General features: G+C 66.4%; 58 protein-coding genes and 1 pseudogene (2 of these 59 running past the window's edge). 37 read left to right on the top strand and 22 right to left on the bottom strand.

Going from position 1 to position 55,648, the window contains the following annotated elements; genetic code table 11:
• Nucleotides 1-639: the final stretch of an excinuclease ABC subunit UvrB gene (gene uvrB, locus ACT86A_RS18685; protein ID WP_445093436.1), read on the top strand. It extends 1,551 nt beyond the left edge of the window; the window shows 639 of its 2,190 coding nt (coding positions 1,552-2,190); the start codon falls outside the window, past its left edge; it ends in the stop codon at nucleotides 637-639.
• 191 nt (nucleotides 640-830) lie between these two features.
• Here the strand turns inward: uvrB and ACT86A_RS18690 are convergent, their stop codons facing one another.
• Nucleotides 831-1,301: a VOC family protein gene (locus ACT86A_RS18690; RefSeq protein WP_445093437.1), complete on the bottom strand. Its 471-nt coding sequence runs from the start codon at nucleotides 1,299-1,301 to the stop codon at nucleotides 831-833.
• Between the two features lie 52 nt (nucleotides 1,302-1,353).
• Between ACT86A_RS18690 and ACT86A_RS18695 the strand changes: the two genes are divergently transcribed.
• The 3 genes from ACT86A_RS18695 to ACT86A_RS18705 all read left to right on the top strand — a co-directional run bounded on the left by ACT86A_RS18695 (nucleotide 1,354) and on the right by ACT86A_RS18705 (nucleotide 3,614).
• Nucleotides 1,354-2,256, top strand: a complete 903-nt coding sequence (locus ACT86A_RS18695) for a DUF6597 domain-containing transcriptional factor (RefSeq protein ID WP_445093438.1) — start codon at nucleotides 1,354-1,356, stop codon at nucleotides 2,254-2,256.
• 27 nt (nucleotides 2,257-2,283) lie between these two features.
• Complete coding sequence (locus ACT86A_RS18700; protein WP_445093439.1) at nucleotides 2,284-2,697, top strand: DoxX family protein; 414 nt, start codon at nucleotides 2,284-2,286, stop codon at nucleotides 2,695-2,697.
• Nucleotides 2,698-3,161: 464 nt separating this feature from the next.
• Nucleotides 3,162-3,614, top strand: a complete 453-nt coding sequence (locus ACT86A_RS18705; RefSeq protein WP_445093440.1) for a universal stress protein — start codon at nucleotides 3,162-3,164, stop codon at nucleotides 3,612-3,614.
• 157 nt (nucleotides 3,615-3,771) lie between these two features.
• Here ACT86A_RS18705 and ACT86A_RS18710 read toward each other — a convergent pair whose 3' ends face one another.
• The 3 genes from ACT86A_RS18710 to ACT86A_RS18720 form a co-directional block, all read right to left on the bottom strand.
• A complete protein-coding gene (locus ACT86A_RS18710) occupies nucleotides 3,772-6,126 on the bottom strand; it encodes a HelD family protein (protein ID WP_445093441.1) in 2,355 nt (784 codons plus the stop codon).
• Between the two features lie 84 nt (nucleotides 6,127-6,210).
• On the bottom strand, nucleotides 6,211-6,570 hold the full coding sequence (locus ACT86A_RS18715; RefSeq protein WP_445093442.1) for an antibiotic biosynthesis monooxygenase family protein: 360 nt from the start codon (nucleotides 6,568-6,570) through the stop codon (nucleotides 6,211-6,213).
• A gap of 11 nt (nucleotides 6,571-6,581) precedes the next feature.
• Nucleotides 6,582-7,928, bottom strand: a complete 1,347-nt coding sequence (locus ACT86A_RS18720) for a diguanylate cyclase domain-containing protein (RefSeq protein ID WP_445093443.1) — start codon at nucleotides 7,926-7,928, stop codon at nucleotides 6,582-6,584.
• A gap of 370 nt (nucleotides 7,929-8,298) precedes the next feature.
• On the opposite strand from ACT86A_RS18720, the gene uvrA reads away from it, so the two are divergent.
• Nucleotides 8,299-11,250, top strand: a complete 2,952-nt coding sequence (gene uvrA / locus ACT86A_RS18725) for an excinuclease ABC subunit UvrA (RefSeq protein WP_445093444.1) — start codon at nucleotides 8,299-8,301, stop codon at nucleotides 11,248-11,250.
• A gap of 205 nt (nucleotides 11,251-11,455) precedes the next feature.
• On the opposite strand, the gene ACT86A_RS18730 is transcribed toward uvrA, so the two are convergent.
• Both ACT86A_RS18730 and ACT86A_RS18735 read right to left on the bottom strand, forming a co-directional pair.
• The gene (locus ACT86A_RS18730) at nucleotides 11,456-11,797 is read right to left on the bottom strand and encodes a DUF1844 domain-containing protein (protein ID WP_195153457.1); all 342 of its coding nucleotides are present in this window, start codon (nucleotides 11,795-11,797) and stop codon (nucleotides 11,456-11,458) included.
• A 5-nt stretch (nucleotides 11,798-11,802) separates the two neighbouring features.
• Entirely contained in the window at nucleotides 11,803-11,988 is a 186-nt protein-coding gene (locus ACT86A_RS18735) for a hypothetical protein (RefSeq protein ID WP_445093445.1), read from the bottom strand.
• A 373-nt stretch (nucleotides 11,989-12,361) separates the two neighbouring features.
• Here ACT86A_RS18735 and infC point away from each other — a divergent pair, with 373 nt between their 5' ends.
• The 9 genes from infC (at nucleotide 12,362) to ACT86A_RS18780 (ending at nucleotide 21,124) form a co-directional block, all read left to right on the top strand.
• The gene (gene infC, locus ACT86A_RS18740; RefSeq protein WP_445093513.1) at nucleotides 12,362-13,027 is read left to right on the top strand and encodes a translation initiation factor IF-3; all 666 of its coding nucleotides are present in this window, start codon (nucleotides 12,362-12,364) and stop codon (nucleotides 13,025-13,027) included.
• Nucleotides 13,028-13,085: 58 nt separating this feature from the next.
• A complete protein-coding gene (rpmI, locus tag ACT86A_RS18745; protein ID WP_040777415.1) occupies nucleotides 13,086-13,280 on the top strand; it encodes a 50S ribosomal protein L35 in 195 nt (64 codons plus the stop codon).
• A gap of 110 nt (nucleotides 13,281-13,390) precedes the next feature.
• Nucleotides 13,391-13,771 carry a 50S ribosomal protein L20 gene (rplT, locus tag ACT86A_RS18750; RefSeq protein ID WP_040777418.1) on the top strand — a complete coding sequence of 127 codons (381 nt, stop codon included), beginning with the start codon at nucleotides 13,391-13,393 and terminating at the stop codon, nucleotides 13,769-13,771.
• A 40-nt stretch (nucleotides 13,772-13,811) separates the two neighbouring features.
• Nucleotides 13,812-14,609 carry a TrmH family RNA methyltransferase gene (locus ACT86A_RS18755; RefSeq protein ID WP_445093514.1) on the top strand — a complete coding sequence of 266 codons (798 nt, stop codon included), beginning with the start codon at nucleotides 13,812-13,814 and terminating at the stop codon, nucleotides 14,607-14,609.
• A gap of 463 nt (nucleotides 14,610-15,072) precedes the next feature.
• Nucleotides 15,073-16,134 carry a phenylalanine--tRNA ligase subunit alpha gene (pheS, locus tag ACT86A_RS18760; protein WP_445093446.1) on the top strand — a complete coding sequence of 354 codons (1,062 nt, stop codon included), beginning with the start codon at nucleotides 15,073-15,075 and terminating at the stop codon, nucleotides 16,132-16,134.
• A 33-nt stretch (nucleotides 16,135-16,167) separates the two neighbouring features.
• Complete coding sequence (gene pheT, locus ACT86A_RS18765) at nucleotides 16,168-18,672, top strand: phenylalanine--tRNA ligase subunit beta (protein ID WP_445093447.1); 2,505 nt, start codon at nucleotides 16,168-16,170, stop codon at nucleotides 18,670-18,672.
• Nucleotides 18,673-18,746: 74 nt separating this feature from the next.
• The gene (locus tag ACT86A_RS18770) at nucleotides 18,747-19,514 is read left to right on the top strand and encodes an alpha/beta hydrolase (RefSeq protein ID WP_445093448.1); all 768 of its coding nucleotides are present in this window, start codon (nucleotides 18,747-18,749) and stop codon (nucleotides 19,512-19,514) included.
• 38 nt (nucleotides 19,515-19,552) lie between these two features.
• A complete protein-coding gene (locus ACT86A_RS18775) occupies nucleotides 19,553-20,056 on the top strand; it encodes a PspA/IM30 family protein (RefSeq protein WP_445093449.1) in 504 nt (167 codons plus the stop codon).
• A 42-nt stretch (nucleotides 20,057-20,098) separates the two neighbouring features.
• On the top strand, nucleotides 20,099-21,124 hold the full coding sequence (locus ACT86A_RS18780) for a hypothetical protein (protein ID WP_445093450.1): 1,026 nt from the start codon (nucleotides 20,099-20,101) through the stop codon (nucleotides 21,122-21,124).
• An 8-nt stretch (nucleotides 21,125-21,132) separates the two neighbouring features.
• On the opposite strand, the gene ACT86A_RS18785 is transcribed toward ACT86A_RS18780, so the two are convergent.
• Nucleotides 21,133-21,672, bottom strand: a complete 540-nt coding sequence (locus ACT86A_RS18785; protein WP_445093451.1) for a DUF3558 domain-containing protein — start codon at nucleotides 21,670-21,672, stop codon at nucleotides 21,133-21,135.
• A 50-nt stretch (nucleotides 21,673-21,722) separates the two neighbouring features.
• A pseudogene (locus tag ACT86A_RS18790) lies at nucleotides 21,723-21,905 on the bottom strand (hypothetical protein); the annotation flags it as partial.
• A 195-nt stretch (nucleotides 21,906-22,100) separates the two neighbouring features.
• Between ACT86A_RS18790 and ppc the strand changes: the two are divergent.
• A complete protein-coding gene (gene ppc, locus ACT86A_RS18795; protein ID WP_445093452.1) occupies nucleotides 22,101-24,869 on the top strand; it encodes a phosphoenolpyruvate carboxylase in 2,769 nt (922 codons plus the stop codon).
• A 69-nt stretch (nucleotides 24,870-24,938) separates the two neighbouring features.
• Entirely contained in the window at nucleotides 24,939-25,634 is a 696-nt protein-coding gene (locus ACT86A_RS18800; protein ID WP_445093453.1) for a type 1 glutamine amidotransferase domain-containing protein, read from the top strand.
• Nucleotides 25,635-25,676: 42 nt separating this feature from the next.
• Here the strand turns inward: ACT86A_RS18800 and ACT86A_RS18805 are convergent, their stop codons facing one another.
• On the bottom strand, nucleotides 25,677-26,237 hold the full coding sequence (locus tag ACT86A_RS18805) for a TetR/AcrR family transcriptional regulator (protein ID WP_445093454.1): 561 nt from the start codon (nucleotides 26,235-26,237) through the stop codon (nucleotides 25,677-25,679).
• Between the two features lie 175 nt (nucleotides 26,238-26,412).
• Here ACT86A_RS18805 and ACT86A_RS18810 point away from each other — a divergent pair, with 175 nt between their 5' ends.
• From ACT86A_RS18810 to ACT86A_RS18850, 9 genes are all read left to right on the top strand, one after another.
• Entirely contained in the window at nucleotides 26,413-26,904 is a 492-nt protein-coding gene (locus ACT86A_RS18810; protein ID WP_445093455.1) for a pyridoxamine 5'-phosphate oxidase family protein, read from the top strand.
• A 250-nt stretch (nucleotides 26,905-27,154) separates the two neighbouring features.
• A complete protein-coding gene (argC, locus tag ACT86A_RS18815) occupies nucleotides 27,155-28,228 on the top strand; it encodes an N-acetyl-gamma-glutamyl-phosphate reductase (RefSeq protein ID WP_445093456.1) in 1,074 nt (357 codons plus the stop codon).
• Nucleotides 28,225-29,442, top strand: coding sequence for a bifunctional glutamate N-acetyltransferase/amino-acid acetyltransferase ArgJ (gene argJ / locus ACT86A_RS18820; protein WP_445093457.1), 1,218 nt, complete (start codon nucleotides 28,225-28,227; stop codon nucleotides 29,440-29,442). Before argC ends, argJ begins: the two co-directional genes overlap by 4 nt.
• Nucleotides 29,439-30,362: an acetylglutamate kinase gene (gene argB / locus ACT86A_RS18825; RefSeq protein ID WP_445093458.1), complete on the top strand. Its 924-nt coding sequence runs from the start codon at nucleotides 29,439-29,441 to the stop codon at nucleotides 30,360-30,362. The genes argJ and argB overlap by 4 nt, the downstream gene beginning before the upstream one ends.
• Nucleotides 30,359-31,561, top strand: a complete 1,203-nt coding sequence (locus ACT86A_RS18830) for an acetylornithine transaminase (protein WP_445093459.1) — start codon at nucleotides 30,359-30,361, stop codon at nucleotides 31,559-31,561. Before argB ends, ACT86A_RS18830 begins: the two co-directional genes overlap by 4 nt.
• Nucleotides 31,558-32,502, top strand: coding sequence for an ornithine carbamoyltransferase (gene argF / locus ACT86A_RS18835; protein ID WP_445093460.1), 945 nt, complete (start codon nucleotides 31,558-31,560; stop codon nucleotides 32,500-32,502). Before ACT86A_RS18830 ends, argF begins: the two co-directional genes overlap by 4 nt.
• Before the next feature lie 43 nt (nucleotides 32,503-32,545).
• Entirely contained in the window at nucleotides 32,546-33,061 is a 516-nt protein-coding gene (locus ACT86A_RS18840) for an arginine repressor (protein WP_445093461.1), read from the top strand.
• 99 nt (nucleotides 33,062-33,160) lie between these two features.
• A complete protein-coding gene (locus ACT86A_RS18845) occupies nucleotides 33,161-33,403 on the top strand; it encodes a type II toxin-antitoxin system Phd/YefM family antitoxin (RefSeq protein WP_445093462.1) in 243 nt (80 codons plus the stop codon).
• On the top strand, nucleotides 33,400-33,819 hold the full coding sequence (locus ACT86A_RS18850) for a type II toxin-antitoxin system VapC family toxin (RefSeq protein WP_445093463.1): 420 nt from the start codon (nucleotides 33,400-33,402) through the stop codon (nucleotides 33,817-33,819). Before ACT86A_RS18845 ends, ACT86A_RS18850 begins: the two co-directional genes overlap by 4 nt.
• 19 nt (nucleotides 33,820-33,838) lie before the next feature.
• Here the strand turns inward: ACT86A_RS18850 and ACT86A_RS18855 are convergent, their stop codons facing one another.
• The 3 genes from ACT86A_RS18855 to ACT86A_RS18865 form a co-directional block, all read right to left on the bottom strand.
• A complete protein-coding gene (locus tag ACT86A_RS18855; protein ID WP_445093464.1) occupies nucleotides 33,839-34,291 on the bottom strand; it encodes a hypothetical protein in 453 nt (150 codons plus the stop codon).
• A 141-nt stretch (nucleotides 34,292-34,432) separates the two neighbouring features.
• The gene (locus ACT86A_RS18860; RefSeq protein WP_445093465.1) at nucleotides 34,433-34,930 is read right to left on the bottom strand and encodes a DUF2247 family protein; all 498 of its coding nucleotides are present in this window, start codon (nucleotides 34,928-34,930) and stop codon (nucleotides 34,433-34,435) included.
• A 22-nt stretch (nucleotides 34,931-34,952) separates the two neighbouring features.
• Nucleotides 34,953-35,240, bottom strand: coding sequence for a type I restriction-modification system subunit M N-terminal domain-containing protein (locus tag ACT86A_RS18865; RefSeq protein ID WP_445093466.1), 288 nt, complete (start codon nucleotides 35,238-35,240; stop codon nucleotides 34,953-34,955).
• A gap of 288 nt (nucleotides 35,241-35,528) precedes the next feature.
• On the opposite strand from ACT86A_RS18865, the gene ACT86A_RS18870 reads away from it, so the two are divergent.
• On the top strand, nucleotides 35,529-35,891 hold the full coding sequence (locus tag ACT86A_RS18870; protein WP_445093467.1) for a hypothetical protein: 363 nt from the start codon (nucleotides 35,529-35,531) through the stop codon (nucleotides 35,889-35,891).
• A gap of 135 nt (nucleotides 35,892-36,026) precedes the next feature.
• Here the strand turns inward: ACT86A_RS18870 and ACT86A_RS18875 are convergent, their stop codons facing one another.
• The 3 genes from ACT86A_RS18875 to ACT86A_RS18885 all read right to left on the bottom strand — a co-directional run bounded on the left by ACT86A_RS18875 (nucleotide 36,027) and on the right by ACT86A_RS18885 (nucleotide 37,402).
• The gene (locus tag ACT86A_RS18875; protein ID WP_445093468.1) at nucleotides 36,027-36,521 is read right to left on the bottom strand and encodes a hypothetical protein; all 495 of its coding nucleotides are present in this window, start codon (nucleotides 36,519-36,521) and stop codon (nucleotides 36,027-36,029) included.
• 177 nt (nucleotides 36,522-36,698) lie between these two features.
• Nucleotides 36,699-37,175 (bottom strand): DUF4254 domain-containing protein, encoded by a 477-nt coding sequence (locus tag ACT86A_RS18880; protein ID WP_445093469.1) that lies wholly within the window; start codon nucleotides 37,173-37,175, stop codon nucleotides 36,699-36,701.
• 8 nt (nucleotides 37,176-37,183) lie between these two features.
• Complete coding sequence (locus tag ACT86A_RS18885) at nucleotides 37,184-37,402, bottom strand: hypothetical protein (protein WP_445093470.1); 219 nt, start codon at nucleotides 37,400-37,402, stop codon at nucleotides 37,184-37,186.
• 237 nt (nucleotides 37,403-37,639) lie between these two features.
• Between ACT86A_RS18885 and ACT86A_RS18890 the strand changes: the two genes are divergently transcribed.
• From ACT86A_RS18890 to ACT86A_RS18915, 6 genes are all read left to right on the top strand, one after another.
• Nucleotides 37,640-38,506, top strand: coding sequence for a helix-turn-helix domain-containing protein (locus ACT86A_RS18890; protein ID WP_445093471.1), 867 nt, complete (start codon nucleotides 37,640-37,642; stop codon nucleotides 38,504-38,506).
• Nucleotides 38,503-38,874, top strand: coding sequence for a DUF397 domain-containing protein (locus ACT86A_RS18895; RefSeq protein WP_445093472.1), 372 nt, complete (start codon nucleotides 38,503-38,505; stop codon nucleotides 38,872-38,874). Before ACT86A_RS18890 ends, ACT86A_RS18895 begins: the two co-directional genes overlap by 4 nt.
• 191 nt (nucleotides 38,875-39,065) lie before the next feature.
• The gene (locus ACT86A_RS18900; RefSeq protein WP_445093473.1) at nucleotides 39,066-39,590 is read left to right on the top strand and encodes a DUF3558 domain-containing protein; all 525 of its coding nucleotides are present in this window, start codon (nucleotides 39,066-39,068) and stop codon (nucleotides 39,588-39,590) included.
• A 30-nt stretch (nucleotides 39,591-39,620) separates the two neighbouring features.
• Nucleotides 39,621-40,010: a hypothetical protein gene (locus ACT86A_RS18905; RefSeq protein ID WP_445093474.1), complete on the top strand. Its 390-nt coding sequence runs from the start codon at nucleotides 39,621-39,623 to the stop codon at nucleotides 40,008-40,010.
• A gap of 60 nt (nucleotides 40,011-40,070) precedes the next feature.
• Complete coding sequence (locus ACT86A_RS18910) at nucleotides 40,071-41,405, top strand: PPE domain-containing protein (RefSeq protein WP_445093475.1); 1,335 nt, start codon at nucleotides 40,071-40,073, stop codon at nucleotides 41,403-41,405.
• The gene (locus ACT86A_RS18915; protein WP_445093476.1) at nucleotides 41,405-42,172 is read left to right on the top strand and encodes an ESX secretion-associated protein EspG; all 768 of its coding nucleotides are present in this window, start codon (nucleotides 41,405-41,407) and stop codon (nucleotides 42,170-42,172) included. Before ACT86A_RS18910 ends, ACT86A_RS18915 begins: the two co-directional genes overlap by 1 nt.
• 116 nt (nucleotides 42,173-42,288) lie before the next feature.
• On the opposite strand, the gene ACT86A_RS18920 is transcribed toward ACT86A_RS18915, so the two are convergent.
• The 4 genes from ACT86A_RS18920 to ACT86A_RS18935 are packed head-to-tail and all read right to left on the bottom strand — an operon-like array spanning nucleotide 42,289 to nucleotide 46,068.
• Nucleotides 42,289-42,798 (bottom strand): hypothetical protein, encoded by a 510-nt coding sequence (locus ACT86A_RS18920; protein ID WP_445093477.1) that lies wholly within the window; start codon nucleotides 42,796-42,798, stop codon nucleotides 42,289-42,291.
• Between the two features lie 3 nt (nucleotides 42,799-42,801).
• Complete coding sequence (locus ACT86A_RS18925) at nucleotides 42,802-43,314, bottom strand: DUF3558 family protein (protein WP_445093478.1); 513 nt, start codon at nucleotides 43,312-43,314, stop codon at nucleotides 42,802-42,804.
• Nucleotides 43,311-45,776, bottom strand: coding sequence for a TPR repeat domain-containing protein (locus ACT86A_RS18930; RefSeq protein WP_445093479.1), 2,466 nt, complete (start codon nucleotides 45,774-45,776; stop codon nucleotides 43,311-43,313). The genes ACT86A_RS18925 and ACT86A_RS18930 overlap by 4 nt, the downstream gene beginning before the upstream one ends.
• The gene (locus tag ACT86A_RS18935; protein WP_445093480.1) at nucleotides 45,769-46,068 is read right to left on the bottom strand and encodes a hypothetical protein; all 300 of its coding nucleotides are present in this window, start codon (nucleotides 46,066-46,068) and stop codon (nucleotides 45,769-45,771) included. The genes ACT86A_RS18930 and ACT86A_RS18935 overlap by 8 nt, the downstream gene beginning before the upstream one ends.
• Nucleotides 46,069-46,470: 402 nt before the next feature.
• Between ACT86A_RS18935 and ACT86A_RS18940 the strand changes: the two genes are divergently transcribed.
• The 3 genes from ACT86A_RS18940 to ACT86A_RS18950 all read left to right on the top strand — a co-directional run bounded on the left by ACT86A_RS18940 (nucleotide 46,471) and on the right by ACT86A_RS18950 (nucleotide 50,143).
• Nucleotides 46,471-47,673, top strand: coding sequence for an argininosuccinate synthase (locus ACT86A_RS18940; RefSeq protein ID WP_445093481.1), 1,203 nt, complete (start codon nucleotides 46,471-46,473; stop codon nucleotides 47,671-47,673).
• A gap of 426 nt (nucleotides 47,674-48,099) precedes the next feature.
• Nucleotides 48,100-49,524 (top strand): argininosuccinate lyase, encoded by a 1,425-nt coding sequence (argH, locus tag ACT86A_RS18945; protein ID WP_445093482.1) that lies wholly within the window; start codon nucleotides 48,100-48,102, stop codon nucleotides 49,522-49,524.
• Nucleotides 49,525-49,819: 295 nt separating this feature from the next.
• Complete coding sequence (locus ACT86A_RS18950; protein WP_445093483.1) at nucleotides 49,820-50,143, top strand: DMT family transporter; 324 nt, start codon at nucleotides 49,820-49,822, stop codon at nucleotides 50,141-50,143.
• A gap of 153 nt (nucleotides 50,144-50,296) precedes the next feature.
• Here ACT86A_RS18950 and ACT86A_RS18955 read toward each other — a convergent pair whose 3' ends face one another.
• Together ACT86A_RS18955 and idi are read right to left on the bottom strand one after the other, a co-directional pair.
• Entirely contained in the window at nucleotides 50,297-50,647 is a 351-nt protein-coding gene (locus tag ACT86A_RS18955) for a hypothetical protein (RefSeq protein WP_445093484.1), read from the bottom strand.
• A gap of 178 nt (nucleotides 50,648-50,825) precedes the next feature.
• On the bottom strand, nucleotides 50,826-51,416 hold the full coding sequence (idi, locus tag ACT86A_RS18960) for an isopentenyl-diphosphate Delta-isomerase (RefSeq protein WP_445093485.1): 591 nt from the start codon (nucleotides 51,414-51,416) through the stop codon (nucleotides 50,826-50,828).
• Between the two features lie 175 nt (nucleotides 51,417-51,591).
• Between idi and ACT86A_RS18965 the strand changes: the two genes are divergently transcribed.
• Both ACT86A_RS18965 and ACT86A_RS18970 read left to right on the top strand, forming a co-directional pair.
• Entirely contained in the window at nucleotides 51,592-54,543 is a 2,952-nt protein-coding gene (locus ACT86A_RS18965) for an AMP-binding protein (RefSeq protein WP_445093486.1), read from the top strand.
• An 88-nt stretch (nucleotides 54,544-54,631) separates the two neighbouring features.
• Nucleotides 54,632-55,231 carry a methionine biosynthesis protein MetW gene (locus tag ACT86A_RS18970; protein WP_445093487.1) on the top strand — a complete coding sequence of 200 codons (600 nt, stop codon included), beginning with the start codon at nucleotides 54,632-54,634 and terminating at the stop codon, nucleotides 55,229-55,231.
• Between the two features lie 93 nt (nucleotides 55,232-55,324).
• Here the strand turns inward: ACT86A_RS18970 and rffA are convergent, their stop codons facing one another.
• A protein-coding gene (rffA, locus tag ACT86A_RS18975) for a dTDP-4-amino-4,6-dideoxygalactose transaminase (RefSeq protein ID WP_445093488.1) crosses the window boundary here: on the bottom strand, nucleotides 55,325-55,648 show its 3' end. The gene runs 816 nt beyond the window's last position; only the last 324 of its 1,140 coding nucleotides appear in the window; the start codon falls outside the window, past its right edge — the gene reads right to left on this strand; the stop codon is at nucleotides 55,325-55,327.

Raw genomic sequence — 55,648 nt, forward strand, 5'->3', positions numbered from 1 at the left:
CGCGTCGAGCTGTTGCGACAGTTGCGCCTCGGCGAGTACGACGTGCTGGTGGGCATCAACCTGTTGCGTGAGGGTCTCGACCTGCCCGAGGTCTCGCTGGTGGCGATTCTCGACGCGGACAAGGAGGGGTTCCTGCGCAGCACCAGGGCGCTGATCCAGACGATCGGCCGCGCCGCGCGCAACGTCTCCGGCGAAGTGCACATGTACGCGGACAAGATCACCGACTCCATGCGGTTCGCGATCGACGAGACCGAACGCCGCCGCGCGAAGCAGGTCGCCTACAACGAGGAAATGGGCATCGATCCGACACCGTTGCGCAAGAAGATCGCCGACATCCTCGACCAGGTGTACCGGGAAGCCGACGAGTCCGAGGTGGAGGTCGGTGGCTCCGGTCGTAATGCCAGCCGGGGCAGGCGAGCGCAAGGCGAGCCGGGCCGAGCGGTGAGTGCGGGCGTGTACGAGGGCCGCGACGTCAAGTCGATGCCGCGCGCCGAACTCGCCGATCTCGTCAAAGAGCTCACCGATCAGATGATGAACGCCGCGAGGGAATTGCAGTTCGAGCTCGCGGGCCGGTTACGCGACGAGATCGCGGACCTGAAGAAGGAATTGCGCGGCATGGACGCCGCCGGGTTGAGTTGAGTCGGGCCGCGCCGGGGCTACGTTTCGCGCGGCGCGCGGCCGCGCTCCTCGGTGACGGTGCACTCGGGTGGCTTCGAGGCACACACGCCCCGAAGAGCGTCGCGCCCGGCGTGGACCGGGAGCCGATTCGGGCGTTCGACCCGACGCCTGCACGGACCAGCTGCCGAGCCGCCGGGCGGGCGGCGGTGCGGTCAAACCTGGGTGGCCATCCAATCGTTCACGCGGCGCTCGGCTTCCTCGCGCGAGACGTCCTCGACCTTGGTCAGCACCGCCCAGCGGTGGCCGAACGGATCGATGATCACCCCGTAGCGATCGCCGGTCACGAAGGTCTGCGGTTGCTCGGCGCTGCGGGCGCCGTGCTCGACCGCGCGCCGCACCACCGCGTCGACATCGGGGCAATAGTGCACGATCGAGGTGTGCACCCACTCGCCGTTCGGGGCGAGTACTCCGTTATCCGGGATCGGCATCCCCAGTTGCAGGGTCGAGTCGCCGATCTTCAGCTCCGCGTGCGCGGGCTGACCGTCGGGCAGGTCGTTGCGACTGAGCACCTCGGCCCCGAAGACGGCGGTATAGAAAGCAATGGCTTTGTTGCCGTCACCGACAGCGAGAAAACAGGTGATCGAATGGTAGCCGTCGGCGATGGGATTCACTGTGTTCGTCATGACCACAACGTTTGTCGATCGTGGTCCGCGGGTCTTGTAGAAAAGCGACACCGTGCCGAGTAACGCTGAATCGTCGGCCGTCGAGCCGCAGCAATCGCGCAATCCCTCGCGGCCGACCGACACCAAAGGAATTCTGCATCCGGCCGAGCAGGCCAAGCACCGCGCGCTGGTTCGTTTGCCGCCGAGTGATGCGGTGGGCCACTACATCGAGTGGTACTGGGCGGTGAGCTGGGATCTGCGCGGGCGACCGCCGTATCGCGCCGAGGTGCTGTCGTATCCGAGCGTAAATGTCACCTTCGAGCGGTCCGGCACGCGCACAGGCGGATTCGTCAACGGTGTGTGCACCACCAGATTCATTCGCGAACTCAGCGGAGTCGGGCAAACATTCGGAATCCGGTTCCGGGCAGGCGGTTTCGGCGCGTTCACCGGACTCGAGGCCGGCTCATTTCGCGACCGCGTCGTGGCCGTTGCCGATGTGCTGCCCGACGCGGCCGGCTTGACCGAGCGGGTGCTCGGCGCCGCTACCGACGAGCGGCGTCGCGCCGTCGTCGAGGAGTACCTGATGGGCAGACCCGCGGTCGACGACCCGACCTACCGCATGGTGCTGCGCATCGTGGACACCATGGCCGCCGACCAGGAGCTGACGCGGGTCGACCAGATCACCGACCGATTCGGCGTGCCCGCTCGCACGCTGCAGCGGATGTTCCGCCGCTACGTCGGGGCGAGTCCGAAATGGGTGCTGCGACGGTATCGGCTGCAGGACGCCGCTGACCTGCTGGCCAAGGGCCGGACCGAAGATCTCGCCGCATTGGCCGCGGAGTTGGGCTATTTCGACCAGGCGCACTTCTCGCGTGAGTTCACCGCGGAAGTGGGTACGGCTCCTCTAAAATACGCCAATAATTCATTACGCTCCCGCGACGAGCTCACCGCGAAGGTTATCCCGACCGGGACGTAATGCTGGACAGGCAATGAGGAGCCACAGATGGATGTCGTTGTGTTGATCGGGCGGGTGCTGTTCGCAGTGTTGTTCCTGGGCTCCGCGCTCGGTCACTTCACCCAGACCGAGGCGATGGCGGGATACGCACAGAGCCGCGGCGTGCCCATGCCGAAGTACTCCGTGCTCGCCTCGGGTGTGCTGCTGGCGCTCGGCGGGTTGAGCGTCTTGCTCGGTGTCTGGGCTGATCTCGGGTCGCTGGTCCTGGTGATCGTGCTGCTGCCGACCGCCGTTCTGATGCACGGGTTCTGGAAGGAGGCCGACCCGGAAGCCAAGCAGCAGGATATGATCCAGTTCAACAAGGATCTCGCCCTGGCGGGTGCCGCCCTGATGCTGTTCGCGTTCTTCGCGCACGTCGATGAACTCGGATTGACCATCACCGGGCCGCTTTTCGACCTCTAGCCCGATCAGACGCGCTGACATTTGCGTGTCCTATTTGATGTGGGAAAAGGACGATATGGACATCATCGGACGGATCGTCGCCATATTCTGGGCCAACTATCGGCAGTGGCCGTAGCGGCGCGATAGCCGAGCATGATCGGGCCCGTCTCGCTGCGTGATTCACGCCGCCGAGGCGGGCCGATCTCGTTCGTAGGTCGGTGGCGCCGAATATGCCAGGGCCGCAAGGACGTTCGACTCCGCTGTAGCGGATTTTCTCATCGAAATCGGGTCGGTGCCGATTGTTGGGCCCATCCGGCATTCTCCGAGATTCCGTGACTCGAATCGGTGAACACCCCGAGTGCGATGTCCTGCGATTTCTGAAATTTCCGCGCCATTTGCGGCTATGGTCGACCCAATCACCGCGCCGGCCTGGCTCGGACGACTCCGCGCGCGCCACCCGATCCACCGCATAGTTGGAGGAGAGAATGACCGCCTACCGGACCATTGTCGTCGGTACCGATGGCTCGGACTCGTCCTATGTGGCCGTCGAGAAGGCCGCGGCCGTGGCCGGTGTCACCGGCGCGACGCTGATCGTGGCCTGCGCGTATTACCCCAACGACGACCGCGATCTCGCTGCCGCGGTCGATGTCCTCAAGGAGGATGCCTACCAGGTACGCGGTTCCGCGCCGACCAGCGAGATCCTGCGCGTCGCGCGCGAGAAGGCCATCGGGGCGGGCGCGGCCGACATCATCGAGCGCGCCGTGGTCGGTGAGCCGGTGGAGTCGCTGCTGGCGCTGGTCAAGCAGGTCGAGGCCGACCTGCTCGTGGTCGGCAACCGGGGCCTGAACACGCTGGCCGGCCGGCTGCTCGGTTCGGTGCCCTCCGACGTGGCGCGCAAGTCGCGCTCGGATGTGCTGATCGTGCACACCGTGCGCTGAGCCGGATCGGCTGGGAGGCGCACTGCGACTTGCCATCCGGCGGACGCCCGCCACCGAGGTTTCGCGCACACACGCCAACCCGTGCCCGAACGCTCCTCGCGCCCGGCGGGATGATCTGCAGCCTCGGCCGAGGCTTCGACTACCGCTGGCAGCCCTGTCACGAATCATGTTGTGACACAGATGTTTTCGTCGCCTGCGGCACGACGCGGTCCGGTTGGTTCAGTCGGCCGAGCACATCCGGCAGCGGGGTGCTGTGCACCACATCGAGCCGCTGGGTGGCACGGGTGAGCGCGACGTAGAGATCGTTCAGCCCGCGCGGTGATTCATCGAGAATGCCCTGCGGTTCGACCAGGTAGACCGCATCGAATTCCAGGCCCTTCACCTCGTGCACGGTCAGCACCCGCACCGATTCGCCCGCAAGGTCGCTCAGCCGCGCCAGCAGCGCGTGCGGCGCGATCACCGCCGTGGTGCCGGGGCCGGTCTCGGTGGCGACGAGCCTGCCGACCTGCGCGTGCACGTCGCCGGGAGCGACCGAGTAGGCCCGTGGTGCGACGCCGGTCTCGCGCACCGACCGCGGCGCGGATGCCGTGGGATCGATCGCCGCCAGGACATCGGCCGCGATGTTCATGATTTCGGCGGGTGTGCGGTAGTTGACGGTCAGCTCGGTCAGTTTCCACCGGGCGGCCACATAGGGTTCCAGCATCCGCTGCCATGAGGAGGTGCCTGCGGGGTCGCCGGTCTGCGCGACATCGCCGACCACGGTGACCCACCGGTTCGGGATGCGCCGCATCACCATGCGCCACGCCATCTCCGACAATTCCTGCGCTTCGTCCACGATCACGTGCCCGTAGGTCCAGGTGCGGTCGCCCGCGGCGCGTTCGGCCGTGGTCTGGCGAGTGCGTACGTCCTGGCGTTCGGCCAGTTGGCCGGCATCGATCAGGTCGTAGGCCATGAGGATCTCGGGATCGAGCTCGTCTTCGAGATCCTGCGGCGCCGAGCCGGTCAGGATGTCCAGCGCGTCCTGGGCTTCGGCGAGCTGGGCGCGCCAGCGACGACGGGCGCGCTCGCGTTCCTCGGTGTCGTCCACGCCGAGCAACTCGGCCAGCTCGTCCAGCAGCGGCGCGTCGGCGGCGCTGAACTCGCCGGTGTCCGGGCGCAGCAGCTCGGCGCGGTCGTCCGGGGGCAGCGAGCTCGCGGCCCGATCCAGCCGCTTCGGGTCGGCGAACAGACCGGCGAGGACGTCCTGCGGTGACAGGATCGGCCACAGCTCGCCGATGACGGCCTGAATATGTGTATCGGCGCGCATCTCGTCCCGGATCTCGGTGAGGTCGGCCGAACTGAGCAGGCTGGGACCACCGGAGAGATCGGCTCCCATCGTGCGCGCGAGCTGGTCGGTCAGCGCGTCGATGACCGAGGCGGCGAAGATCGGCCGGGCCAGATTGTGCGGGCGCCGCGACGATCGAGCGCGGCCACGGGCCTTGGTGACGATCTTGCGGTCCAGCACGACCGGATATCCGTCGAAACCGAGCTGGATCGGCTCGCCCGGCACCTCCTGACGGTCGCGCACCGCCTGTTTGAGCACGTCGAGCATCGCCGTCGAACCCTTGATCTCGCCCGCGCGCAGCGAGTCCTCCCGGGTCGCCCGCACGCGCGGGTAGAGGTCGCCGATGGTGGAGAGCAGGACTCCCGTCTCACCCAGTGAGGGAAGCACCTGACCGATGTAGTCCAGGAAGGTGGCGTTCGGCCCGATGATCAGCACGCCGCTCTTGGCCAGCTGCTGGCGGTAGGTGTAGAGCAAGTAGGCGGCGCGGTGCAGCGCCACGGCGGTCTTGCCGGTGCCCGGTCCGCCCTGCACGACGAGCACGCTCTTGTGCTCGGAACGGATGATCGCGTCCTGCTCGTGCTGGATCGTCTCGACGATGTCGTTCATGTGGCCGGTACGGGCGGCGTTGAGCGCGGCCAGCAGCGCGCTCTCACTGCCGACACCGCCGTCGCCGTCGGTGACGCCGGCCAGGCGTGCGGCCGCCAAGTCGAGGTATTCGTCGTTGATCGCGGTGACCGTGCGGTTGCGTGAGCGGATATGCCTGCGCCGGGTCACGCCGTCCGGGGCCGCGGTGGTGGCCAGGTAGAACGGCCGGGCCAGCGGGGCACGCCAGTCCAGCAGCAGGCTCTCGTAGTCGTCCTTCTCGTCGAGGATGCCGAGCCTGCCGATGTAGCGGTACTCCTCTTGATCGCCGTCGAGGTCGATGCGGCCGAAGCACAGGCCGTGTTCGGCGGCATCGTATTTCGCCAGGTCTTCGGTGTAGAGCTGAGTGAAGGACTCCCGTTCGCTGCGAGCCTGCGGGGTGCCGCCGTTCTCCAGCAGCACGGTGCGCAGCCGGTTGCGGGCGTAGGCGCGCATCTCGTCCAGCCGGACGTACAGCACCGACAGGTAGGCCTGTTCCTGTTCGGTCTCGCGGGTCCGCTCGGGTGCGCCGTCGTGGGCGGCACGGTCCTGAGTGAGGTCGGGCAAAACGGAACTCCTTGTCACCGCGAAGAGCCGCGAGCACCCAACCCGGTCGGGCCGGTGATCGCTTGGAAAGCAGGGTTGTCGAGTCTACTGGGGTTGCACAGAGCTCGCCGTAATCGCAGGTGGCGCCCCGATGGCCTGGTTGTCGCTCGAGGTGAGCGGCACCGGCGCGAAGTGCTCGACCACCGGGAAGGGGCGGTAGAAGTGGTGCAAGAGGTCCTTCCAGCGCTGGTATTCCGGCGACCCGCGGAACCCGACGACATGATCGTCGAGGTGATCCCACTCCACCCGGAGCAGGTAGCTGCCCGGCGACTCGATGCCGCGGGACAACGACAGCGACCGGAATCCGGGCATGCTCGCGATGATCGGCCGCGCGGCGGCGAACGCGGCCTCGAAGTCGGCGGCCGACTCCGGGGGAACGGGCAGCAGGGCGTGTTCGACGATCATGTGGCGGCCTGTCAGGAAGCGTGGGTGCTGTTGGGTCTACGGCTCGAGATGCTGCCACCGCGGTGTCCGGGCGGCTTCGCGCGGTACATCGCCAGGTCCGCGTCGTGCAGCACAGCCTCCGGGGTGCGCCGGTCGCCGGCACCGAGCGCGGTGACTCCGATCGAAGCGTTCACCTGGATCCGGTGCCCGCGGGCGATGATGGGCTCGGCCATGGTGGAACGCAGCCGGGCGACCAGCGCATCGATCTCGACGCGCCGGGTGAGGCCGGACAACAGCACCAGGAACTCGTCACCGCCGAGTCTGCCGACGATATCGTCACCACGCAGCCCGCGTTGCAGCCGCTGCGCGACGATCTGCAGCACGGTGTCGCCGATGGCGTGTCCGAGGGTGTCGTTGATCGCCTTGAACCCGTCCAGATCGATGAACAACACGGTGGACACCGGCAGCAGTTCCTCGGTACCGGCCAGTGCGGCGGCCAGCTGGGACAGGATCAGCGAGCGGTTCGCCAGGCCGGTCAGCGAATCATGCGTGGCCTGGTATTCCAGCTGCCGCCTGCTGGCGCGGAATTCGGTGATGTCGGCGAAGGACGAGACCGCCGACGAACGCGCGTCGCCGGGATTGAGCAGGCGGCTGCTGCCCGACAGCCAGCGGCGCTGGCCGTCGACGCGGTCGACGCCGAAGACGTAGCCGGTGATGGTCTCACCGGTGGCGAGGGTGCGTGCCACGGGATGGCGGCTCGGCGGCAACGGCTGAGCGTTGGCGTCCAGCAGCGCCAGCGGCAGCGATTGAATGGTGCGGCCGATCACGTGCCGGTCGGGTCCTTCGCTGCCGAAGATACGTTTGGCGGCTGGATTCATCGATTCGATCCGCCCCTCCGGATCGATCACCACCACTCCCTCCTCCAGTTGGGAGACCACCGTGGTGAAGAAGTGCTCGGCCCTGCGTTGCGCGGCCTCAGCATGGCGTTGCGCGGTCAGATCGTGGATGACCACCTGATGGGCGAGGCGGTCGTGCCACGCGGTCAGCACCGACACCGTCTCGACCGGCACGCTGACGCCATCCAGTCGCACCAGGGTGATCTCGGTCGGTACCGAGGCCGCGCCCGCGACGGTCAGTGCGCTGATGCGGGCGAGCATTCCGGGGACCGAAGCCGGATGGACGAAGTCGGTGAGCGGCCGGCCCACCACCTGTTCGGCACTCTCGGCGGCGAGCAGGCGGACGGTCGCGGGATTGGCATAGACGACCATCCCGGCCTCGTGCACGCAGATCCCATCGGGGGTGTGCTCGACCAGGGAGCGATAGCGCGCGGCCAGCTGCTCGGCGGCGTCGACCGCGGCGGCCAGCTTGTCATCACCCACTCGAACCCCCGATCGTCGACCCATTATGGCCATTGGAGCACGGGATTATTGTGGTATCGGCGTGGACAAGATCACATCGTCCACGCTATTGCTCTGATCACAGTACCGGCACTATTTCGGGTTCGACCAGGCGGGACCGCGCCACCTCCCAGGGGAATGACCGGCCGCGACACGTTGTTGACCGGTGGTGCCGGGAAGGGTGATGCTACGGAGGCGTCCCGGCCTGTTCCCGGCTCCATCCGCACTGTCCGACCGCAGGATCCCGCCATGCATCGAGGTGAGGGTGGTCCGCGAAACTTGTCGGTGCCAATGCCTAGCATGGCGGCGGGAGTACGTCTGGACGCCGAACACGAAGGAGAAGGGACAGCCTGTGGCGGAACGCCTCACTGTGCGCGGAGCTCGGGAACACAACCTGAAGGGAGTCGATCTCGACCTGCCCCGCGACAGCCTCATAGTGTTCACCGGTCTGTCCGGTTCGGGTAAGTCGAGTTTGGCCTTCGACACGATCTTCGCCGAGGGGCAGCGGCGCTATGTCGAATCGCTGTCGGCGTACGCGCGCCAGTTCCTGGGCCAGATGGACAAGCCCGACGTCGACTTCATCGAAGGTCTCTCACCCGCGGTATCGATCGACCAGAAGTCGACCAACCGCAACCCGCGCTCGACCGTGGGCACCATCACCGAGGTGCACGACTACCTGCGCCTGCTCTACGCGCGCGCGGGCACCCCGCACTGCCCGGTGTGCGGCGAGCTGATCGCCAAGCAGACGCCTCAGCAGATCGTCGACCAGGTGCTCGCCATGGCAGAGGGCATCCGCTTCCAGGTGCTCGCGCCGGTGGTGCGCACCCGCAAAGGCGAGTTCGTCGACCTGTTCGACCAGCTGAACACGCAGGGCTACTCCCGTGTGCGGGTCGACGGCGTGGTGTATCCACTCACCGATCCACCGAAGCTGAAGAAGCAGGAGAAGCACGATGTCGAGGTGGTCATCGATCGCCTCGCGGTCAAACCGAGCTCCAAGCAGCGTCTCACCGATTCGATCGAGACGGCGTTGCGGCTGGCCGACGGCATCGTCGTGCTCGATTTCGTCGACCGCGAGGAGCACGCGCACGACCGGGAGCGCCGCTTCTCCGAGCGCCTGGCCTGCCCGAACAGTCACCCGCTCGACATCGAGGACCTGGAGCCGCGCTCGTTCTCGTTCAACTCGCCCTACGGCGCCTGCCCGGACTGCACGGGTCTCGGCATCCGTAAGGAGGTCGACCCGGACCTGGTGGTGCCCGACCCGGGGCTGAGCCTGGGCGAGGGCGCGATCGCCCCCTGGTCGCGCGGGCAGTCCGCCGAGTATTTCACCAGGCTGCTGTCCGGCCTGGCCGATTCGATCGGTTTCGCCATGGACACGCCCTGGCGGGATCTCCCGCCGAAGGCGCGCAAGGCGGTGCTGGAGGGCAGCTCCGACCAGGTGCATGTGTCCTACACCAACCGCTATGGCCGCAAACGCTCGTATTACGCGGATTTCGAGGGCGTGATGCCGTTCTTGCAGCGGCGCCTGGAGAGCACCGAGTCCGAGCAGATGAAAGAGCACTACGACGGGTATATGCGCGATGTCGCGTGCCCGGTGTGCAAGGGTGCTCGGCTGCGCCCGGAGATCCTCGCGGTCACCATCGAGGCGAACGGCGACAAGAAATCCATCGCCGATGTGAGCGACCTGTCCATCGGCGAATGCTCCTCGTTCCTGAACTCCCTGACCCTGGGACAGCGCGAGACCGCCATCGCCGGGCACGTGCTCAAGGAGGTGCAGGCGCGACTGGGCTTCCTGCTCGATGTCGGCTTGCAGTACCTGTCGCTGTCCCGCGCGGCCGCCACCCTCTCCGGTGGCGAGGCGCAGCGCATTCGACTCGCTACTCAGATCGGTTCGGGGCTGGTCGGCGTGCTCTACGTGCTCGATGAGCCGTCCATCGGCCTGCACCAGCGGGACAACCGCAGGCTGATCGAAACCCTCACGCGGCTGCGCAATCTCGGCAATACGCTGATCGTCGTCGAGCACGATGAGGACACCATTCGCGCCGCGGACTGGGTGGTGGATATCGGTCCGCACGCCGGCGAGCACGGCGGCACGGTAGTGCACAGCGGGACGTACGAGGAGCTGCTCACCGAGCCGAATTCGCTCACCGGCGCGTACCTTTCCGGCCGGGAGCGCATCGAGGTACCGCTGGTGCGCCGGCCGGTCTCCAAGAAGCGCCAGCTCACTGTGGTCGGGGCGAACGAGCACAATCTCCGGGGCATCGATGTCAGCTTCCCGCTCGGCGTGCTCACCGCGGTGACCGGCGTATCCGGATCGGGCAAGTCGACGCTGGTGAACGACATCCTGGCGACGGTGCTGGCGAACCGGCTCAATCACGCGCGGCAGGTGCCGGGCCGGCACACCCGGGTCAACGGGCTCGACCACCTGGACAAACTGGTGCAGGTGGACCAGTCGCCGATCGGCCGCACGCCACGGTCGAACCCGGCCACCTACACGGGCGTCTTCGACAAAATCCGCACGCTGTTCGCCGCCACCACCGAGGCGAAGGTGCGTGGTTACCAGCCGGGCCGGTTCTCGTTCAACATCAAGGGCGGCCGCTGTGAAGCCTGCTCCGGCGACGGCACGCTGAAGATCGAGATGAACTTCCTGCCGGACGTATACGTCCCGTGCGAGGTCTGCCACGGCGCTCGCTACAACCGGGAGACCCTCGAGGTGCACTACAAGGGCAAGACCATCGCCGAGGTGCTGGACATGTCCATCGAGGACGCCGCGGAATTCTTCGAGCCGGTCACGTCTATCCACCGCTACCTCAAGACCCTGGTGGACGTCGGGCTCGGGTACGTGCGCCTCGGCCAGAGCGCGCCGACCCTGTCCGGCGGCGAGGCCCAGCGCGTGAAGCTGGCCGCCGAACTGCAGAAACGGTCCGCCGGACGCACGGTGTACATCCTCGACGAGCCGACCACCGGTCTGCACTTCGAGGACATCCGCAAGCTGCTCGCGGTCATCAACGGGCTGGTGGACAAAGGCAACACGGTGATCGTCATCGAACACAACCTGGACGTCATCAAGACCTCAGACTGGGTGATCGATATGGGTCCGGAGGGCGGATCCGGTGGCGGCACCGTGGTCGCGCAGGGCACGCCGGAAGACATCGCGGCCGTCGGGGAGAGCTACACCGGCCAATTCCTCAGCGAGGTGCTGAACCAGCCGCCCGCACCGCAGGCGGCGAAGAAGGCTCCGGCGAAGAAGGTGGCCGCTGCCAAGGCCACTAAGCGGGTGGCGAAGAAGGCGGCGGCCGTCGGCTGACCCATTGCGCGATGCGGTCCACATCGCTTGGGCCGCATCGCTTTCGCTGTTCGTGTCCTCAGTGATTGCCGATCGTGTGGATCAGCTCGGCGAGTTCCGTCGGCTTGGACCACATCGGCCAGTGGCCGGTCGGCAGGTCGACGTAGTCGGCTGAGCGGCTTTCGCCCGCGGCTGCCAGGGTGGCAGGAGTGCGCTCGGCTCCGGCTCAGTAGACCGGGCCGGTGTATTTCTCGCCCGGGCCTTTGCCCGGCTCGTCGGGATGGGCGGAGGATTCGCGGAAGGCGCGTTGCAGTGATTGCAGACCCTCGCGGATCGGACCGGCGTGCGGACCCAGGTACTCCACCGACGCCGTCACCAGTCCGGCCAGGGCGGTGATCACCCGACGCGCTTCGTCCAGGTCGCGGCGCGGGCTGGCGTCCGGATCCTCGTCGGCCAGCCCGAGCTTCTCCGCCGCCGAGCTCATCAACATCACGGCGGCGCGGCTGATCACTTCGACCGCGGGGATGTCGGCCAGTTCGCGTACAGAGGCATCGAGCTCGTCAGTCATGCCCTTCAGGCTAGCGACGCCGCTGGCAGCATCTGGAGGTGGCCGATCTCCGCGACATTCTTCATCAGTTCCGCGTTCACCCAGCCCGCTCGATGCGCGACGGTCGGTCCGGCGTCGGCGGGCCATGGGTACGCGGCGTCGCGATCCAGGTCGAGTTCGGTCAGCTCGTCGAGCACACGCACCCATTCCATGCCGAGATCGCGCAGGGGCGCGATGGCCGTGGGTCCGTCGCCAGACCAGTACACGCCTGCGGTCCGGCAAGCGGTTTTCGGCGCGATTCGGTGATAGCCGAACAGAATGTTATGCTGTCCGCTGACGACCGTCCCGGGTTGTGCCCGGGGCTGATAAGTGGAGCCCGACTCCCACCGTTGCCGGCGAGTGATCGTACGGTCAACGGTCCGGTCACCCGCCCGGCGAGGGCGGGTTTCTCGTGCCGGTGTCTCGCAGGAGAACCGCCGCACGAGAGTCGATCCGAGTTCGCTCGCGATCGGCGACCGGTCGACATCGGGCCCCGTGTCGCGGAATTTCGCGCCGGGGCCTTCGTGTTGAACAGGGGTTGCAGTTATTGCGCGCGGTCGTCTGACGACACCGCTTGACCTAGGAGGCCCCATCAGCACTGAGACCCGCATCAACGATCGCATCCGTGTTCCCGAAGTCCGGCTCATCGGACCCGGCGGCGAGCAGGTTGGGATCGTGCGTGTTGAGGATGCATTACGCGTCGCCCTCGAAGCCGACCTCGATCTCGTCGAGGTGGCACCGGATGCCCGTCCGCCGGTCTGCAAGATCATGGACTACGGCAAGTTCAAGTACGAGACGGCGCAGAAGGCGCGCGAATCTCGGAAGAACCAGCAGCAGACGGTGATCAAGGAGCAGAAGCTCCGCCCGAAGATCGACGATCACGACTACGAGACCAAGAAGCGGAACGTGGTTCGCTTTCTCGAGGCCGGATCCAAGGTCAAGGTGACGATCATGTTCCGCGGCCGCGAGCAGTCCCGGCCCGAACTCGGCTTCCGGCTGCTGCAGCGGCTGGCCTCCGACGTCGCCGAGCTCGGTTTCGTGGAAACCTCCGCCAAGCAGGACGGTCGCAACATGACCATGGTCCTCGCTCCCCACAAGGGGGCGAAGACGCGGGTGAAGGCGCAGCAGGAGTCCACCCAGCGCCCGGCGCCCAGCGCCGCAGCGGCCGGTCAGCCTGCCGCGGAGCAGGCCGAGACCGCTGGTCCGCAGTAACACCGAACAGAACACCGGCGCCTCCACAGGACCGCCGGCACGACAGATAGAGGAATCCATGCCGAAGATGAAGAGCCACAGTGGCGCCTCGAAGCGATTCAAGGTGTCCGGCAAAGGCAAGCTGCTTCGCCAGCAGGCGAACCGTCGCCACCTGTTCGAGCACAAGCCCACCCGCCGGACTCGTCGTCTGGACGGCGTGGAGGTCGTCGCGGCTGCCGACGTCCGTCGCGTGAAGAAGCTGCTCGGTATCTGATCGCGCAACCGCGCAGGCCGATAGGCACCCGCGACCGGAGGTTCTCCGTCGCCACCCCCGACCCATTTCCGGGCGCTGCCCCGCGCCCCCAGATCGAACAGGACTGACCAGTGGCACGCGTCAAAAGGGCCGTCAACGCGCAGAAGAAGCGCCGTTCCATCCTCGAGGCATCCAAGGGCTACCGTGGCCAGCGCTCGCGGCTGTACCGCAAGGCCAAGGAACAGCAGCTGCACTCGCTCGCCTACGCCTACCGGGACCGCCGGGCGCGCAAGGGTGACTTCCGCAAGCTGTGGATCGCCCGGATCAACGCCGCGGCGCGGATCAACGACATCACCTACAACCGCTTCATCCAGGGCCTGAAGGCCGCCGGTGTCGAGGTGGACCGCAAGATTCTCGCCGAGCTCGCGGTGTCGGACGCCGAGGCGTTCGCCGGTCTCGTCGCGGTCGCCAAGGCCGCCCTGCCGCAGGACGTCAACGCGCCGGCCGCCTGAGCCGGATTCGGTGACACACGGACATCTGTCGCAACGACCCGTGGAAGCGCTCAGCGAGCGCAATCCGCGGGTCGTTTCCGCTGTCAAGCTGCAGCGCAGCGCGCAGCGCCGGAAGGCGGGCCGGTTCCTCGCCGAAGGCGCCAACGCCGTCGCCGCCGCGCTGGACACCGGACGAGTACACGAGCTGTTCTACTCGCGGACCGCGGCGGACCGCGACCACGCGCTGATCGCGGGCGCGGCCGCCGCGGGGGTTCGCACCACGTTGGTCAGCGACCGCGCGGCACAGCATCTCGGCGAAACCGTGGCGGCGCCCGGGTTGGTGGCGGTCTGCGATCTGCTCGAGGTGCCTGTGGCGCGCATCCTCGACGCGAGTCCGCGGATGCTGGCTGTTCCCGTCGAGATGGCCGAGCCGGGTAACGCGGGAACCCTCATCCGGGTCGCCGATTCCGTGGGCGCCGACGGCGTGCTGCTCGCAGGCGACACCGTCGACCCGCACAACGGCAAGTGCGTGCGGGCCAGCGCGGGCAGCATCTTCCATGTGCCGATCGCGCGGCACCGGGATGTTCCCGAAGCGCTGGAGTCGATCGCGGCGGCGGGCATCACGATCTTGGCGACCGCGGCGAACGGCGAAGTGGACCTCGACGATGCCGACGAGCTGTTCACCCGGCCCATTGCGTGGCTGTTCGGGAACGAGGCGCATGGCCTCGATCCGGCCGTCGCGCACCGCGCCGACCATCGCGTCCGCATTCCCATCCGAGGCCGCGCCGAGAGCCTTAACCTGGCCACCGCCGCCGCGATCTGCCTCTACGCGAACTCTCGCGTCCGCTTCGGTGCTTGATCCGCCGCGCCGCGCGGTGCTGTGTTCGAATCGCCGGACCGATCGGCTGGTGCGCGCTGCTGTCGCCGTGACGGGCTGATCGCATGCCCCTGCTTCGGGTGGGCCGCGTCGCGCATGGAGAACCGGTATGGCGCCTGCGTGGCCGCAGGATGCGGTGATCCAGGGCCTGCCCCGTGACGGAGTCCAGTCGGTCCGGTTGCTGTCCTGGTCAGCGCCGTGCCGGCAGGCTGTTCGGCCCGTATACGGGATGATGCGCGCGTATCGCTGCTCGACGTAGTGGCTACCTGGACGAACCGGGCGAGTCGATCCTCAGCGCATCGGCTGCCCCTGAGCCGGTAATCCCGGTGAATTGAATATAGTCACGCGAATACACTGCATTCACGTCATCAGGAATTACCAGCAGCAATGTGGGCCGGCGACCAGCTGACCCGCGTACCGATCCCCAGGGGAGAGACGGAGCATCGTGGCCGACGACATCGACGCAGGCGAGCAGAGCGCGGCGCTGACCGAGGAGGCACTGGCCGCGGCCGCGGCGGCCGCCGAGAAGGCGTTCGCCGCTGCCGCTGATCTGGATGCGCTCGCGGTCGCGAAAACCGAACACCTCGGTGGCAAGGCGCCACTCGCGCTCGCGCAACGTGCCCTGGGTGGCCTCCCGAAGTCGGAGAAGGCCGACGCGGGCAAGCGGGTCAACCTGGCCAGAGGCAGAGTGTCCGAGGCATTCGAAGCCCGCCGCATCACGCTGCTGGCCGAGCGCGACGCCGCAGTGCTGGTGGCCGAGGCCATCGACGTGACACTGCCCGCCCGCCGCACCGCTGTCGGCGCCCGGCATCCGATCACGGTCATCTCCGAGCAGGTCGCCGACGTGTTCGTCGCGATGGGCTGGGAGGTCGCCGAGGGCCCCGAGGTGGAGACCGAGCATTTCAACTTCGACGCGCTGAACTTCCTGCCCGACCACCCGGCGCGCACAATGCAGGACACCTTCCACATCGCGCCGGAGGGGTCGCGCCAGGTCTTGCGCACACACACCTCTCCGGTGCAGGTGCGCTCGATGCTGGAACGCGACCTGCCGATCTATGTGGTCTGCCCAGGCCGCACGTTCCGCACCGATGAGCTGGATGCCACGCACACCCCGGTGTTCTCCCAGGTCGAGGGCCTGGCGGTGGACAAGGGGCTGACCATGGCGCACCTGCGCGGCACCCTGGACGCCTTCGCCAGGGCACTGTTCGGGCCGGATACCCGCACGCGCATGCGGCCCAATTATTTCCCGTTCACCGAGCCCTCCGCCGAGGTCGACGTGTGGTTCCCGGACAAGAAGGGCGGTCCCGGCTGGGTCGAATGGGGCGGCTGCGGCATGGTGAACCCGAAGGTGCTGATCGCCAGCGGGATCGATCCCGAGGTGTACAGCGGGTTCGCGTTCGGTATGGGCCTGGAGCGGACCCTGCAGTTCCGCAATGGCATCCCGGATATGCGCGACATCGTCGAAGGCGACGTGCGATTCACGCTGCCCTTCGGTGTCCGGTCCTGATCCCACCCTTCGATCGAGAGAGCGAAACGTCAAGTGCGAGTAGCGCAGTCCTGGCTGACCGACATCATCCAGCGCACCAACCCCGAGTGGTCGGTGACGCCGGAGGAACTCGACGCGGGATTCGTCCGGGTCGGGTTGGAAGTCGAAGAGGTCGACAAGCTCCAGCGCGTCGACGGCGGGGACGGCCGACCGCCGCTGGTGGTCGGCCGGGTCGCCGAGATCACCGAACTGTCCGAGTTCAAGAAACCGATCCGTTTCTGCAAGGTGGACATCGGCAGTGTCGAGTTGCAGGAGATCATCTGCGGCGCACGGAATTTCGCGGTCGGTGACCTGGTTGTCGTGGTGCTGCCCGGCGGTGTGCTGCCGGGGGGATTCCAGATCACCTCGCGCAAAACCTATGGCCAGGTGTCCAATGGCATGATCTGCTCGGTCGCCGAACTCGGCATCGGCAAGGACCACTCCGGCATCCTGGTGCTGGAGCCGGGCACCGCCGAGCCGGGCACCGACGCCAACGAACTGCTCGGCCTGGACGACACGGTCATCGAGCTGAACATCACGCCCGACCGCGGCTACTGCTTCTCGGTGCGCGGGCTGGCGCGCGAATTGGCCTGCGGTTTCGATCTCGACTACGCCGACCCGGCCGTGCGGACGCTGCCCGACTACGAGCAGCCGGCCTGGCCGATTCAGGTCGAGCCGAGTTCGCAGTGCACCCGCTTCGCGGCGCGCCGGGTCACCGGGATCGACCCGACGGCGGTCAGCCCTTGGTGGTTGCAGCGCAGGTTGCTGCTGTCGGGTATCCGCCCGATCTCGCCCGCGGTCGACGTCACCAATTACGTGATGCTCGAGCTCGGGCAGCCGTTGCACGCGTTCGACGCGGAGAAGGTATCCGGCGGCCTGGTGGTCCGCAGTGCCGCGGCGGGGGAGAAGTTGCGCACCCTGGATGATGTCGAGCGAGTTCTGGACATCGAAGATGTCGTGATCGCGGACGATTCCGGCGTCGTCTCGCTGGCCGGTGTGATGGGTGGTGCGAGCACCGAGGTGGGCGCGGACAGCACCGACATCCTGCTGGAGGCGGCCACGTGGAATCCGCTGCGGATCTACCGGACCGCACGCAGGCACAAGTTGGTGTCCGAGGCGGGCAAACGCTACGAGCGTGTGGTCGATCCGGACATCAACGTTGTCGCGCTCGACCGGGCCGCGAGCCTGCTCGCCGAAATCGCGGGTGGCACCGTGGAACCCGTGCTCACCGACGTCCGGCTCCCGGTTCCCGTCGCTGAGGCGATCCGCATCGACATCGATCTGGCCGATCGCGTCGCGGGCGTCACCTACCCGACCGGGACCTCGGCGCGCCGCCTGGCCCAGATCGGCTGCACCGTCGAGGTCGGCGTCAGCGAAACCGGACACGGTCAGCTGGTGGTGACCCCGCCGAGCTGGCGGCCCGACCTGGCTGCGCCCGCGGACCTGGTGGAGGAGGTGCTGCGGCTGGAGGGGCTGGAACAGATCCCGTCCGTGCTGCCCGCCGCTCCGGCTGGGCGCGGGCTCACCCCGGCGCAGCGCCGCCGTCGCGCGGTGAGCCGCGCATTGGCCTTCGCCGGTGCTGTGGAGGTGCCGCCGCCGATGTTCCTCCCCGCCGGTGTTTTCGACACCTGGGGCCTGGACGCCGACGACCCGCGCCGAGTCACCACCCGCGTGCTCAACCCGCTCGATGTGGAACGCGCCGAATTGGCCACCACCTTGCTGCCCGGCCTGCTCGAGGTGGCCGCCCGCAATATCTCGCGGGGCGCGCGTGATCTGGCCATCTACGGCATCGCGCAAGTGGTACTGCCGGGTCCGAACACTCGGGCAGTCGAGGCTCTTGCGGTGGACCGGCGTCCCACCGACGAGGAGATTGCCCAGCTGCTCGGCTCGCTGCCCGATCAGCCGGTGCACGTGGCCGCCGTCCTGACCGGTCGCCGCGAGCCGCGCGGACCGTGGGGACCCGGCCGCCCGGTCGAGGCCGCGGACGCGTTCGCCCTGGCGGACGAGGTCGCCGACGCGGCGGGCGTCACCATCGAGCGCCGCCCCGCCGCTCGCCTGCCCTGGCACCCCGGTCGCTGCGCCGAGTTGGTGGTGGCGGGCGTCGTTGTCGGTCACGCGGGCGAACTGCACCCCGCCGTGCTGGAGCGTTCGGGTCTGCCGCCGCGCACCTGCGCTGTCGAACTCGACCTGGACGCGCTGCCACTGCGGGAAGCCCGGCCGGTGCCGACGGTGTCGCCGTTCCCCGCCGTGCTTCAAGACGTGTCGGTGAGCGTCGAGAAGACGATTCCGGCGGCCTCGGTCGAGTCCGCGCTGCGCGCCGGCGGTGGCGCGCTGCTGGAGGACATCGCCCTGTTCGACGTGTACGAGGGTGCGCAGGCGGGCGAGGGACGCAAGTCGCTCACCTACGCGCTGCGTTTCCGCGCTGCCGATCGGACCCTCACCGAAGACGAGGCCAGCGCGGCGCGGGACGCAGCTGTCGCGGTGGCGGCCGACGCGGTGGGTGCGGTGTTGCGCAGCTGAGGCGAGACTGTGCGGTCGCATGGCCCGTGCTACCCGCCTGACGCCGCGCCGCTGACCGGGAGTAAGAACGGGGCATGCGACATCCGGCCAGTCCGATCCTCAACGCGCTGACCTACCTGCCGGAACGGACAATCGCGCAGACTCCGGCGCTGCTGGGCATGGACTACACCGATCTGTCCCTGCGCACGGTGGATGGGGAGACCTTGCATGCGTGGTGGATTCCGGCGCGGAATTCGGTCGGGCACGTCCTGTTCGCGCATGGCAATGCGGGCAACATCGGTGACCGGGTGGCGCTGTTCGCGTTGCTGACCGAGGCGGGGCTCGACGTGCTGGCTTTCGACTACCGCGGGTACGGGCGCAGCACCGGAAGGCCCAGTGAACACGGCACCTATCTCGATGCCCGCGCGGCCCGCGCGGCGCTGCTGGCGCAACCCGGTGTCGATCCGAATCATGTGTTGTACCTGGGGAAGTCGCTCGGCGGCGGCGTCGTGCTCGAGCTGGCGCAGCAGCACCCACCGGCCGGGTTGCTGCTGATGTCCACCTTCACCGGCCTGCGCGACGCGGCGCGCTCGGTGTACCCGTTCCTGCCCGCACCGCTGATCCCGAACGCGTACCCGAATGAACGACGCATCCGCGAGCTGCGTGCCCCGGTGCTGATCATGCACGGAGACCAGGACGAACTGTTGCCGTTGCGGCACGCGCAACGGCTCTACGCCGCGGCCAGGGAGCCGAAACGGCTCGTTGTGTTTCCCGGCGCGGGACACAACGACCTCATCGTCGTGGGCGGCTCGGCCTGGTTCGAGCTGGTGCGGAACTGGGCGCATCCGCTCGTCCGACCGTGATCGACGCCCGAGCCGGCACCGCTGCGTAGCCTGGCGTCATGGGTGACAACAGCGATATCGCGAGCCGGTTGGCCGGACTGTCCGACCCGGAATTGGCGGGTGTCCTGCTGGTCGCGACCGCGGGACGGTCCGGGTTCGCGGCAGTTCACGCGGCGCTGGTCGGACTGCTCGAATCCGGTGCTGCCGGCCGCCCGGTGGATGTGACTGCTGCCACGTCATCCGGGGATGCTTCGCCGCCCGTTTCGGTGCCGGAGGTGTCCGGGCAGGTCGGCGGTGCTTCCTCGGTACCGGTACCGCCGCCGGGTGGGTCCGCACCCGTGGGGAGCGGTGGATATTCGGCTTCGGGCGTGCCGACTTTCGAGTCGGTTCGCGATAAGGTCGAGCAGCGCTTCGGCACCGCGCAAGGAATGGGCGAACTCGACCGGCGAACTCCTGCGGGCCGCAGCGTGGACGAACAATGGGAGGCACGCGAGAAGGCCGCGCGTGAGCGCCTGGATCGGATTCGGAAGTCATTGCACGGCAATGACCCGGACCAGCCGTGATCCGTGCCGGGCGCGCCGGACGACCGTGATGGGTGGAATGCTATGAGCGAGCCGCGTGCGGTCGCCGAACGGCTGTTGGACGCCCAGGTAGCCTTCGTCCTCGCCGAGGTGACCGGCGACCGCTTCGCCGAGGTGATCGCCCGCGACACCGAAGCCGTGCTGGCCGTCGCCGACACGCTCGTCTTCCGCGATATCGTCGAGGTCGAGCAGGCCAAGCAGACCGTCCGCACCGTCATCGAGCTGATCGGCGGCAGCCCGGTGCTCGCCGACATGGTCGGGGTGTTCGCCGACTCGATCTACGACCACATCGGCGCCAACCACGACTACACGCTCGGCGAGGTGGTCGACCGCGAGCCGGTCGAGGCGCTGTTGGAGAAGATCTTCGGTATGCACCAGGCGCAGGAGCGCATCCTGGACCGGCTCACCGAGAGCCCGCTGGTCGCCACCGTCGCCTCGAAGTTCGTGGACAAGCTGGTCAACGACTTCATACAGGCCAATCGGGAACGCGCGGAGAAGATCCCGGGCGTCTCCTCGCTCATGTCGCTGGGCCAGTCCGCCGCCAATCGGGCGAAGAGGGTCGCTGCCGACAGCACCTTCGTGGGCGACCTCGCGGGCAAAGGCGCGCTGTTCGCGCTCAAGCGCACCAACAACGCGATCCGCGAGATGCTGCGCGACGCACCGGTGCACGACGCCGCGATGGAGTTCTGGGATCTACACGCCGACGAACCGGTCAGCGGGCTGCGCGAGTATCTGACCCAGTGTGATCTCAACGAGCTGGTGCTGCTGTGCTACGAAATCGCCGTCACCACCCGCGAAAAGCCGTACTTCGGGCTGCTCGTGGACGAATGTGTCGAGGTTTTCTACACCAAGTACGGCGACTACACGCTGGCGGCCATGCTGCCCGAACTCGGTCTCGGTGGCGACGACCTCGCCAAGGAAATTCTGCGCTACGGCCCGGCGGTCATCGAGGGCGCGAAGCGGGAAGGCGTTCTGGCCCAGCTGATTCGGGAGCGCCTGGCGCCGTTCTATACCTCCGACGCGGTGCTCGGCATCCTCGGCGGGGAATAAGCGCGCCGCTAGGCCGGTAGCGCCGGGACGATCGCCTCGCCGACCTGCGCCAGCCGCTCGCAAGGACTTTGTCCGGCGTTCTTGTTCACCAGCGTCAGCTGCAGCAAACCTTGCCCGGCGGCGAACAGCACGTCGCACATCTGATCCTTGGCAGCGCCTTCGACGCGGAACTGGCGGCCCGCGCGTCCGGCGATGGTGATGTCCTGGAAGTCGACGTTGCCCGGCTTGCGCTCGAACTCGGCCGCGGATGCGCTGGTGGAGAATACGCCGAGGGTGTAGTCGGCGCCTTTCCATCCGCAGATCTCCCAGCCGGGTTGTTCGACGCCGCCGACGCCGACCTGCTTGGTGGCGGGGTCGAGTCCGGCTGTCGTCAACGCGTTCTCCGGGATACCGGTGCACGGGTCGAACAGCTGGGCTTGCGTACCGGTCGCGCCCTTGGCTTGTGTGCTGGTCGCGGCCGGTGACCCGCTGGACGCGTCGCCGCCGCAGGCGGCCAGTCCGAGCGCGAGTGCTACCGCCAAGGGAACCAACGTGATTCGGTGCGCCATCCGCTCTCTTACCCTTCGCAGTGTCGGGCCGGACTGTACCAAAGCCGCGCCCGGCCCGGTACCTGTCGTGCGTGATCGAGCCGGTTCGCCAGGATGTCGTTCACCAGCGTCGACTTGCCCGATCCGGATACGCCGGTCACCGCGGTGAGCACGCCGAGCGGGAAGCTGACAGCGATGCCCCGGAGATTGTGCTCGTTCGCCCCGACCACGGTGAGCTGGCGCTTCTTGGTCACCAGCCCGGCTCCGAAGCAGCCGGGTCGAGGTCGCTCAGGAGACCATCTCGCGGCAGTGCGGGGTGCCGGTCTGCAGATTACGCGCCCGCGGGAGCCCACCTGCGCTTTTGTCGACTCCAGGGCTCGAGGCCACCCTCGGTTCGGCGTCCGCCGGGTCGAGTAGCCCCGCGGTCCGGAGGACAATACTGTCTGACTATGGGCGAATCGACGATCGACACCCCACAGGACGCCATCCGGCCGCTGCGCGATGACATCCGGTTCCTGGGTGGTGTGCTCGGCGACACCATCCGTGACCACGAGGGCCCGGAGGTTTTCGACCTCATCGAGCGGGTGCGCGTCGAGGCATTTCGAGTGCGCCGCGAAGAGGTCGGGCGCAGCGCTGTCGCGCAAATGCTGAACGGTGTCGACATCGCGGTAGCTCTGCCGCTCATCCGCGCGTTCAGCTATTTCGTCCTGCTGGCCAACCTGGCCGAGGATATTCAGCGTGACCGCCGCCGTGCCGCGCACGAGGCGGCCGGTGAGCCGCCGCAGGATTCGTCGCTCGCGGCGACCTACCGCAAGCTGGACGCGGCGGCGCCGGCCGGCGACCGGGTGGCCGATCTGCTGGCCGACGCGCTGGTGTCGCCGGTGATCACCGCACACCCGACGGAGACCCGCCGCCGCACCGTCTTCGACGTGCAAGCCCGGATCACCGAGTTGATGCGCCGCCGTCGTTACACCGAGGGCGAACGCGAGCGCGCCGAGCTCGAGTTGCGGATCCGTCGTCAGGTGCTCAGCTTGTGGCGCACGGCGCTGATCCGGTTGGCCCGCTTGCGCATCCAGGATGAGATCTCGGTGGGGTTGCGCTATTACGACCTCACCCTGTTCGACGTGATTCCGGCGATCAATGCCGAAGTGCGCGCCGCGCTGCGTTCACGCTGGCCCGGTGTCGAGCTGCTGGCGCGTCCGATCCTGCGGCCCGGGTCATGGATCGGCGGCGACCGGGACGGAAACCCGTACGTCACCGCCGATGTTGTGCGTCAGGCCGCCTACCGCGCCGCGGGTGTCGCCTTCGAGCGCTACCTGCACGAGCTGGTCGAGTTGGAGAAGACGCTGTCGCTGTCGGCCCGGCTGGTCGCGGTGACGCCCGAGGTGGCCGCGCTCGCCGAGCCGGGATATCCCGATCCGGCCACGCACGCCGACGAGCCGTATCGCCGTGCGCTGCACCATATTCGCGCTCGCCTGACCGCTACCGCACAGGCCGCGCTCGGGGCGGTCGCGCCGAACGGATCGGATGTCGCGGCGCGGCCGTATCCGACCCCGCAGGCGGTCTTGGACGACCTCGACGCCGTGGACGCCTCGCTGCGGCGCAGCGGCGATGGCGTGCTCGCCGACGACCGTCTCGCCTCGCTGCGCCACGCGCTGGAGACGTTCGGTTTCCACTTGCAAAGTCTGGACTTGCGGCAGAACTCCGAGATACACGAGCAAGTGGTTGCGGAGCTGCTGGCTTGGGCGGGGGTGCACCCGGACTACGCGAGTCTGCCGGAGACCCGGCGGGTGGAGCTGCTCGCGGCCGAGCTGCGCACCCGCCGCCCGTTGCTCGGTCCGCAGGCGCGGTTGAGCGACGTGGCCGCCAAGGAACTCGACATCGTCCGCGCGGCACGGGATGTGGTGCGGACTCTCGGCGCGGAAGCGGTGCCGAACTACATCATCAGCATGTGCACGTCGGTCAGCGACGTCCTGGAAGCCGCCCTGCTGCTGAAAGAAGGCGGACTGCTCGACCCGGGCGAGCCGGACGGCCCGCCGAGCTGTTCGGTGGGCATCGTGCCGCTGTTCGAGACCATCGAGGACCTCGGGGCGGGGGCAACTACGCTGTCCGCCGCGCTGGAGGTTCCGGTCTACCGTGAGCTGGTGGTGGCACGGGGGATGCGTCATGAAGTGATGCTCGGCTATTCCGACTCCAACAAAGACGGCGGGTACCTCGCCGCCAACTGGGCGTTGTACCGGGCGGAGCTGGACCTGGTCGAGGTGGCTCGCGAGACGGGAATCCGGTTGCGGCTGTTCCACGGTCGCGGCGGGACGGTGGGCCGTGGCGGTGGTCGTAGCTACGACGCGATCCTCGCTCAGCCTGCGGGTGCGGTGCGCGGTTCGCTGCGACTCACCGAGCAGGGGGAGGTGATTGCTGCCAAATACGCCGAACCCGGTGCGGCGCACCGCAATCTGGAGTCGCTGATCGCGGGCACTCTGGAGTCGACATTGCTGGACGTGGAAGGCCTCGGCCCTGACGCGGAGCCGTCCTACGCGATCATGGACGATCTGGCGGCCCGCGCCCGGGCGGCGTATTCGCGGCTGGTGCACGAAACTCCTGGTTTCGTGGAGTATTTCCGCCGGTCCACGCCCGTCGCCGAGGTCGGCGACCTGAACATCGGCAGCCGGCCCGCGTCGCGTAAGCCGACCAGCTCGGTCTCCGACCTGCGCGCCATCCCGTGGGTGATGTCGTGGAGCCAGGCGCGGGTGATGCTGCCCGGTTGGTACGGCACCGGCGCTGCGCTGGAGCAGTGGATCGGCGGCGACCCGCAGCGTCTGGCGACCCTGGCGGATCTGTACCGGCGCTGGCCGTTCTTCCGGACGGTGCTGTCCAACCTGGCCCAGGTGATGGCCAAGAGCGACTTGGACATCGCTGCCCGCTATGCCGAGCTCGTCGACGACGTGGCACTGCGGGAGCAGATCTTCGGCATGATCCGCGACGAGCACGCCAGGACCATCCGCATGCACGCCGCCATCACCGGCAACGACCATCTGCTGGCCGACAACCCCTCCCTGGCCGAGTCCATCCACAACCGCTTCCCGTACCTGGAGCCGCTCAACCAGATGCAGGTGGAACTGCTGCGCCGCCTGCGCGCCGGGGACGACTCGGAATTGGTCAGGCGTGGCATCCTGCTGACCATGAACGGCCTGGCCACCGCCCTGCGCAACTCCGGCTGAGCAGCCTACAATGAATCCGGGCCGGCCCTCCCACACTGTTGAAGCGGGGGATGAGGAGGCGTGTCTGTGATGGCGAAAATACTTTTTGTGATCTCGGGAGCCACATACCTCGTCTTGAAGGATGGCACCAGGTACGCGACCGGCTATTGGGCCGAGGAGTTCGCTCGGCCGTACAAGACGCTCACCGACGCAGGCCATGAGGTCGTGGTCGCGACACCACGCGGGGTCACGCCGAACGTCGACATGATGAGCCTGCGCCCCGCTATGGCAGGCGGCGAGCAGGGAGCCCTCGATCTGGAGGCCATCATTCGTTCCGCGGAGACGATGCGCCGGCCACTGCAACTCTCCGACGTCCGGGTCGAAGACTACGACGCGGTCTACCTGCCCGGCGGTCACGGCCCGATGCAGGACCTCTGTGTAGATGCCGACGCCGGCCGGATATTGAGCGCACAGCTCGCCTCGGGCAGACCACTCGCGATCGTCTGTCACGCTCCCGCGGCGATGCTGGCCACCAGAATCCACGGTGAGTCGCCCTTCAAGGGCTATCGGGCAACGTGTTTCACCAACGAAGAGGAAGAGGGCGTCGGACTCGCCGACAAAGCGCAGTGGCTACTCGAGGACGAGCTGAAGGAAAAGGTCGGCATCGAGTTCAGCCGTGGCGAGATCTGGAAGCCCTACCTTGTGGAGGACAGAAATCTGTTCACCGGGCAGAACCCCCAGTCGGCCGAGGTCCTGGCGGAGCGGCTGATGAAGGAGTTCGCGTGACGCGCAAGCCCACCCCGCCGCTAGCGATCCGGTCCGCCACCGTCAACCGGCTGCGCCGTCGATCAGCGCGCGCGCCAACCGGTCCAGCGCAGGGCGTGGATCGAAGTCCGGTGCCGGATCGACCAGCTGGTGCAGGATGATTCCGTCGAACTGGTCGACGAGGATCTGCGTTGTCGACTGGTCGGCGCCGAATCCCGCCACCAGGGTTGCGACCCAGTCGGCCAGCCGACGGTGTCCACGCCGCACGGTCTCGCGCAGCGCGGGCGAGGTCCGTGCTTCGAGGAACATGGCATAACGGGCCAGGGTTCGCACCCGGTCGGTCCGCGCTGCGCGTACGGCGAAGGAGGTCATGCCGTCGACGAGTTCGTTGATCGTGCGCGGTACCGGCTGCCGGCCGAGTATCACCCAGTCGGTGTGGTCGCGTGCTTCGAGCCGCTCGGCGATGCCGATCAGCAGCGCCTCCCGCGTGCGGAAGTAGTTGGAGGCCGACCCGGCGGGCATCCCCGCGGCTTCATCGACCGCGCGGTGGGTGAGCGCGCGGATGCCGCGAGATCCCAGCAGATCGATCGCCGCGTCCAGGACGAGTTCGCGTTTGGTGGCCACTCCGCGATACTACATCGGTAGTGATCGGCGTTGCCGCCGCAGATCTGCGTCGTGAGCAGGACTGTGTCAGGTAGGCGGCAGAGCGCTTCGTCGACTGATGGACGCCGGTCATGGCGGTCGGGCAGTCGCGCAAACCCTTGTGTCTACCGCTGCCGCCGGCCGTACCGTCGTCTCTATGACCAGTTGGAGCCGATTCACCGAAGAAGCGCCGCACGTCGCCGAGATCTTCCTGCGCAGGCACCGTGCCGCGGGCAATTTATGCATGCTCGGCACGCTCCGTTCCGACGGATACCCGCGGATCAGTCCGGTCGAGCCGCGCATCTTCGAGGACTACCTCGTCATCGTGGGCATGCCGGGGACCACCAAGTTCCGCGATCTGGCCCGGGATCCGCGCTTCTGCCTGCACACCGCCACCGTGGACACGAACGTCGGCGACGGCGACGCCAAACTCTTCGGTACCGTGGTCGACCTGTCCGACCGGGACCTGCACGCCCGCTTCGCCCAGCACCTGTTCGACGAGAGCGAGTTCGACATCCGCGGCCAAGAGTTCGACCATTTCTACGTCGCCGATCTCACCGGAGCCTCGACCGTAGAGCTCATCGACAACCGCCTCGACATCACCATCTGGAAGCCCACCGAGGGCGAGCGCGTGGTGCACAAGGACTGAATTCAGCGAGCGCGAAGGTCGCCGCACCGGCCGATCGGAGTGGGGTGGGACACTTCGCCGCCGCAGCTGACAATTCGACCCGCTACCGCCGGTGCGCTGCATGGTCGATGCCGAATCCCCTGGTCACGGGCGTGGCACGTACCGTTGCCGGTACGGTTTGCGCAATTCGAGGCCGGGTATCACCCTGCCTGTGACCGAGCCGGGCAACCCAGGCCGTGAATGAGCTTGCACTGTCATGCATAATCATCACATGGTTGATTCCTCGGACATGCCCAACCCGACCGGACCCGTCATCCGGGTCGCGGTGGCCGGTGCCAGTGGGTACGCGGGCGGTGAAGTGCTGCGTCTGCTGCTGGAGCATCCGGCCTACCGAGCCGGGCGTCTCGTCATCGGGGCGCTCACCGCCGGGGCGAATGCCGGAGCCACCCTGGGGGAGTTGCAGCCGCATCTGCTGCCGCTGGCCGACCGGGTGCTGGCGCCGACGACGGTCGCCGAACTGGCCGGGCACGACGTGGTCTTCCTGGGGCTGCCACATGGGCAATCGGCCGCCATCGCCGCGGAATTGCCCGGGTACGCGGTGATCATCGACTGTGGCGCCGACTTCCGGCTCACCGACCCGAAGGCATGGGAGCGGTACTACGGCGGTGCGCACGCGGGCAGCTGGCCCTACGGCCTGCCCGAACTACCCGGTAACCGGGAAAAACTGCGCGGCGCCACGCGGATCGCGGTCCCCGGGTGCTATCCCACCGTGGCCAGCCTCGCGTTGGCCCCCGCCGTCGCCGCGGGCATCGTGGAGCCATCTGTGCATGTGGTCGCGGTGAGCGGCACGTCGGGCGCGGGCCGCAAGCTGGACGTGGGGCTGCTGGGGTCGGAAGTCATGGGTTCGGCGCGGGCATACGGCATCGCGGGCGCGCATCGGCACACGCCGGAAATCGTGCAGAACCTGACGGCGGCGGGTGGAATGGACGTCACGGTGTCGTTCACCCCAGTGCTCGCGCCGATGCCGCGCGGCATCCTCGCCACCTGCACCGCGCCGACCCGCGTCGACGCCGCGCAGGCGCGCTCCGTCTACGAGAAAGCCTATGCCGACGAACCTTTCGTGCATTTGCTGCCGGAAGGCGTTCTCCCGCAGACCGGTTCGGTGCTCGGCTCGAACGCCGTCACCTTGCAAGTGGCCGTGGACGCCGACGCCGGTCTGCTCGTGGTGATCGCCGCGATCGACAACTTGACCAAGGGCACCGCGGGCGCCGCGGTGCAATCTATGAACCTCGCCCTCGGATTCGACGAGACCGCAGGACTTTCCATCGTAGGAGTGGCACCGTGACGACAACCGAGACCGCGAGCGGCAAGCTGGTCCGGACCCAGGGGGTGACCGCACCGCTCGGCTTCCGCGCGGCGGGGATCGCCGCGGGCATCAAGGCCAGCGGCAAGCCGGACCTCGCGCTGGTGTTCAACGAAGGCCCGGAATGCCCGGCCGCGGGCGTATTCACCCGTAACAAGGTGAAGGCGGCGCCGGTACTGTGGTCGCAGCAGGTGCTGACCGGTAAGCGGTTGCGCGCGGTGATCCTGAATTCCGGCGGCGCCAACGCGTGTACCGGCCCGGCCGGATTCCAGGACACACACAAGACCGCCGAAGAACTCGCGCTCGCGCTGAGCAACTGGGGCACCGAGACCGGCGCGGGGGAGATCGCGGTCTGCTCGACCGGGCTGATCGGCGACCGGCTCCCGATGGACAAGCTGATTCCCGCCGTCACGGAGATCGTGCACGAGATGGGCGGCGGCCTGTCCGGCGGCTCGGACGCCGCGTGGGCCATCATGACCACCGACACCGTGCCGAAGGAAGCGGCGTTCCATCACCGCGACAAGTGGAACGTCGGCGGTATGGCCAAGGGCGCGGGCATGCTGGCGCCGTCGCTGGCGACCATGCTGGTGGTGCTCACCACCGACGCCGCGGTCACCGCCGACCAGCTCGACCACGCCCTGCGCAAGGCCACCGCGCGCACCTTCGACCGGCTCGATGTCGACGGCTCCTGCTCCACCAACGACAGCGTGCTGCTGCTGGCCAACGGCGCCAGCGAGGTCACCCCCAGCCAGGCGGAACTCGACGCCGCCGTGCTCGCGGTCTGCGACGACCTGGCCGCCCAGCTGATGGCCGACGCCGAGGGCGTCACCAAGCGGGTGCGGGTCACCGTCGCCGGAGCGGCGAGCGAGGACGAGGCGGTGGCCGCCGCGCGCACGGTAGCCCGCGACAGCCTGGTCAAGACGGCGATGTTCGGCTCCGACCCGAACTGGGGCCGGGTGCTGGCGGCGGTCGGCATGGCGCCGGTGACGCTCGACCCGAACCGGATCTCGGTGTCGTTCAACGGAAATCCGGTGTGTGTGGATGGCATCGGCGCGCCGGGTGCCCGCGAGGTCGACCTGTCCGGCGCCGACGTCGAGGTGCTGATCGACCTGAACGTCGGCTCCGCGACCGCGACCATCCGCACCACCGACCTGTCACACGATTACGTCGAAGAGAACTCGGCCTACAGCTCATGAGCCAGGTACTGCACACGCTCTCCGCGCTGGACAAAGCACACGTTCTGGCCGACGCTCTGCCGTGGTTGCAGAAGTTCCGGGACAAGATCGTCGTCGTGAAATACGGCGGCAACGCCATGGTCGACGAGAACCTCAAGCAGGCCTTCGCCGCCGACATGGCCTTCCTGCGTACGGTCGGTGTGCATCCGGTGGTGGTGCACGGTGGTGGCCCGCAGATCAGCGCGATGCTGCAGAAGCTCGGTCTGCGCGGCGAATTCCGTGGCGGCTTCCGGGTGACCACACCCGAGGTGATGGATGTGGTGCGGATGGTGCTGTTCGGTCAGGTCGGCCGCGAGCTGGTCGGTCTGATCAACGCGCACGGCCCGTACGCGGTGGGCATCTCCGGCGAGGACGCCGGGCTGTTCACCGCCACCCGCCGCACCGTCGAGGTGGACGGCGAGCCGACCGACATCGGCCTGGTCGGCGACGTCACCGAGGTGAACCCGGACGCCGTGCTCGACCTCATCGGCGCCGGCCGCATCCCGGTCGTGTCGACCATCGCGCCGGACGCCGACGGCGTGGTGCACAACATCAACGCCGACACCGCCGCCGCGGCCCTGGCCGAGGGCATCGGCGCGGAGAAATTGGTGGTGCTCACCGACGTCGAAGGCCTGTACACGAACTGGCCGGACCCCTCGTCGCTGACCACGCGGATCGACACGGCCGCGCTGGCCGAGTTGCTCCCGAGCCTGGATGCGGGCATGGTGCCCAAGATGGAAGCGTGCCTGCGTGCCGTGCGTGCGGGCGTGCCGAACGCGCATGTGATCGACGGACGGGTCCCGCACGCGGTATTGCTGGAACTGTTCACCGGAGAAGGAATCGGAACGATGGTCACGCTCGCCCCGAATGGGCCGGGCTCGCCGGACGGAACGAAACAATGAGCACAGCTGAATTGCAGAAGCGCTGGTCCGCCGCGCTGATGAACAACTACGGCACCCCGGAGGTCGCGCTGGTGCGCGGCGCGGGCGCGGTGGTCTACGACGCGGACGGCCGACGCTACGTCGACTTCATCGGCGGTATCGCGGTCAACAGCCTCGGTCACGCGCACCCGGCGATCCTCGAGGCGGTCACCCAGCAACTCGGCACGCTCGGGCACGTCTCGAACCTGTACGCCAGCGAGCCGGTGGTCGAGCTGGCCGAGCGGTTGCTCGCGCACTTCGGCGACGGTGAGGGCCGGGCGTTCTTCTGCAACTCCGGCACCGAGGCGGTCGAGGCGGCGTTCAAGATCACGCGGCTGACCGGACGGCACAAGGTCGTCGCGTGCGAGGAGGCCTTCCACGGCCGCACCATGGGCGCGCTCGCGCTCACCGGCCAGCAATCCAAGCGGACGCCGTTCGAGCCGCTGCCACCCGGTGTCGTGCACGTGCCTTATGGTGACGCCGCCGCGCTGGAGGCCGTGGTCGACGAGAACACCGCTGCGGTGTTCCTGGAGCCGATCATGGGGGAGAGCGGAGTGGTGGTGCCGCCGCTCGACTATTTGGCCAAGGCGCGCGAGATCACCACACGCAACGGGGCGCTGCTGGTGCTCGACGAGGTGCAGACCGGCATCGGCCGCACCGGCACGTTCTACGCGCATCAGGCGGTGGGCGTCGTCCCGGACGTGATGACCCTGGCCAAGGGGCTCGGCGGCGGACTGCCCATCGGTGCCGTGTTGGCCAACGGGCGTGCGGCCGAGTTGCTCACCCCCGGCACGCACGGGACCACCTTCGGCGGGAACCCGGTGTCCGCTGCGGCCGCGCTCGCGGTGCTGCGCACGATCGACGACACCGACCTGCTTTCGCACGTGGAGTCGGTCGGCAAGCGGCTCAGCGACGGCATCGAGCAACTGGAGCACCCGCTGGTCGCCTCGGTGCGCGGTGCGGGTCTGTTGCTGGGCATCGTGCTCACGGACAAGGTGGCGGCGCGGGTCGAGGCGCGGGCGCGGGCAGCGGGGTATCTCGTCAACCCGGCCCAGCCCGATGTGATCCGCCTCGCGCCGCCGCTGGTGCTCACCGAGACCCAGGCGGAGAATTTCGTCGCCGATCTGCCGGGGATCCTCGACGGTGCCCTCGAGGACGCGAAGGGGGCTGCGGCGCAATGACTTCCGTGCGGCACTTCCTACGCGACGATGACGTCAGCCCGGCCGAGCAGGCCGAGATCCTCGCGCTAGCAGCCGAACTCAAGAAGGCGCCGCAGTCGCGGCGACCGCTCGAGGGTCCGCGCGGTGTCGGGGTGATCTTCGAGAAGAACTCCACCCGCACCAGATTCTCCTTCGAGATGGGCATCGCCCAGCTCGGCGGGCACGCCGTGGTCGTCGACGGCCGCGACACCCAGCTGGGCCGGGAAGAGACGCTCGGCGACACCGGCCGGGTCCTCTCGCGCTACGTGGACGCGATCGTGTGGCGCACCTTCGAGCAGTCGCGCCTGGACGAAATGGCCGCCACCGCAACGGTTCCGGTGGTCAACGCACTGTCCAACGAGTTCCATCCGTGCCAGGTGCTCGCCGATCTGCAGACGCTGGCCGAGCGCAAGGGCGACCTGACCGGTCGCGAACTCGCCTACTTCGGCGACGGCGCCAACAACATGGCGCACTCGCTGCTGCTCGGCGGCGTCACAGCGGGCCTGAACGTGACCATCGCCGCCCCTGCCGGATTCGAGCCGCTGCCCTGGATCGTGGAGGCCGCGCGTAAGCGGGCCGCCGAGACCGGCGCCACCATCACGCTGACCGGCGATCCGGTCGCCGCCGCGTGGGGCGCCGATGCCCTGGTCACCGACACCTGGACCTCCATGGGCCAGGAGAACGACGGCCTGGACCGGGTCGGCCCGTTCCGGCCGTTCCAGCTCAACGCCGAGCTGCTCGCGCACGCCAAGCCGGATGCCGTTGTGCTGCACTGCCTTCCCGCGCATCGCGGCGAGGAAGTCACCGACGAGGTGCTCGACGGCCCGCACAGCGTGGTCTGGGACGAGGCCGAGAACCGGCTGCATGCGCAGAAGGCGCTGCTAGTCTGGTTGCTGGAGCGACGATATGGGAGCGCGGCGTGAGGCCCGAGCGATCACGCCGCCCGGGATCGAACAGGGTTGCGCTGTGAGTATCTCGCAGGCGGAGTCCGGGCGGGGCGGTCCCGCCATCGCCCGGACCCGAGCCGGCCGTCAGTCCCGCATCATCGAACTGCTGTCGGCCCACGCGGTGCGCAGCCAGACCGAGCTGGCCGCCCTGCTGGCCGCCGAAGGTATCGAAACCACCCAGGCGACTTTGTCCCGGGACCTGGACGAACTGGGTGCGGTGAAGCTGCGTGCCGCCGACGGCGGTGCGGGTGTCTACGTGGTGCCCGAGGACGGCAGCCCGGTACGCGGTGTCACCGGCGGCACCGACCGGTTGTCCAAATTACTCGGCGACCTGCTGGTTTCCACCGACGCCAGCGGCAACATCGCGGTCCTGCGCACTCCGCCCGGCGCCGCGCACTACCTCGCCAGCGCCCTGGACCGCGCCGCCCTGCCCTACATCGTCGGCACCATCGCGGGCGACGACACCATCGCCGTCATCGCGCGCGAGCCGCTGACCGGCGCAGAGGTGGCCGCGAAGATCGAACAGCTGGCTTGAAGGCGGCGGCAGGTTTCGGGGAGTGGACCAGCCGACTTCCTGGTGTGTCGGAGATATGTCCCCTAATGTAGGTATGTACCTACATTAGGGGTGATGTCGATGACCACAATGAGCGCGCGTGAGTTCAATCGCGACGTCAGCGCGGCGAAACGCGCTGCTGCCCACGGCCCGGTCGTGATCACCGATCGCGGCGCGGATGCCTTCGTGCTGCTCTCGATCGAGGAGTACCGGAGGTTGCGGGCGGACAGTCAGGACCTCGTGTCACGGTTGAGCATGGAGAACGACGATATCGACTTCGATCCGGCTCCGCTTGGTGTCGAGCTGAAGGTTCCAACGCTGTGACATTCTTGCTCGATACGAACGTCATCAGCGAGTTGCGGAAATCGTCTCAGGTGGCGGATCAGTCGGTTCGTGCGTGGGTTGCGGGTCGAAAGCCGTCGGAGCTGTATTTGAGCGTCATCACTGTGATGGAAATCGAGATCGGCATCAGCCGGGTCGAACGACGTGACTCGACGCAGGCAAAGCGCCTGCGGATGTGGCTGGAGGACAAGGTGCTCGACGCATTCGCGGGCCGGATTCTCGATCTCGACCTGTCAGCCGCGCGCCGCGCGGCGCAGCTGCATGTGCCGGACCCTCGCCCCGAGCGTGACGCCATGATCGCCGCGACTGCCAGCGAACACGGCATGACGGTCGTCACGCGAAACGCGAAGGATTTCGGCCCGATGGGCGTGCCGGTGATCGACCCATGGAATATCTGAATATCGCGACACCGCACCATCAAGCCCGAAGAGCCCCATCAACTGCTCCGGTCATTGCAGTGAGCGCGGCAGTGATCTCGTCTGCGTTGAATCCTGTACGATAGCGGGCTTCTAGGCTTCCCAGTCGCTCCCAGGTGGTAGCGAGGAGAGGAGGCCATAGTTCGCAGATGTACCTCGGCGCATATCGCACAGCTTCGCCATCCAAAACGCGGGTATCTGCCTGCGACTCCGGTTGATCTACGTCCTGGTCGCTGACAACAATTCTGACCCGAGCCTGCGGTTCTATATCTCTCGGAATAGATTTCACTAGTTCATACAGAAACGTATTGATCTCGCGAGTCCAGCCCTGTTCGGCCATCGAATCCCTCCTGACATTCGCCATTTGGCGGGTCAACTGCCTGACAATTTCGAAATATTCACCAGCTATAACAAACTCGATACCAGATCGACTCGCACCCATTTCGGCCTCCATTCGTATCACTTCATGGGGTGCGGGACGAAAACCGTTGGAGCGACAATGCGCTGACCCGGATCATCGACGTATCCAAGCTGCTCACCGCTTGGATACGTGCATCTTCCGCAAGCGAGCGATTTTTCAGTTCGTATCATTTTCTCATTCGGCGGCCCGGTGCAGGTAAATTCCTCTATTCTCATCAAGATAGCACTGCCACCGCTGCTCGAGCCCAAGCATCCCGGGCATGCTTCCCGTCGGCGGTGGAATGAAAGTCACGAACTGACCGACTTCTTCCGGGTAAGCGAAGTCGGCGAAAATAAGGTCCACCATCTTGAATAGATCTTCGAAATCTTCTTGATGTTCATGCACCCAAGCAAGCGCCAAATAGGTCCACACCCGGTGGTCGTGGTCGGCAAGTTTTTCCATCAAATCGGTAACCCGGTACAGCTCATCGGAGAGAAGTAGCGAGAGATCCTCAACCACATCCATCTTCGTAGGTGCCGGAATTACACTTGTCAGTGCCAGTGCGACAACATCTTCCGACGTCAGCCATTCATGTTCATAGCCATATCGAAGCTCACCTGGCGTCAACTTTGCCCAGTCAGCGACGAACAACGCCGGGATATTAAATTTCACCGAGTGGCTCGAATCGCTCATGCCTGGCACAGCGGGTGCTGCATCATACGATGCTGTGAGTTGGACGGATGGTGCGCTGCAGCTGATCCGGCCCGAGTTCACGGAACTTCGACCAGCGCAGCGGCTCGGTGTCGGCGTCATAGATCGGATTCTCGATCGCCCGCGCGCTACGGTGGGCCTTGCGCTCCTTGGCGGTCTGTAAATCATCGAGACGCTTGAGGAACATCAGGTAGGTGATCTGCTCGATCACCTCCAGCGGATTCGAGATACCGCCCGACCAGAACGCATTCCACAACTGGTCGATCTTGCTCCGCAGTTCCCCGGTAATCATAGGATGAGGTTATATCGGAGGCTGCCGACAGGTTGCGGAGACCGAGGTCTTCGGGCCGCAACGTGCAAAGGTCCGCGTATGGGCAGCCGGGCCGCCGTCGTCGCGGGTGCGGTATCCCATCGTGGCCGCGGCTCCCTGCACCCGCGCTGCTCGGCGGGCTATCGAGTCGCGCCCAGTCGAGCGCCATACGGCTGACCGCGACACTACCGAGGTGAGTGCCGATCAGAGTGTGACGCCGACCCACCCGGCGAAGCTCCCCATGACGAAGCGCGAGAACCGAGAAGACCGATGAGTAGTACACCGATTCAGCCGCGGACGCTGACCGACCTCGAAGCCAGCGTTATCAGCAAGCTGCTGTCGTCGGGCGCAGCCAGCGCCCCCGACTTGCTGGCGCAGGTGCCGTATTCGCAGGTCGTCGCGACCTGGGGTGTCGGTTCACCTAGCGTCGATTTGACGGTGCGCCCCGGTGCGGTGCAAGCATCCGGTTCATCGGACGGGATTTTCGCCAGCGGAGCGGTCACCGACCACAACGGAGCACCGATCGGCGAGGTCATTTTGTGGGTCGAGAACGGCTGGCTCAGCGGAATCGAGTACGCCTGGTATACGAACGAACGCCCACACGCGCTCCCAGAGCCTGGTCAGATCGAATAACCGGTGGCCGACAATTGGCTTTTGCCATGATTATCTGGCCGAGGTCGGGGGACTTTCAGCGGTTCCGATGACAACAGACTCGATCTGGGCAGTGACGGTGACCGGCAGCGAGTGACCGGAGGTCGCTTGGAGGTACTACCCCTCCCCACACGTGAATTGCATAACCAGCACCAGCTTTTCGCCGCGGGATACTTCGTCGCGCTGAGTGTCCGAGAGCTTGTCGACTGTGCGTAGGGCGTCTCCGCCGACCACACTTACGACGCTGATGTGACAGCCGTCAGCGTAGTCACCGTAGACAAACCAGTATCCGCCAGCCGGGACGCGCCTGCCCATGTCCTCGAACGCCGCTCCCGGGGAGACTATGCGGTCCTGTGGCCGGTCGACCACGGGACCGATGAAGACCTTCGAAACGAGCAAGCCGCCGAGATTCTCCTTTTCGGTGGAGACGGTTTCGTATCCGGTCACTTCGGTCACGGCAGCATGCCGCACCTCTGGGGGAGGGTCCAGCTTCGCGCGGATCTTGGCCAAGATGATCAGGCCGATGAGGACCACCGGCAGGAGTGCGACGGCGACAAGGATACCGGTTACGGTGTACCGCCCAACCTTACGCATCCAGTGGGCTATCGACATGTGTAGACTCCGTCGATCAAATTCGGAAGCTTTCGCGTACGACCCTCCCTTCGTTCATCTGGAGATAGTTCTTGACCTGCGGGCCGAGTTCTGCTGACCGGAGGCTGGAGGTGTGTCTCCATTGTCCCCTCCGAATTGTATCCGGCGGCCATGAGCGAGGGGCTTGCTCTGTGGTGGTCAGCCATGGTCGCCGCCCCGATGCCTTTCATTGCCTTCGAGCTGTGGCGCAGCGAGGTCGGGCAGTCTGCGGGTTCGAGCGGCAATCTCGGCCGCAAGGTCTGCATAGGCAATCATCAACTCCGCCAACCGCTTCCATGCGTAATGCCGTTCCACATCGGGAGTGTCGGTGTCGAGTGCCGCGTAGGCGTTCACGGAGAACTGAACGAGCCGATCCACGACCATCCCCACCGTTTCCGAATGCATGGTCGCCGCGCCGTACGGCGGCGGCATCGTGGTCGCGACCCAGCGATCTATGTCGTGGACCAATCTTGCTCGCGTGCAATCGATGTCAGCGATGCGGGCTGGACCGGCGGAACGTCGAGAGTGATGCAAGCGGGCCAGTTTGTCCGCGGCCACCAGTACGGGGTGCGGTATTGGCACCCTCCCGGCACAGGCTTCCAACAACATGTCCTTCGACGGCAGCGGCAGCGTCATCGTGCGCCTCACCGTGGATCGCTGGTGCGCCCGAGGCCGAGCCGACGCCACACCCGCTGGGCTTCCGCTGGCGCCCAGCGGCATTCGGCTGCTGCCATGCCCGCCAGTTCCGCAGCAGTCAGCCCGACCTCCCGTGCGAACCCCTGGATCGTCCCGAGTTCCTCGGCAGCGCGCAGTGCGGCAACCGCCTGGTTGGTGGTGAGTGTCCTCCCCGGTAGGAAGCTCACGACCCAGCAACCCTGCCCGACCGACCTTGCACTGTGCGTCGTGCGGTCGCTGGACATGAATAAACCTCTGATCACCTGCACTGTCATGACCCCCACCTGTCTCGGTCAACGGAACTTTCTGGTTCCCGAATGTTTGATGCATATATTTAAGCTTAAAGTTACGCATCGCGTTGGGCTATCGGCAGATGTTGATGGGGTAGCTTCAACCAACCTTGTCTACGACGGTGAAAGGGCAACATGCGCGACGACCGTTCAGATCCGTCTGCGTTGCGCTTCCTGGTCGGTCATGATCTCCGGGCAGCGCGAGAGCGCGCGAGGATCAAGCAAGCGGACGCGGCCAAGCACATAGGCTGCACGCCAGCGAAGCTCAGCTACATGGAGGCCGGTAAGACCGCCCAGCATCCCGAGGAAGTAGCCAAGCTGCTGCGGTATTACCATGTCGACATCGAGCATGTGGAACGTGTCGTCTCCCTTGCGGGGCGCGCGGATCACGGAACGTGGTGGGCACCGTTCGGGGAGGTTCTGCCCGACTGGTTCAAGACGTTCGTCGGGCTGGAAGGTTTGGCGGACAGCCAGTTCGAGTACGCGGACAAGGTGATGCCGGGGCAGTTGCAGACCCGCGATTACGCAACCGCACTGCTTGCGGACAGTCTGCACATACCTCCGATGGACGCAGCCCAGGCTGTTCGGGCGCGGATGGCGCGCCAACGCTTGGTCGGCGTAGACGAGCCGCTCCGACTCCAGGCTGTTGTCGAGGAAGTCGTCCTCGACAGACCTGTCGGCGGCCCGGCAGTAATGCGCGGACAGCTGGAATATCTCCTGGAACTGATGGAACTGGGCAACATCGAACTCCAGGTGATTTCGACACAGGTTGCGGTGCACGAGGGATTGACGGGGTCGTTTATCTTGTTGAACTTCTCCGAGGCGCGCAGCATCGCCTACATCGAGTACCACACAGGCGCGCTCTACCTGCAGGAACAGGGGCAAGTAGACTTGTACGCGCTTGCCGCTGAGCGACTACGGAGTAAGGCGATGACTCCATCCGAGAGCGCCGATGCTGTTTCGAGTCGCATCTCGAAGTACAAGAAGATGGAGCGAAGATGACCACCATACTCCGCCACGGCTGGCGGAAGAGTTCCTACAGCAACAACGGCGGCGCCTCGTGCGTCGAGATCAATTTCGCTGGCGAGACGATACTTCTGCGTGACAGCAAGTACCTGCGCGACCCGTCGAACGATCCGGCCGCGCAGCCGATCATCGCGATCGAGGTCCACTCATGGCCGGTATTTCTTGCTGCCGCAGCAGGGTCGGGCTCTGACTCGGCGGGGGGCATTCCGTCCATCGAGAGAACCCAGGACGGCGGTGCGGTCGTTCGAGCGGCGGACGGCGCGACCCTCGTATACACGTCGGCGGAATGGGATGCCTTCGTGGCTGGAATCCGCGCCGGCGAATTCTGCCTTATCGCTGCCTGAGCAGAGTCTTTGCGATCTGCGGTTGATCCTCAGCCGTGGACGGACTTCTTCCGAAGCATCCGCGCTACGCGGCTGGGTAGGAGATGTCTCAGCCGGTCACAGGAGGTAATGCGGCGGCAGCATGCATCGACGGTTCGTGGCCGAGTTGCTAGGGTAGGGCGAACTTTGTCTCAGCGATTGGGGGGTTGCGCGTGCGTGCATTGGTGGTGGCAGCCGGGCTGTGCACGGTGCTGGCGGTAGCCGGGTGTGGGAAGAGCGTGTCGGGGCAGCCAAGCACCTCAACAAGCCTCACCAAGGCCGATCTCTATGATCCGTGCACGTTGCCCGACGATGTGATCACCGCCGCAGGCGCCAATCCGGCAACCAAGGATGACAATCCTTTCCTGGTGGCGCGTGATGGATGGAAGGGGTGCGTATGGGATGCCGCTTGGTATTCCCTCGACGTATACTCGACGACACATTCGATTGCTGAATTCAAGTCTAATGATATATTCCACGACTTTCGCGATGTTAGAATTGGCGTGCGAGCCGCCTCAACTCTAAATCAGAATACCAATAATGCGCCTCCTGATAACTGTGGCGTTTTATTCGGAACGTCTCGCGGAACAATTCAGATCATGATACGCCGAAACCTTTCTGAGAAGAACCGGGCAGATGATCTTTGCGCTATTGCTGTTCAGTCTGCCGACGTTCTGGATGGGTCGATTCCAAACTGAGTGAATCGGCCGGATTATTGGGAGGGTTGAATGACCGAACAACCGGATCTGAAGCAAGAGTTTCGGTTTCTGGCAGGCGAGGCATCGGCAGGTCGACTGTTGATTGAAGACGACGTAGCTGAGCGGTTGGCGAAAATTTGTGATGACTATGTCAATAGTTTAAATAGTCTTTCGAAGAGTGCCGACCGTGTTGTTGCCGTGGACTCGTTTGGGATTCTTGCCTCTGCAAAGACACTGGCCAAGAAGTTCCAAGATCTTGCTGTCGGAGGAGTTGGTTCCGGCTCTTATCAAGACTCAGTGCGGCAGCATATCGATGTAGTTCGGCAGATGGCCGACATGTTCCGCAAGGCGGGTGAGGCGTACAAGGCCGTTGATCGCGGCACTCAACAGGCCATCGCCAAAGCCGGCGATCAGGTTTGATCAGAGGGGGGAATTGTGGGTATCACCGAATTTTTGGGAAATCTGGGTCGTCACTCTGGCGTGAGTCCTCAATTCCTCGGGTATGTCGGTGAGCGGGTCGGTGCGCTGTTCGAGCAGAACATTGCTGCGCCGAACCAGGCGCAGCAGGATGCGCAGACCGCGGGGAACGACGCGCGGACGAAGCTGTATGCGCAGAATGCTGGTCTGACACAGAATTTCCACGGTGATTACCTGCCCCCGGTTGTTCCGGCTGTTCTGGAGCAGTTCGTGTCCATGCCGCATGCCAAGATCATGGAATTCGTCAATTCCGTGAAGCTCGGGGATATGTGGAACAGTGTTGTCGGCTGGCAGCAGTTGGCCGGGAAGACCCTCCAGAAGGCGCAGCAGTTCCAGACGGACATCAATAACACGATTGGGCAGGGCTGGCAGGGGGCGGCCGCAAACCGGGCGCTGGCGAGCGTGCAGCGGTATGTGAACGATGTGCACAATCTGGAGCAAGCCGCCAATATCGTGGCGAACAAGATGGAAGAGGCCTACACCGGATTCGACCAGGTGTATCACCAGGTGCCGCAGGAAACCGACAGGCGTTCGAGCTCGCTCGCCGGAGTCTTGGTGTCCGGGGTCGCATCGGTGATACCTGGGTTGGGCCCAGCCGCAGCCGTGGGGCAGGTGATGGCAGACCAGGGGCGCGCACAGAAGGCGCAGGACCGTGCGAACGAGGTGATGCGGACGGTGTATGCGCCGGTGGCGTTGCAGGCGGATACGAACGTGCCGAAGATTCCCGGCCCGATTCAGCCATCCGATCCCTCGTCGCCGGGTTCGCCGCTAACACCGTCCGGCACTACGGATTCGCCCAAACCGAGCGGCATGAACCCGTCAACGAGCAATCTGCCCGATCAGACCAAGACGAACGAGCCGAGTCCCGATCCCTCGCCCAGCCAAGATCCGGCGCAGACGAGCCCGTCCAGCCTCCAGCCGCCGGAGAACCCGCTCGGCGACAATCCAACCGGCCGGGACCCGAATGCGACGTCACCTGCGCCGTCGTCGCCCGGGACGACCCCGGCCGGCTACCACCCCAGCCCGGGTTCGCCTGGTCCAGGTTCGCCCGGAAGTCCGGGTTCGCCTGGAAGTCCGGGTTCGCCGCCCGGTGGACCCGGACGCAGCATTCCCGGTCAGCAACCCGCTGGCGCCCCCACCGCGAATTCCGCCGGTGTCGGCATTGGGCGGCCAGGTATGGCCGGTATGCCCGGCGGCATGATGCCGCCCGGCCGGGGCAAGGGCAATGACGAGGAGAAAGAGCACAAGTCGGCCGACTACCTGCGCGGGGTGCACGAAGAGCTACTCGGGCCCGAGGCCCGCTCGGTACCCCCGGTGATCGGCGCCGTCGACCAGTGATGACAGCCAATTCCTGGCGGTTGCCGCCGATCGAGTTTCACCTCGCGTGGGAGGCGATGGGCCGCGACCGGATGCCGTTCCCGCTGACTTTCCGCACCGAAGCGGAGACCCAACTGGATTTCGAACGCGAATGCCGCAGTGCCGCACAATCTTTAGTCGACAAGATCGGTGACGACGACAGCCTGTATCGGGCGTTGCAGGCGCTGGCACAGCCGCGGGTGCGCATCGAGATGCTCGGCTACCGGCGCGACGGGCGCGATCGGATGGTCCGCGTGAGCGCAGGCATCGATGACGGTGTCGGCACGGTCGCCGCCCAGCATCCCGGCCCCGATATCGAATCCGGCGGCGACATCCAGATCTACCTGCACTCACCGAGCGCCGTCGTGAAACGGATCGCGACCATCCTTCCGGACGTACCCGCGGGCTCGGTGCCCGGAATCGACCTCCACCGCCAAGACCTCGCACCAGAAGAGCGCGCCTGGACCGCATCCCGCACCCTTACCCCGCGCGAGGAGGCGGCCCGCTTCTTCAACCGCCCCTACCGCACCTACGTCGAAATCAGAATCGACACCGGCCCGGCCCTGGACGGCTGGCAAGACGGCGGCCGCTATCTCCAGATGGTCGATTTCGTGGACGCAGGCCGCTACCTGATCCAGGTATCCGAACGTCTCGTGGCGACCCCGGTCACGAAAGACCGTCTGGAAGCCGAAATCCAGCGGCGCATCGATCATGCGATGACCGGGGCCCGCGAAACAGCCTGGTCGTAGCTGAACGGCCCAGGGCTTGGGACCAGGCCTGTCGTCGTGCAGTTTGCCGAGCGTGCCAGTACGACAAGCTGGATGTTTCGCGGGTCAAACTCGGTGGCGGCACCCCCAGCCTATTTTCATGCTCCTTGCGGGAGCAGCGGTATGAGTTCTTCGGCCAGCGCGGTCAGGGTTGTGCATACATCGAGTACGACATTGATGGTCAGGTAGAGCGCCAGTACTCCGCCCGTCATTTCGGCATACAGCACACAGCGCACGTGCTCCAGCGGACGATTCTGGATTTTTGCGGCACGCCCGGCTATGCGGGTCGGCTGAAGTGTATGGTCCTCGAACTGACCGACCTCGCGGAGGGGGGCGTTGCTGAGCGCGATGGAGAAGTCGTACTCCGGGCCAGCGTATGAGCATCCCAACGATAGGTAGCCTTCAATTAGGTTGTTGATTCCCTTTGGCTCCTTTTTGAGAAGGTGCTCGTCAAGGAATTTTTGCGGCATTTGGCGGCAGGGATTGAATATGTTGTCGAACATGTAGTCGGTTGAAGTGTCGATGGGTTCTGGTTCGTCTTGTGTGCAGCCGCTCAGTGCCGCGGAGATCAGTGCAGCAATGATCGCGATCTGCGCCGCCCTGACCATTTCTCAAACTCCTTGTGGGAGTAGCGGTATGAGCTCCTCGGCCAGTGCGGTCAGCGTTGAGCATGGATCGAGTGCGACATTGCGGGCCACAGAGAGTGACAGTATTCCGCCTGTCATTTCGACTCGCAGCACGCAGAATCGTTGTTCCAGTGGCAGTGATTGGATCTTGGCGGTCCGTCCCGCAACGCGGGTTGGCTGGAATGTGTGGCGGTCGAATCGGGGGATATCGCTCAGCGGGGCGTTACTGACCTCGACGACGAAATCGTATTCCCGGCTATGGTAGGAGCATCCTAGGGAGACGTAGTGGTCGATTAGATTGTTGAGGCCCTGCGGCTTCTTTTCGAGAAGGTGTTTTTCGAGGAACTGTTGCGGCATTTGCCGGCAGGGGTTGAATATGTTGTCGAACATGTATGAGGTGGATGTGGTGTCGACGGGTTCGGGTTCGTCGCGTGTGCAGCCGCCCAGTGCCGCGCAGATCAGAGTGCAGATGATTGCTACTTGTGTCGGCTTTCTCATTTCTTTGCCGGTTCCTCCGGGAGCTTCCCTGTCACGTAGTAAGTCATATCTCCCGGTTTGCTTGCCATACCGGAGAGAGTTGTGAAGGAGTGCGCGTCCGCGTAGTTGTCTGTGAATTCCGCGAGGTTACGATCGGTGAGGAATTGCCTCAGCGTTGGTTGCAGCGGGTGGGCCATGAAGGGGGCAACGTCGAGCGGTCTACCGTCCGGGCCGAAGAATTCCGGCGGCAGCTGTCCGTTGGCGTGCAGTGTGTTGAACAACTGCTGGACGATCTGCTGATTCGCTACGGCGGACGCCTGCGATCGGTCCGGATAGGTGGGGTATTCCTTCTCTGGTTCGGGGTTGAACTTCTCCATGGCCGCGTTGTAGCCCTCTTCCTTCGCGACTTCGAGCACTTGGTTGCCGATCACGCTGACCGGTGTCGCGCCGGGAATTTCCAGGCTGTCCAGGGTCAGAGATTTTACGATGTCGCCGACCCTTTGGCGCATCTCGTACGTTTCCTGCTTGGCCTTGAAATCGTCGTCGGAGGCCTTTTCCTGCTGGTAGGTGAGCGCGTTCAACGACGCATTGGTGATACGCCCGTCCAGCGAACCAAGTTCAGACGCGTGGATGCTCAGCCACCTCTGCGGATCACCACCACCTTCGGTGACCGCCCGGTCCAGCATCTCGGCTTCGTAAGCTTGCCTAGCGAATTCCAGATTGAACCTACCGGTCTCGGACTGGCTGCCCAGAAACAGCAACCGGTTGGCTTCCGTCTCGCGAAAGGCGACATTCGCCTGATCGCCAGGCATCAGTGGGTCGTCGAAGATCTTGGTTTCCGGCGTCTTCGGGCTCACGTAGGTTTCGATATTGGTGGCCAGGACGTGCGAAAGCCCGTCCGCCAGCTTCGGATTGGTGACGAACGCCTTCGCATTGTCCTCGAAGATCGTGCCGTCTTCGCCCGCCTTCAGCTTCGGTCGCCCGGAATCATCGGTCTCCTCCGGTGCGAAGATGTTCGGCAGTTCGGCCAGCGCACGCTTGGCCAGCAGTCCTTCCGGGTCTGGCTTGTCGGTGCCGTCGGCGATCCATTCGTACAGTCCCGCAGCGGTTTTGCCGTCGTCGTCCCATTCGTGGGAGAAGACGGTCGAGGTGAACTTCTGTGGGTCGAAGTCCTGGGGGTTGTACTGCTTGTCTGTGGCGCCGAAGGACAGGTCGCCGGGGATGTCCTGGCCGGTGTTGGGGTCTTTGCCGGTCAGCAGGGCGTAGCTGGATTCGTTGTTGCGGGTGCTGGTTTCCAGGAACTGTCGACTCGCTGCTTCGACCTTGTCCAGGTCGCCCTCATCGAAGCCGGGTGGGTAGCCGTGCCAATCCTTTTCGCTGGATTCGACGTATTCGGCGAGGCTGGCGCTTTGTCTGCCCAGTTCGATGCCGAGAGTCTGGCCGGGCTCGTAGCCTGGGTTGGCCTGGGTCAGCAGTTCGGCGAATGCGGCCTGCTGAAGCATCTGCTCTTTGACGGGGCGTTGTCCGTCGATGGCCGCGTCGTCACGGTCCTCGTAGCGGCCCGACACGAGTTCGCGCACCCCGGGTGGGAGATCGGCGTAGGAGCCGCGCTTCGGGCCGGAGCCGATCTTCTCGTTCGACACGACCATGAGCGAGTTGGCGAGGTTGTCACGCTTCATCGCGGCGACGGGATCACCGGCCTGTTCCCGCTCGAGCAGTCGCTGGTTCAGCGCGAGGATGCCGTCCTTGCCCGCTTCCTGGTACAGCGCCTTGTAGTAGTCCTGCACACTGGCCGGGACGGTGCTGACCTCCTCGCCCGCGGCCAGGCGGCGCAGTTCGTCCGGGCTCAGCACGTGCTCGGGCATGTTCGAGGCGATTTCGTCGATGGTCGCGGGATCGCCGTTGCGCGCCGCGTCCGCGAGCGCCTTGCCGTCCTGCTTGCCGAATCGGGTTGCCTGGTTGTCGGCGTCGGCGACGTCGAGGCTGGAGCCGAGGAGGTCGCCGCCCGATCTGATCTCGAGTGCTTGGTCACCGATTTGCTTCGCCAAGTTCTCGACAGCGTCGCGGAACGGGGGAAACGCCGCGTTGATCGCGTCTTGATGGATGCGGATCACCTCGGGGTCGACGCCTTCTCTGTCCAGCACCTTCCAGGTGTCGTCGACCACGAGTTGCGTGGCGCGGGCGTCGTTGAGCTTCGCCAGCAGTGTGTCCCGGAACCCGGCTACCGCACTGACTCCTCGCGTGAGGATGTCGATCAGCTCATCGATTTCGTAGCCGAGCTTCTTGCCCTGATCGTGGTCCTGGCCGACCCGGTTGTAGGCGGCCTCGTAAGCGGCGCCCTGCCAGTCGTGCCGAACCTCGTCGAAGTGCCTGCGGGCACCGTCGAGTTGCTCCATCAGAGTGGACCGAGATTCGCTGAGCTTTCCTGTCCATGTGGTCAGTGCGCCAAGATCCCAGCGCTCGACGTCGCCGGGGCTAAGCATGGTGCACATCCATGGCGTGCATCATCTGGGCGAACTGCTGATCGCTGGTCTGCAGGTTTCCGGCCGCGTCCTTGGACTTGGTCGCCACCTCCCGCAACCGCTCGGCGACACGCAAATACGCACCCTCGACGAACTCGGCGGCCAGCTCGATCGCTCGCGGGATATCCGACCCGGGCACAGCGGCGTGCAGCCCCGCCGCCGAGGTTCGTACATCGATGCTGTCGATCGAGTTGCCAGCTCCGAGCAGTTTGTCTGCCATCGCGCGGATCTGGTCCACATCGGCTTGTAACAACTCCGCCCCCTCCTCCATAACAACTGGCCGAGGAGTTTAGCAGGGACAAACGGCCGAATGGCTGTTCGGCAGACTCGATCTGGACAGTGACGGGATCGGCAGCAAGCCACGAATGGGGGAATTTCCTGACATCGATCTCGATCCGGCTCGGTTGCCCGTCGAGTTCGCCAGTGCATCGGTGCCGCGGGCGGCGTGAGGCATAGGCCACGCTCGACGGGGTCGTCGGCGCGGTGCGATCGCCGCCCCGGTTGTGAATGGGATTGCATCATCGTGCATAATCATTTGTAGAACGACGCGGGCCTGCCGCGGCTGGTCCCGAGGCGTCGGGGCCGGGCCGCGCCCACCGCTCGGACACCCGCCATACTGCTGATACACCTATCGAACATCGAGGAGCACACAGACATGTCCGAGCGCGTCGTACTCGCCTACTCCGGTGGGCTGGACACCTCCGTCGCGATCAGCTGGATCGGCAAGGAGACCGGCGCTGAGGTGGTGGCCGTGGCCATCGACCTCGGCCAGGGCGGCGAGGACATGAACGTGGTGCGCCAGCGTGCCCTGGACTGTGGCGCTGTCGAGGCGATCGTGGTCGACGCCCGCGACGAGTTCGCCGACGAGTACTGCCTGCCCACCATCCAGGCCAACGCGCTGTACATGGGCCAGTACCCGCTGGTGTCGGCGATCAGCCGCCCGCTCATCGTCAAGCACCTGGTCGAGGCGGCCAAGTTCCACGGTGCGAGCACGGTCGCGCACGGCTGCACCGGCAAGGGCAATGACCAGGTCCGCTTCGAGGTCGGCATCGGCGCGCTCGCACCCGACCTGAACGTGATCGCCCCGGTCCGTGACTACGCCTGGACGCGCGAGAAGGCCATCGCCTTCGCCGAGGAGAACGCGCTGCCGATCAATGTCACCAAGAAGTCGCCGTTCTCCATCGACCAGAACGTCTGGGGGCGCGCGGTCGAGACCGGCTTCCTCGAGGACCTGTGGAACGCCCCGACCAAGGATGTCTACGACTACACCGCCGACCCGACCGTCAACTTCGAGGCGCCCGATGAGCTGATCATCCGGTTCGAGCGCGGCGTGCCGGTGGCCATCGACGGCCGCCCGGTCAGCGTGCTGGAGGCGATCGTCGAGCTGAACCGCCGCGCGGGCCGACAAGGTGTGGGCCGGCTGGACATGGTCGAAGACCGTCTGGTCGGCATCAAGAGCCGCGAGATCTACGAGGCGCCCGGCGCCATCGCGCTGATCGCCGCGCACCAGGCTCTGGAGAACGTCACCATCGAACGCGAACTAGGCCGCTACAAGCGGCAGGTCGAGCAGCGCTGGGGCGAACTGGCGTATGACGGCCTGTGGTTCTCCCCGCTTAAGCGGGCACTGGATGCCTTCATCGGCGACACCCAGCAGCACGTGTCCGGCGACATCCGGATGGTCCTGCACGGTGGCTCCGCCGTGGTCAACGGCCGTCGCTCGGAGCAGTCGCTCTACGACTTCAACCTGGCCACCTACGACGAGGGCGACACCTTCGACCAGTCGCTGGCCAAGGGATTCGTGCAGATCCACGGCCTGTCGTCCAAAGTCGCCGCCCGCCGCGATCTGAACCAGAAGTAGTCTGCGCGCGCCGGTGCACGGACCCGCACCGGCGCGCTCTGCTGCCCGGCCGCAATCTCGGCGTCGGACATTCGGTGTACGGTCGTACAGACCGCGAGGAAGCCACCCTGAACAGGTACTACGCACTGAGCGGGGCGGCCATGACACTGTTGCGGACGCAGCTGTTCTCGACAAGCGAAAGCAGCAGGCGATTACCCGGCGAGGGGCTCGTCGCCGCGGTCTGGACCCAACATACTGAGATCTCCCAAGGACGGGGGACTCACCGGGTACGCCTAGGGCCCAGCGGCGGCGCACGATCTGGGCGCAGTTCTGTGCCACCTGACTTGTCGGCCTGAAGGTCCGGGGCTGTGGAGTCGACCCAACACAGGACCTGAACGCAAATCCTGAAGTAAGGCTCGAATATCCGAAAGAGGCGGAGGAGCACACATGACGACGCAGAGTGGCGGCACTAATCAGGGTGCCCTCTGGGGCGGGCGCTTTGCCTCCGGACCTGCCGCGGCGATGGCCGCGCTGAGCAAGTCGACGCACTTCGACTGGGCGCTGGCCCCCTACGACATTCGCGCGTCGAAGGCGCACGCGCGGGTTCTGCACAAGGCGGGGCTGCTGTCCGACAGTGACCTGTCCGGCATGCTGGCGGGGCTGGATCAGCTTGCGGCGGACGTGGATTCGGGCGCGTTCGGCCCCGCCGAGTCGGATGAGGACGTGCACGGCGCGCTGGAACGCGGTCTGATCGAGCGGGTCGGCGCCGAACTCGGCGGCCGGCTGCGGGCCGGACGATCGCGCAACGATCAAGTGGCCACGCTGTTCCGGATGTGGTTGCGCGACGGCGTGCGCCGGGTCGCCGCCGGTGTGCTCGCGGTGGTGGACGCGCTAGTGGAGCAGGCCGCCGCGCACCCGGATGCGGTGATGCCGGGTAAGACCCACCTGCAGGCGGCCCAGCCCGTGCTGCTGGCCCACCATCTGCTCGCGCACGCCCATCCGCTGCTGCGCGATCTCGATCGGCTGCGCGATTTCGACAAGCGTGCGGCGGTGTCGCCGTACGGTTCCGGCGCGCTGGCGGGTTCCTCGCTCGGACTCGACCCGGAGGCGATCGCCGCGGAATTGCAGTTCGACGCGGCCGCCGCCAATTCGATCGACGCCACCTCGGCGCGGGACTTCGCGGCCGAGGCCGCGTTCGTGCTGGCTATGATCGGCGTCGATCTGAGCCGGTTGGCCGAAGAGGTGATCATCTGGAGCACACCGGAATTCGGCTACGTCACGCTTGCCGACGCGTGGTCGACCGGATCCTCGATCATGCCGCAGAAGAAGAATCCGGATGTCTCGGAGCTCACCCGCGGCAAGTCCGGCAGGTTGATCGGGAACTTGACCGGACTGCTGGCCACCCTCAAAGCCCAGCCGCTGGCGTACAACCGTGATCTCCAAGAGGACAAGGAGCCGCTGTTCGACTCGGTCGCACAGCTCGAGCTGCTGCTTCCGGCCATCGCCGGCCTGGTGTCGACGCTGACCTTCCACACCGACCGCATGGCCGAACTCGCCCCCGCCGGTTTCACGCTGGCCACCGATATCGCCGAATGGTTGGTTCGCCAGGGTGTTCCGTTCCGTGTTGCCCATGAGGCGGCGGGCGGGTGCGTGCGCGCCGCCGAATCCCGCGGTGTCGGTCTCGATGACCTCACCGACGACGAGTTCGCTGCCATCGACCCGGCGTTGACCGCAAAAGTGCGCGAGGTCCTCACCGTGCAGGGGTCCATCGCGTCCCGCAACGCCCGGGGCGGCACGGCGGGCGTCCAGGTCGCGGCCCAGCTCGAAGAGGTGCGCCAGGCGGCTTCCGCTGCCCTCCGGTGGCTCGGCTGAACTCAGCGACCCGGCACGGTCGCGCGAAAGCGCTGTCGGCAAACAACTTTGCGCGCAGGGGCTCCGGGCTTCGTGTCGGGTCTACCCGACGGCGGTGATGTCGGTGACACGGCGTAGCAGGCTGCTGCGGCGCGGGGCGTTCCGCCTTGTATCCGGGCTCCGGTCCGGGTTCGTCGCTTTGGCTTCGGCCGGAATGATATACCTGCCGAATGCGCACTTCAGGGCGGCAAAGCACAGCTTCCGGCGCCTTCGAAATCGAATCCGCGCATGCTGCGTCGGTGGCTAGGCTGGCGGTATGACCTTGTTGTTGCTTGCACTTGCCATCGTCTCCGAAGTGACCGCGACTGTCTCGCTGAAGTTGTCCGAAGGATTCACCAAGCTCATTCCTTCGATCGTTGTTGTCATCGGTTACGGCGGGGCGTTCTACTTCCTGTCGCAGGCATTGAAACGTGGCATGTCGATCGGGGTGGCCTACGGGATCTGGTCGGCGGCCGGGGTCGCCGCGATCGCCGTGATCGGCGTGCTGTTCCTGGATGAACGGTTGACCCTGCTTCAGGTCGGTGGCATCGCGCTGGTCATCCTCGGCGTGCTGGCGCTGGAATTCGGTGGCGCGCATTGATATTCGCCGGCTTCGCCGATGATCGACCGACTGCTCATCGGTTCGGTGTGCCCGATCGATCCGACGTCCGCGCTGCGATGCTGCGCGACCGCGCCTCATGAGCATGTCCGCCCCCGCCGTGAACCGGCGCGGTCCTTCGGCGCCGGAGCCCGGTCAGGCGGCCGCTGCGGTGGCGAGCCTGCGCAACTCCGCGTCCGGGTCGGCGACGTCGATGACGAGCCGGGTGACCTCGGCGCCGGCCAAGTCGATACGAATGGCGTGGCCGTCGAAGCGGGTGTCCCAGAATTCCTTGCGTCCCTTGCCGCGAAAGGTGCCCGCCGCGATCACGCCGGGGAAGAATGTGCCGGGTGTGCGCACCCAAGGTGGGCGCTGGTCGACACCGGCCATACCGAGCGCAGTGATATCGGATAGATCGAAGGCCAACTGTTCGCGCAGCGCGAGCAGTTGATGCGCACCGCGCACATGAACCGTGACCGTCGATCCCGTGACCTCGATCTCGACCATCGCGCACCTCATTCCACCGAGAACTCGTACATCGTCAGGATGACGAATGGTCCTGGCCAAAGCCTGTGCCGCTGCTATGATTTCCCTCAGTTTCCGGACATGTTATTACAGCGATATGCGCATCTATCAATATTATACGGCGGCGCGTTAGATACGGCTGGCCGCCTCGAACCGGCAATCAGCACACCGGCATTCCCTCGACGGATGCGTGCGCGGCGATATCGAGTACCCCGGCCAGCCACGGCGTGTAGATATCCGGACCATCTGCCACGGCGTCCCGCAGTGCGTCCAGCGGGATCCACGCGTACTCGGCGACCTCGGCGGGGTCCGGCCGGGGTGTACCGCTGACGAGTCGGCCGATCAGAACGTGATCCCATTCGGACTCGACGCGGCCGGTGCACAGGTCCGCGGCGTAATAGCGGTAGATTCCGGCCTCGGTCAGCGCGGCGGTCAACCCCATTTCCTGCGACAGCCGCAACGCCGCCGCCGCGGCGACCGGCTCGCCCGGTGCGGGGTGACCACAGCAGGTGTTGGCCCAGAGCGAGGGGAACCTGGTCTTCACCGCCGCACGCCGCTGCAAAAGCACCCGGCCCGCCGCGTCGAAGAGCAGCACGGAGAACGCGCGGTGCAGAAGCCCCGGAGCCAGATGTGCCTCGGCGACCGAGCAGGCGCCGACCGAGCGCCCCACGTCGTCGACGAGTTCGACGGGCAGGGCCTCTCTGTCGGTGATCGGCTGGTCGGTGATCGGCTGGGAAAGGGCGTCGGTCACCCGCTCACCTTATCGGCGGCGATCAGCAGGTAGTTGCGGCTGCCCTCCCGATCGGCCACGGCGAGGTCAGGTGACGTGTCACAGCGGTCCCATAATGGATACGAGGTGTGGGAAGCTCGTCCGAACATCTCAGGTGTGTGATCAGGGGCACTTTCTAGGGGTAGGGCCAGGAGCCATGGTGAGTTTGAGTGCGAAAGATGTGGTGGGCTCGGTGCAGCGGTTGGTCGCGACCGCGCAGAACGGGCTCGAGGTCATCCGCTTCGGCGGGCTGACCCATGATGTCGAGGCGTCCCCGTTCGAGGTCGTCGAGCGCAAACGCATGTACCGGTTGCGCCGTTACTTCCCCGACGACACCACCCCGGGCCGCCCCGTCGCGGTGTTGATTCCCCCGCTCATGGTGAACGCCGATATCTGGGACGTGAACGCCGAAGGTGGCGCCGTCGGCATCCTGCACAGCGGCGGAGTGGATTGCTGGGTGGTCGATTTCGGCTCGCCCGCGAGCGAGGAGGGCGGCTGGCAGCGTGACCTCGCCGACCACGTACTCGCGATCAGCAGCGCGATCGACACCGTCACCGAAGCCACCGGCAGCGGCGTGCACCTCATGGGCTACTCCCAGGGCGGCATGTTCGCCTACCAGACCGCCGCCTACCGCAACGGCAAGGGCGTCGACAGCATCGTGACCTTCGGCAGCCCGGTCGACATCGTCGCGGGCCTTCCCTTCGGCCTGCCCTACGACATGGTGTCGGGCCTCGCCGACTTCCTGGCCGACCATGTGGTCACCCGGCTGCCGATCACCGACTCCATGGTGCGGATCGGCTTCCAGCTGCTCGATCCGATGAAGACGGCCAAATCCAGGCTGGATTTTCTGCGTCAGCTACACGACCGGGAGGCCCTGCTGCCGAAAGAGCGCCAGCGCCGCTTCCTCCACAGTGAAGGCTGGGTCGGTTACGCGGGCCCGGCCGCGGCGGATCTGCTCAAACAGTTCGTCGCGCACAACCGGCTGATGCTCGGCGGTTTCGTGATTCGTGATCAGCCGATCTCGCTGGCCGAGTTGAAATGCCCCATCCTGGCTTTCGTCGGCGAGGTCGACGACATCGGGCAACCGGCTGCGGTGCGCGGTATCGTGCGCGCCGCGCCGAACGCGGAGGTCTATGAGGCGACGCTGGTCGCGGGACATTTCGGTTTGGTGGCCGGGAGCGCCGCCACCAATCACACCTGGCCGCTGGTGCGGGACTGGGTCCAAGCGACGGACGGAAATCAGCCGTTGCCGCCGGAAATCGTGCCGATGGCCGAGCACGTGCCGAACAATCGCCCTCGGTCGGTGGCGACCCGAGTGGTCCACACTGCCGCGAGCCTGGCGGAGGCAGGCGCCGGCGTGGGGAAGGCGTTGGAAGGCATCGCAAATAACACCGTGCGTGGATCGATCGAGTTGGCCGCAGAGGCGGCGCGGGCGCTGCCGCGGCTGGCCCGTCTCGGCACGATTGCGCCGCACACCAGAATCTCGCTCGGCCGCCTGCTGACCGAGCAGGTACGGCACGCTCCACAGCGGGATCTGTTCCTGTTCGACGACCGGGTCTACACCAACGCGGCGGTCAACGCGCGCATCGACAGCGTTGTGCGCGGCCTCATTTCGGTCGGCGTGCGCCCAGCGACGCGGGTCGGCGTGGTGATGCAGACCCGGCCCAGTGGACTGGCCGCCGTCGCGGCGCTGTCGCGGCTGGGCGCGGTGGCGGTGCTGCTGGCTCCGAGTAGCGCGCTGAGCCGCGCGATCGAGCTGACCGGCGTGGAGACCGTGATCGCCGATCCGGAGAATCTGCGCCAGGCGGCCGCGACCGGCGCCAGGGTGCTGGTGCTCGGCGGCGGTGACGCGCGCGAGCTGGCGGTCCCCGCCGGTGACCGATTGATCGACCTCGAGCAGATCGACCCGGCGCAGGTGCCGCTGCCCGCCTGGTACCGGCCGGATCCCGGCCTGGCCCGGGAGCTGGCGTTCGTGCTCGTCACGGGCACCGGCGAGCGGCTGGAGACGAAATACATCACCAATCATCGCTGGGCGTTGTCGGCCTTCGGCACCGCGACCACAGCCGACCTGAACCGCCGGGATACGGTGTATTGCCTTGCGCCGCTGCATCATTCGTCCGGTCTGCTGGTCAGCCTCGGCGGGGCGGTCGCGGGCGGCAGCCGGATCGCGCTGGCGCGTTCGCTCGACCCGCGGCTTTTCGCCGAGGAAGTACATCGCTACGGCGTCACCGTGGTCACCTACACCTGGACCATGCTGCGCGACATTCTCGACGCGGAGGTCTTCCCGGCCGGCCATCGCCACCCGATCCGGCTGTTCATCGGTTCCGGCATGCCCGCAGGGCTGTGGCGGCGCACCGTCGAGCAGTTCGATCCCGCCCGCGTGCTGGAGTTCTACGCCTCCATCGAAGGCGATGTGGTGCTGGCCAACGTGACCGGTGCGAAGCGCGGCTGCAAAGGCAGACCGGTGCCGGGCACCGCGCGGGTGGAACTCGTGGCCTACGACCCGCTCGCCGAGCGGATACTGCTCGACGGGTCCGGTTTCGCCCGGCGCTGCGCGGACAACGAGGTGGGGTTGCTGATCGGCAAGGCGTCCGAGGGTGTCGACATCTCCGCGGGCGGCCTGCGCGGGGTGTTCGCCGCCGGGGACTCCTGGATGCCGACGGAGAACCTGTTCCGCCGCGACGCCGACGGCGACTACTGGCTGATCGACCGCACGGACACGGTGATCCGGACGCGTCGCGGCCCGGTCTTCGGCCAGCCGATCGTCGACGTGCTCAACGACATCACCGCGGTCGACATGGAGGTCGTCTACGGCCTCGACGCCGGTGACCACTGCCTGGCGGTGGCGGCCGTGCGGGTCCGCGCGGGTTTCCGGCTCGAACCCAGGGACGTCACCGAGGCGGTGCGGGCCTTGGCGCCGGATCAGCGTCCCGACCTGGTGTACCTGGTGGACGACATCCCGCGCAGTCCGTCCTACCGCCCTTCCGCGCACGCGGTGCAGGCGGCGGGGCGACCGCGGCCGGGACCTGGCACCTGGTGGTACAACCGCGCGGCGGACGCCTACGAGATCCTCACCGAGGATCGGGCGCGCACGCTGCTCGGCGGCTGACGACGTGGCGCGCGTCCCACCGAGGCGAGTATTGCCGGTCATGTTGCCGAAGCACCCGATTCACCGGCCAATGGCATAGTGAGTGCCTGTGAGAACGAGCCTCATCTACCGCAACGGGACCGTCTACGAGGTGCTGATGCGCGGGTTGTACGGCAAGCATTACACGGCTCGGTATCGCGCCATCGCGGAACTCGTCCCGGCGGGGGCGAGCGTGCTCGACCTGTGCTGCGGCCCCGCGACGCTCTACACCCGCTATCTGCGCCACAAGTCGGTCGACTACACGGGTCTCGATCTGAACGAACGCTTCGTCGCGCGCGTGATCGAGGCGGGCGGGCGGGCCATGGTGTGGAACCTGCATTCCGGCGAGCCACTGCCCGCCGCCGATTACGTGATCATGCAGGCCAGCCTCTACCACTTTCTCCCCGAGCCGGGTCCGGTGCTCGATCGGATGCTCGCGTCCGCGACCGAGCAGGTGATCGTCGCCGAACCGGTCCGCAATCTGGCCACCAGCGGCAACCCGGTCCTCGCCACCATCGGTAAGCGGTTCACCGACGCGGGCGACGGCGAACAGGCCGACCGCTTCACCGAGCGGACGCTGGACGAGTTCTTCACCGGGTACGGCCCTCGGGTGGTGCGGCGATCCCTGATCGCGGGCGGCAGGGAGAAGCTCTACGTGCTCAGCGCGTGAGACGCAACCGGTTTCGTTGGTGCGGACCGGACGCCGGCCTGATCGCGTCCACGCCTGGCGACCTGCGCGTTTGTCGCGGGACCGGCCCCGGGCTCAGACCGTGAACGCCGTGACCGCGTCGATGACGCGGGCGACCTGCTCGTCGGTCAGGTCCGGCCACAGCGGCAGACGTACGACGGTCGCGGAGAACTCCGCGCTCTGCACGCACGGTCGCGGCGTGCGGCCGAGTTTGAAGCCCGCTGGACTGGAGTCGAGCGGAATGTAGTGGAACGGCGCCGAGATGCCCTGTGCCGCGAGGTGAGCGATGAGCTCGTCGCGGCGGCGTTCGGTCGGCGTGCGCAAGTAGTACAGGTGCGCGGTGTGCTCGCGGTCGGCGGGCACCGACATGAGGCGCACGTCGTTGCGTCGCGCCCAGTC

The organism is Nocardia glycosmidis, assembly GCF_052545115.1.

Bases quoted from the DNA above. Each gene is read 5' to 3' on its own strand.
- ACT86A_RS18785 (WP_445093451.1), bottom strand. From the start codon at position 21,672: ATGGCGCACCGAATCACGTTGGTTCCCTTGGCGGTAGCACTCGCGCTC.
- argB (WP_445093458.1), top strand. From the start codon at position 29,439: ATGAGCCAGGTACTGCACACGCTCTCCGCGCTGGACAAAGCACACGTT.
- ACT86A_RS18700 (WP_445093439.1), top strand. From the start codon at position 2,284: ATGGATGTCGTTGTGTTGATCGGGCGGGTGCTGTTCGCAGTGTTGTTC.
- ACT86A_RS18830 (WP_445093459.1), top strand. From the start codon at position 30,359: ATGAGCACAGCTGAATTGCAGAAGCGCTGGTCCGCCGCGCTGATGAAC.
- ACT86A_RS18715 (WP_445093442.1), bottom strand. From the start codon at position 6,570: ATGATCGTCGAACACGCCCTGCTGCCCGTTCCCCCGGAGTCGGCCGCC.
- ACT86A_RS18855 (WP_445093464.1), bottom strand. From the start codon at position 34,291: ATGGAGGCCGAAATGGGTGCGAGTCGATCTGGTATCGAGTTTGTTATA.
- ACT86A_RS18875 (WP_445093468.1), bottom strand. From the start codon at position 36,521: ATGTCGATAGCCCACTGGATGCGTAAGGTTGGGCGGTACACCGTAACC.
- ACT86A_RS18730 (WP_195153457.1), bottom strand. From the start codon at position 11,797: ATGACTGACGAGCTCGATGCCTCTGTACGCGAACTGGCCGACATCCCC.
- ACT86A_RS18950 (WP_445093483.1), top strand. From the start codon at position 49,820: ATGACCTTGTTGTTGCTTGCACTTGCCATCGTCTCCGAAGTGACCGCG.
- argC (WP_445093456.1), top strand. From the start codon at position 27,155: ATGGTTGATTCCTCGGACATGCCCAACCCGACCGGACCCGTCATCCGG.
- ACT86A_RS18915 (WP_445093476.1), top strand. From the start codon at position 41,405: ATGACAGCCAATTCCTGGCGGTTGCCGCCGATCGAGTTTCACCTCGCG.
- ACT86A_RS18930 (WP_445093479.1), bottom strand. From the start codon at position 45,776: ATGCTTAGCCCCGGCGACGTCGAGCGCTGGGATCTTGGCGCACTGACC.
- ACT86A_RS18940 (WP_445093481.1), top strand. From the start codon at position 46,471: ATGTCCGAGCGCGTCGTACTCGCCTACTCCGGTGGGCTGGACACCTCC.
- ACT86A_RS18705 (WP_445093440.1), top strand. From the start codon at position 3,162: ATGACCGCCTACCGGACCATTGTCGTCGGTACCGATGGCTCGGACTCG.
- ACT86A_RS18890 (WP_445093471.1), top strand. From the start codon at position 37,640: ATGCGCGACGACCGTTCAGATCCGTCTGCGTTGCGCTTCCTGGTCGGT.
- ACT86A_RS18880 (WP_445093469.1), bottom strand. From the start codon at position 37,175: ATGACGCTGCCGCTGCCGTCGAAGGACATGTTGTTGGAAGCCTGTGCC.
- ACT86A_RS18770 (WP_445093448.1), top strand. From the start codon at position 18,747: ATGCGACATCCGGCCAGTCCGATCCTCAACGCGCTGACCTACCTGCCG.
- ACT86A_RS18845 (WP_445093462.1), top strand. From the start codon at position 33,161: ATGACCACAATGAGCGCGCGTGAGTTCAATCGCGACGTCAGCGCGGCG.
- ACT86A_RS18860 (WP_445093465.1), bottom strand. From the start codon at position 34,930: ATGAGCGATTCGAGCCACTCGGTGAAATTTAATATCCCGGCGTTGTTC.
- ACT86A_RS18965 (WP_445093486.1), top strand. From the start codon at position 51,592: ATGGTGAGTTTGAGTGCGAAAGATGTGGTGGGCTCGGTGCAGCGGTTG.
- argF (WP_445093460.1), top strand. From the start codon at position 31,558: ATGACTTCCGTGCGGCACTTCCTACGCGACGATGACGTCAGCCCGGCC.
- ACT86A_RS18920 (WP_445093477.1), bottom strand. From the start codon at position 42,798: ATGGTCAGGGCGGCGCAGATCGCGATCATTGCTGCACTGATCTCCGCG.
- ACT86A_RS18690 (WP_445093437.1), bottom strand. From the start codon at position 1,301: ATGACGAACACAGTGAATCCCATCGCCGACGGCTACCATTCGATCACC.
- argH (WP_445093482.1), top strand. From the start codon at position 48,100: ATGACGACGCAGAGTGGCGGCACTAATCAGGGTGCCCTCTGGGGCGGG.
- ACT86A_RS18870 (WP_445093467.1), top strand. From the start codon at position 35,529: ATGAGTAGTACACCGATTCAGCCGCGGACGCTGACCGACCTCGAAGCC.
- ACT86A_RS18955 (WP_445093484.1), bottom strand. From the start codon at position 50,647: ATGGTCGAGATCGAGGTCACGGGATCGACGGTCACGGTTCATGTGCGC.
- ACT86A_RS18775 (WP_445093449.1), top strand. From the start codon at position 19,553: ATGGGTGACAACAGCGATATCGCGAGCCGGTTGGCCGGACTGTCCGAC.
- ACT86A_RS18810 (WP_445093455.1), top strand. From the start codon at position 26,413: ATGACCAGTTGGAGCCGATTCACCGAAGAAGCGCCGCACGTCGCCGAG.
- rpmI (WP_040777415.1), top strand. From the start codon at position 13,086: ATGCCGAAGATGAAGAGCCACAGTGGCGCCTCGAAGCGATTCAAGGTG.
- ppc (WP_445093452.1), top strand. From the start codon at position 22,101: ATGGGCGAATCGACGATCGACACCCCACAGGACGCCATCCGGCCGCTG.
- ACT86A_RS18780 (WP_445093450.1), top strand. From the start codon at position 20,099: ATGAGCGAGCCGCGTGCGGTCGCCGAACGGCTGTTGGACGCCCAGGTA.
- ACT86A_RS18925 (WP_445093478.1), bottom strand. From the start codon at position 43,314: ATGAGAAAGCCGACACAAGTAGCAATCATCTGCACTCTGATCTGCGCG.
- ACT86A_RS18865 (WP_445093466.1), bottom strand. From the start codon at position 35,240: ATGATTACCGGGGAACTGCGGAGCAAGATCGACCAGTTGTGGAATGCG.
- ACT86A_RS18905 (WP_445093474.1), top strand. From the start codon at position 39,621: ATGACCGAACAACCGGATCTGAAGCAAGAGTTTCGGTTTCTGGCAGGC.
- ACT86A_RS18735 (WP_445093445.1), bottom strand. From the start codon at position 11,988: ATGGAATGGGTGCGTGTGCTCGACGAGCTGACCGAACTCGACCTGGAT.
- ACT86A_RS18800 (WP_445093453.1), top strand. From the start codon at position 24,939: ATGGCGAAAATACTTTTTGTGATCTCGGGAGCCACATACCTCGTCTTG.
- ACT86A_RS18895 (WP_445093472.1), top strand. From the start codon at position 38,503: ATGACCACCATACTCCGCCACGGCTGGCGGAAGAGTTCCTACAGCAAC.